Source organism: Lacrimispora sp. 38-1 (assembly GCF_049890855.1).
In the GTDB taxonomy this organism is placed as follows: domain Bacteria; phylum Bacillota; class Clostridia; order Lachnospirales; family Lachnospiraceae; genus Lacrimispora.
In genome coordinates this window covers 230,685-288,355 of record NZ_JBANEW010000053.1, presented here as the reverse complement: position 1 = coordinate 288,355, position 57,671 = coordinate 230,685, and the positions used below count along the sequence as shown (strand labels likewise).

Below are 57,671 nucleotides of genomic sequence, written 5' to 3'. Positions count from 1 at the left end.
CCAAGTCTTTGTAAATTTTTCCATCCTTTAAAAAGATAACACGGTCTGCATAGGAAGAAATAACAATATCATGGGAAACAACCAAAACAGTTGTACCCAGATGTTTATTCATAAATTGAATTGTTTCCATCAGAATCCTCGCATTTGAGCTGTCCAAAGCTCCTGTTGGCTCATCCGCCAAAATAAGCTTCGGAGAATGAATAACAGCTCTTCCACAAGCACATCTCTGCTTTTCTCCGCCTGAAATTTCATAGGGATATTTTGTTAATATATGCTTTATATTTAATAGTTCCGCCATTTCACTTAATTTTTCTTTTATTTTATATACTGGCATATTATTTATAGCAAGTGCCATGGAAATGTTCTCTTCTACGGTTAATGTATCTAAAAGATTATAATCCTGAAAAATAAATCCCAGGTTCTCTCTTCTGAATTTTGCTTTTTCTTTTTCCTTAAGCTCTGCTAATTTTATCCCATCAATTATGGTCTTTCCATCTGTCGCTTCATCAATTGTAGAAATGCAGTTTAACAGTGTGGTCTTTCCTGAACCGGATGCCCCCATTATACTGATAAATTCGCCTTCCATAACAGAGAAACTAATATCCTGAATGGCTGACAAACTATTCTCACCAGATCCATACTTCTTTTTTAAGTGGCTTACATTTAAAATTTCTCTCATCTTAATTTTGTTCCCTTGCCCAGTATTTGTACTTCATTAAGCGGAACAAGGGCATAACCGGTTCAACCCCAGCAGCTTCGCCGCTCCGGCAACCGTTATCCCAAAAAATATAACTTCTTTTCCAATATCAAAATACTGAACAATCGTTCCATTGCACAACGTACTGCCTGTGCACAAAACAACATCTGCCCAGTCAAGCACCACTTCCTTATAATCATCGATTCCATGTTCCACTTCAATCCCATACCGGACCTGTCCCACATTTTTCGGATTTAAATCAAGGACGCGAACTGTGAAATCTTTGGATAATGCTTCCAGAATGGAAGGCTGATATCCGATAAGGGCAATTTTTCTATCTCTATAGTCTCTTTTAACAATCTCAAGAATTTCCCGGGCACAATTTTCCGGTTCCTCCGTACGGCAGTGAACCGTGTGTTCCACTAGTCCCAGTTTTGCCATGACTGCATTCATTGTTGCAATGAAAAGGCCGCGGCTATGGAGATCATTGTCTAAATCCAGTGTAAGAATATCCCTGAGTGTGCCTTTAAACTCCGAAGGTGCATCAGTAAATGCCTGTCCTCTGGACCCCTGATATTCTGCCTGCAGCATCACTTCCTGACCGGTCAGAATTGGAAAATCCTTTCTCCGGGTATTACCGATTGCTTCTTCCGGCGTCAGACTTTTTGACACAATATGTACCTCATCCATTGCAAGCCCGTTATCTTCAACCAGTTCCCTAAACTTATTCTTTAACAAATCCATTAACTCGTTCTGGTTCATACGCAATCTCCTTTCATGATACCAAAAAACTGATTTAATTCATCATTTTGATAATAATCAAACAGCTCATCACTGTTTCGCACCGCTTTTAAACACCCCTTGTCCATGATTCCGATCCTGTGGGCAAGCTTCTGTGCCTCTGTAAAATCATGAGTCACAAATAAAATCGCGCAGTCAAATTGTTCATTGATTTTTAAAAGCTCTTTATACATGGCTGCCTTGGTTACTGGATCCAAAGCGGAAAACGGTTCATCAAGCAGAAGTACACCGGGATTTAATACCAAGGATCTTGCTAAAGCAGTACGCTGCTTTTCTCCTCCGCTTAATGTGTCCGGATACTGTTCCAGTATGTGGGATATGGACATAATCTCAGCCATGTGTCCCACCTTCTCTGCAATTTCCTTTTTTGACTTCTTCTGCATTTTTAAGCCATAGGATATATTCTTTCTGACTGTCATATGGGGAAAGAGGCCGTAATCCTGATAAACAAAACCTATTTTTCGTTCTGTCAGCGGGATATCCAGCACGTTCTTCCCTTCCAGAAAAACACCGCCTTCCATGCTCCGGTAAAACCCCGCTATAGACTCCAGAAGCAGAGTCTTTCCTGCTCCGGTTTTTCCGAGTATGGCAAATATTTCTTTTGGGTGAATATCAAAGGATATGTTTTTTAACTGAAAATCACCCATTTTCAGAAAAAGTCTTTTTACTTCAATCGCTGACCCCATCATTCATTCACATCCTTTATGCGAGTATGCTGTTTGGAAATCCCTCCAAGCAATGTAGTAACAGCCAGGGACATTGCTGAAATCATCAGTAAAATGATGGCACAGGCCATTGCCATGCCATTCTCTCCGGTAGATATATTTAAATAAATGCTGGCCGGCAATGTCTCTGTTTTCATTCGTGTCACACCCACAAGCATCAGCGTTGCTCCGAATTCTCCAAGTGCGCGGGACCAGACAAGCACGATCATCGTAACAATTGATGGAATGCACAGCGGAAGAAGTATTGTATAGAACCGTTCCCAGCGGGAAGCCCCAAGTGTACCGGCAATAAATTCAAGCCTGTTATCGATCTGTGACATGGCATTTTTCATTAGTCTTACTGCAAAAGGCAGATTTACGGTCAGCTGGGCTATAATGATCCCTTTTCTGTCAAACACAACCTTAAATCCCAGATTCTTTAAAGCCTTCCCAACGTCTGAGGAAAATACCACCAGAAGGCACAGTCCCAGTACCAGATAGGGAAGGGCTAAAGGCATCTCTATAATAATCTGAGATGCTTTTTTAAACGGCATGGCTGTTCTGGTAAGCCCATATGCGCATGGAATGGCGAGAAGCACACAAATACTGGTGGAAATGCTTGCCGTATAAATGCTCAAACCAACAGAAAACCGAACTTCCCTGGACCGGAGAGCTTCCTTCAGATAAGGGAACCCTCCGATTATAATGGAAAGGAGCGCAAATAAAATAAACAGCACAATGCCTGCGGTTATCATAATCGATAAAATATCAAAGATATTGTAGGAATGTCTGTCTTTCAATGTTTCTCCTTAAGGTATTTACTTTTTAATCACTTCATAGCCAAATTTTTCCCAGATTGTGCGGGAGGTATCAGAATCCAGAAAATCAAGAAAAGCAGTAAGTGCTTCTGTATCATCACAATACGAAAGAGAAGCGGCTGGAACGGTCTTAATGTATTTTTGCATTTCTTCCGAATCCACGATTTCCACAGACGAATCCGTCACATTTTCTTTCCAGACAATTATGGCATCACATTCGTCTACGGTAAGAGCATTAAAGATTTCCGGTGCTGTGGTTGTTCTCGCTATTACATTCACTTTGTCAAGCACTCCGGCATCTGTAAGGGCTTTATCTGAAATTTTACCAATTGGTGTTGATTTTGTATCACCCAAGACAAGACGCACATCTTTATTTGCCAGGTCTGCAAGCTTTGTAATCTTTAAGGGATTTCCGCTCTTTACTGCAAGGACAGGTATATGTTTCACTAAATCTTTGCTGGCTGAAACCACATCACTCACCGGCTTCAGTTCATCTGCGGAACCTGCAATAAATAAATCGCCCTCTTTTGCAGTATTGATCTGCGTCTGTATCTGACCTGCATTCGCAAAGGTGATCTCCATTTCACATCCGGTCTGCTCTTTAAATGTATCGGCAATCTTCTGAAATGGTTTTGTCATTCCTGCACCGCAGTACACCGAGAGCGTATGACCACTTAAATCCGTTTTTCCCGCCTCTGTTGCAGCCTGTGCTGTCGTCTCTGCTGCCTTTGTTGTCGTTTCCGGTTCTAATTTCTGTTCTGTCTTCGTTTCCTTGACAGTTTCTGTCTGCTTTGCTGATTCAGGCACCGAACTGCTGACGTTCTTACCGCATCCGATTAAACTGAGAGAAATTAGCATTGCCCACACTGCTACCGTACATGTTTTTTTCATATCTTCTTCTCCTTTGGTAAAATTTGTAAAACTCCGCTATTTATTCCCTTAGTGTAATCCCTTACTTATTGGCTGTCAACAGAAGAGACCCTTTTGTTTAAAAAAAACGGCGGTGTTCGTCCGTTTTTCACCAAAAGGGCCTGCAAAGTTATTTTAATAAAATAATTTTGTATATTCTGTTTTTGTGTCTGCAATATGATAAATATAGACTGATGTTTCAATTTTCTTATAAATTACCACATGCTTTTCACATATTACCATTCGGAATTCTTTCTCATTGAGCCATGGGTCCGGTGTCAAAGATCCAGAATCAGGGAAGTCCTCTAAACGTTCAATGGCATCTAAAATATGGTCACTTACTTTCAATGCCGTTTCTATATTAAACTGCACTGTATAATAGTCTTCAATTTTCTTTAAATCTTCCCAGGCAGTGGGAAGAATTTCCACCCTATTCTTCATTTAAACGCTCTCGTAATGCTTTCCTGGCATCGGAAATACTCATTGTTTTGGCTCCACTAAGACGTTCCTCTTCTGCTTGCAGCACTCTGGACCGAAGTTCCAAAATCTGCTCCCGTTTTTCAAATGCGTCTATACTCATCAGCACCATATCGCCCTCACCATTTTTAGTTATATAAATAGGCTCTTTTGTATCCTTTGCCAAATTGGAAATCGATGTATAATCATTTCTCAAAGCCGCTGATGCCTTAATAATCATATCCTGCACTTCCTTTCATATCATTATTACGATATTATTATACATCTTTTTTTATATGAAGTAAACAAAAAATATTACATTTACATACACAAAACGCTGGAAAGGCATCTGTCATTTCTGACAGATGCCTGCGTAAAATTATTATTTAACTATTCGTATCTTTATTGATTGTTCTGCGAACCGATGAAATCATTGGTGTAAAGTACTTTCTCCAAAACCTGTTAGCAAACGGATTTGCAGTTTCAAAATCAACATGAATCCAATCGATTAAGTTACTCCGGCAATACCCGGCTACCGCGTTCAACAAATGCACGCCCACCTGTTTTCCCCTGTATTCAGGTTTTATATATGCACCAAGTTCATCGATTAAACCACAGTTCTTTACAGATAAATTTTCCAAATCATTTTTTTCGGCTATGTTAATGTTCATAAAACCGATGATCTTATCTCCGTCGCATGCAATAAATATATTATCACGTTTAATCAATTCACAAAGGTTTTCGTCAGAAACTGTTTCCCGCTTTAAGAACAATGGTTCCATATTGTAATACAAAACAGATTCACTAACAAGTGATTGCATATCCTGTAAATCATCCAACGCAGCAAGGCGTATTTGATACGGACAGCTCTGTAAAGAATCAAATGAGTTTAATCGGGAATACGAATCAGCAAGATACGATCCAAAGCCCATATCATATAAAAATGACTTTAATCTTGTATCCTGATCGAAAAACATCCACAAATGATTGAATATATTATTCTCAACCCATTTTTTTGATACATGTTTATACAGTGCAAGATATATTTGCTCTTTGTACCTTTCCGCCGCCGCATGGGATGTTATATTACACAGTGCAGATTTTTCGTTGTGAAAATCAAACATAAAGTAACCCATAAATCCCACGATCTGGTTTCCATCTCTTGCAATGACAGCGGTATGGTTTTGAATCTGTTTTTCAAGTAAACTTTCGATTTCCGCAGTATTTGCAATCCAGTATTGTGGAAATTCTTCTCTATTGCAATATAACTGATATTGCTTTACCCAAAGCTCAACTGCCTGGTCAATATCCTCTTTTTTCATATCGTTGATATGTAGTTCTGGATACATATTAAATCCCCTCTTTCTCTTATAAGAGGGCTATTGTAAAAGTGCCCTCCAAAATAATATTTCTGCCATGATTAACTCCTCCTCTCTTCATTATTTATTATATCGCTTAAGCGTTATAACCTAAGAAATTGCTTCCAATTTAAATACAACAGGCCTTATTCCATCTGTACAACAAAGAATTTGTACGCCATCCTGATTATTCCAAGGATAATATGTAGCTCCAGCTGAAAGAGCATTTACACCGCGGTATATGTCAATCCAGGCCCATGGACACAATCCCTTCGGCATCTCTGCGCCGCCTTCATAAAGGAATTCATCTCCCACCTTCATAAGTGGACATGGCCCCACTTCTCTTCCTTCCGTTAAATAACTGTCAGCAAGATCTGCATAAAATTCTTTTCGAATAACTATTATTTTTACTTTTTTCATCCTGTCCCCCGCAATGTTCTTTCGTGTATTAAGTATCATATTACTGCATATTTCTCCATGTAACAATATTTAATTTCTAATTATTATTTTCTATAATAATTCATTTAATCTTGTTTACGCAATGCATTTTTAAGTTTTATTAAAAATATATATAAGTATGTACATAATTACCAGCCTTAAGTGCATACAAAATTTCTCGCAGGAGGTTTCAAATGAGCTCTGGATAATCAAAACAGCAAAAAATAATAGTAGTCAAGCCAAAGGAAGGGAGATTCATATGGCAAAAACGTCAACATTCAATCTTGAAGAAATGAAACCAGGTTACTTTCTGGCCTGGACAGTTACCACGCAATGTATGTATACATACAACATTACGTTACAAGCCGGAAATACTGTGATATTTAGCGCAAACAAATCAAATTACAGTTCTACTTTCCAGTTGATTTCTCAATCTACCTGGGATTACTGTGACGGAAATCTTGTATTAACTGTTACCTGCTATGATGCAGCTCAGGAACTGAGATCAAGTACATCAAGCGGTTCAATCACTGATACAAGTGCAAAGACTGTCGGCTATGTATATTCCATCTGCATTGAAGATGCCGGAGACGCTGATTACAATGATGTATATATAAACATTGTCGGCTGGAGGAAAAAAGGGTAATCCGGAAGGAGGTTCATGAAATGAATATAAGTTTTCATTATTTTGCTGTAAAAACACTGGCTCGCAAAGCAGGATTTGATGAGGATTCCGCTCAGCAAATCGCTGTATTCTCACAATTTATCGATGATTACAATGCTTACTTATACCGACGATATTCAAACGTACCCGATTGGGCAAAGCAGGCGCCCTATGATATGTATATTTCATCCTGGACAACACCATTTAACTTCAATCCTGTAACAACCGGCTTCTGGGACTGGATGGATCTTGCAACACTTGTTATACCGCGCTCGCAAAAATTTACCGTTTCCCCATTTCATTTTATTCCTTCCACCCACCAGTCCATGACGGAAAATGACAATCGAACCTTTCCTGCAACCTTAAATGATGGGACAATTATTTCAGATCATCTTAATTTTGCAAAAAGTGAATTCATGAATGCAGCTACCGAAACAGACAGAATGAATGCTTTAATGCTGATTGGTTCACGTTTACATACATTTGCTGACACATATGCGCATCAGTTATTCTCCGGATACAATGAAAAATGTAACAATGTGACGCTTGTCCAGGTAATCAATAATATGACAGGCGAAGATGAAACCAATAAATATAATACTTTGGTATATGGTTTTTTGCAGAAAATGCAAGATATACTAAAGGGGCACCAGCCTGCAATCGGTCATATGATGATTGAACATATTCCCGATTATCCCTGGATCTCATTTACCATGAACTATCCTTTGCCAGACGGCGGGACAGGCACACATACACGCAGCAATACATCCGAATTCGTCCGGGCAAGCAAAGAAATTATGGATTATTTTAGATCCTGCTTAAACCAGCCCCCTATCTCAGGAAATGATTGGGAGCAGTTTATAGATAAGCTGGTTTTAGGATTCTTCTTTGATGAAACTCTATACTCTGATGAAGGAGTTCTGATTTGTGAATTAATAAAACATTGGAGCAGTATTTTCGGTCAGGACGGCTATCTTTATTCTTATGACCGTCACGCACTATTTGATGGTATTATAGGCGGATATTCTTCAAGGAGCTCCTCGAACGCATCATTGGAAATGAATAAAAGTATAAATTCCATATTCCCAGCTATGAGTGATGCCTTCTATTTTTATAATGCTTATGCTGATCATTTATTGATAGAGCTTTATGGTTCACAGCCACGGTCCGCATGGTTTAATGTCGTAGAAGAAGATTCGGCTGCTCATATGTCTCCGATTGAAGTTCCAGATGATACGGTTGGTGTATCAATGGGCAAACCATTATTATAATGATGTATCACATTTAACTATGCAAACACCTCCGCTGTCATTGGGGTGTTTGCATAGTCTACCCCCAAAGCGCATTCGCATCGGTAGCGCTTCGATTCATGCGGGAAAAATCGGTTTTAACAAAGGATATGGTAGACAGCAGCAAAAATACCAGTCCAATGAACAGAATAACCGCAAACGTCATAAACGGAGTAATTGCAAAACCATTAATTTCAACTACCAGACCTTCTTTAATCAGTTCAGGTACTGGGAGATCTGCTTTTTCCAGTACTATCATTCTAAAAAATGCGGTGGCATAGGTCATTGGATTAAGGTAAGCAGCAAATCTCAGCGAATCCGGCAGCATGGACAATGGTATATATGCGCCGGAAAGAAATGTGAGGGGCATTGTCACTGCGGTTTTCACAATCTGGAACGTTTGGCCGTTACGTACCTTTGTTGCTAAAAACAGCCCGACTCCGGAAAATACAATGCCGATAAAAACCATTGATACCAGCACAAAGAAAGGAGTACTCCACTTCGTAAACTTAATACCTATAAAAAAACCAATTACCAATATCAAAATACCCTGTAAGGTAGATACCGTAGCCGCAGACAATAATTGTCCCAATGCAACATGAATTCTTTTCGCCGGGGAAACCAGTACCTCTTTCATAAACCCGCTGACCATATCATCAACTGTGGCAGAGGCAAGATTGAGCGCACTTTCAAACACAGTGGTAATGATAACACCCGAAAGCATGTAAGCGATGGGATTTTCAATAAAATCACTTTTAAATATGGCACCGAACACATAAACAAAGAAAAAAGGGAATATCAGTGAAAATATGAGTCCGGTTTTATTTCGTACAAAAGCCTTCAGCCCTCTTTTCCATAAGGCGAATACTGTATTCATATTACCCCTCCTCCCTGATCTTTTTTCCTGTTATCTCTAAAAATACATCATTAAACGTTCCTTTTTTTATTTCAATATTGGTAATGTGGTCCTTATGAATGCTTAATACTTCCAGCAGGCGGTCCAGATATTCTGCCTCCACCTTGTAATAACCATCCTTTTTCGAATAATTTAACTGATGATCTGCAAGCAGGTGCTCAAACGCTTCTTCATCTTTTGTATTGATATAAGCTTTATCCTTCGTATACCTTTTCTTCAACGCGTAAGGCGTATCATGTGCTACTATGACACCGCCATCCATGATTGCTATTTTATTGCAGATCTCGGCTTCTTCCATGTAATGGGTGGTCAGAAAGATCGTAATGTTTCTTTCTTTTTGAAGCTTCATAATATATTCCCAGATATGCGCCCTCGTCTGGGGATCCAGACCTGTTGTGGGTTCATCAAGAAACAAAACCTTGGGATAATGCACCAGACCTCTGGCAATTTCAACACGACGTTTCATTCCTCCCGACAAAGCTGAAACCATTTTCTTTCTTTCATCTGTCAAATCCACCAGATTCAGAACAAACCTGATACGTTCTTCTACTTCTTTATTTGGAATGTTATAAAATACACAATGCATTTTTAAATTTTCTTCGATGGTCATTTTCGCATCAAGAGTGGAATCCTGGAATACAACTCCGATTGCAGACCGTACTTCACTTTTTTGCCGGCTGACATCTTTTCCATCGATCAATAACGTACCGGAAGTTTTTTCAAAAATAGTACATAATGTATTAATCGTTGTGCTTTTTCCAGCACCATTGGGTCCCAGAAATGCAAATACACTGCCCTCTTCCACATCAAAAGATATATCGTTAACTGCGACAAAGTGACCGTATCTTTTTGTGAAGTTTTTAACCTGAATGATTGGATTCATAGTTTTATCTCCCCTATCGCCGATTATTGGATTGCTGTTACCTTATAATCCACGAAAAGCCTTTGTTTTATGCGGTACCCAGTGTTTCTGAAACGTTTTTTAAGCTGTGCTTCTTATGAAACGCAGCAAGAATACTCCTATATTATCATAATAAAATATCATTTACAACACAGAAAGCGTACAATAAAAGCGGTACTCTGCCATAGATATTCCTATAAATGGCAAAAAACCGCTTTATGATAATTATAAATATATTTTGTATCCCATAGCTTCAAGAAGCCCTTCATTTCCTGAGGAAGCAAGAATTATCTTTCTCTCTTCCCTCTTCCATTCCTGACTGGTCTCCGCAATATTCAGACTTACAATTAATCTTCCCTTTCTTCCTTCCCGCGCAAAAGTTAACACCTGTTCCGTTGTATCTTTCCATAATACTTCATAGGACGCACTTTCCTCTATATATTCCTTCCTTATCGCTATCATATTTTGTACAAATTCACAGAGCTGTGGATTTTCACCCCAAATCATGGGATTCCTGTATTCATTTTCCTTAATTCCGCATATTGCCTGCTCATCCCCGTAAAATAAGCTGGGGACTCCCGGGAACAGCATGAGCAAAATACAAGCCAGCTTCCATTTTCTTTGATCCCCCCTGCAAAGTGATAAAAATCTGGGCACATCATGACTATCCAGAAGATTCATCTGTCCGTTTACAAGGTTGGTGGGGTATCGCAGCCTCATTTGTTCCAGCTGTTTTGCAGCAGTTAAAGCTTTTTTATGATCACCGATTATATGATCTCGGCAAATTCTTCTAAATTCATAATTCATGGTTGAATCAAAAATATCTCCCCGAAGCCAGCTTTCTGCATTCTCCCACACTTCACCGATGAGTATTGCTTCTTTATTTTCTCTTTTTACTGTCTCTCTGAATTTCCTCCAAAAATTCCGGTCAATTTCATTTGCCACATCCAAGCGCCAGCCATCTATTTTGTACTCCCGAATCCAATAAGCACCTACATTTGCAAAATATTCCTGGACCTCTTCATTGGAAGTATTTAGTTTTGGCATCTTGGGTTCATAAGCAAAGCAGGCATAATCCGGTTTTTCGGTTTTTGACTGCGGCCTGCAAACAGGTAATTTTAATTCATAAAACCAGTTTATATACTTTGAGTCTTCTCCCTTTTCCATTACATCTTCAAACGCAAAAAACTCCCAGCTGCAATGATTAAACACTCCATCTATAATAATCTTCATCTCTCGTTTGTGAATTTCATCTACTAGGTGTTTAAATTCCTCATTAGTCCCAAAACACGGATCGATGTGATAATAATCAATCGTATCATACTTGTGGTATTCTCCTGCTGCAAATATGGGATTCAGGTAAATACAGTTAAAGCCAAGTGCCTGGATATAATCCAGATTTTCAAAGATCCCTTTCAGCGTTCCACCTAATCTTGATTTGCATACCTTCCCATTATCTAAAACTAATTCCTTAGGCTGTTGTGGTGAAATATATCTCCCGCAGGCAAAGCTATCAGGAAATACATTATACACTACTGCTTTTTTAAACCACGCCGGAACATCTGGTATCTCATTTTTTAATATGTAGGGGTATTGGTAATACTCACTTCTTCCTTCCATAATCTCCCCTTCAAAATAAAAATCAGCAAGCTCCTTTGTAAAGCGCTCTGAGTAATAATATGTCCATTCTCCTTCATTTTGCAGTTTAAAATAGTAACAGACACGGGGAAACGGCGTCTCAAATGTTGCTTCAAAATAGTCAAAATATTCATCCTTAGCTTTTATTTCCATCATAATTTCTCTAAAAACAACAGGTGTGGAAGTATAAGCCCGATCACCATAGTATAAGGTACAGGCAGTAACGTTGTCCTTTTGTGTACGTATTCTTATTGTCAATCTATTTTCAGAATCAGCAAATGCATAATTCGATAACGGAATATGCAGGACTGCCTCACGAATTATTTTTATATTGTTTTTCATTATCCTTTTACGCCTCCTGTTACCAGTCCTGAAACCATATATTTTTGTATGGCAAAGAACAGGATCAAAATAGGTACCGATACTAAAATTGCGGCTGCTGAAAACAAAGACCAGCTTCTGCTGTAATCATTGGCCTGAAGCTGATAAAGCCCACCTGCAAGATTGTAGTTTTCCTCTTTCATTAAAAATGTAGTTGCAAAAAGATACTCATTCCAGACAAAGATCAATACCATGACCGCAGTAACGATGATAGAGGGTCTGGCAAGGGGTAATATAATTTTACAGATGATCTGTCCCGAACTTCCACCATCGATTCTTGCAGATTCTTCAATTTCGATTGGAATGGTATCAAAATAACCTTTCATATTCCAAATGCTGAATATACACATGCTTCCAGCATAAATCAGGATTAATCCGATGTAATTATTCAGAAGGTTCATATTTTTAAATAATCGAAAGATAGCAAACATGGATAAAATCTGGGGAAAGGCATTTAGAATTAATAATAGCTTTAGCATTTCATTTCTTCCCCGAAACCGAAAACGGGAAAATGCATAGGACGCTGTCACCGAAGTTCCCATCGCAAGTACCATTGTTCCCAGACTAAGAACTACAGAATTCTTAAACCATATCAGAAATGGCTCCTCCCGGAGGATGGCTGTGTAATTTTTCAGAGTGGGATTCTTTGGGAATAAAAATCCGCTTCCAAATGCAGAGCTTTCACTGCTTATGGAAAGCAGAAATGCATATAAAATTGGAATCAGGGTTATAAAACACAGCAGTATAAAAAATATATTTAAGATGCTTAAACGGGCAATGCGTTTTGCTGCTTTTTTCTTCATGCTCTTTCCTCCCTAATACCTCGATTGACAAATAAAGAAAATAAAATAATGAATCCAAATATCACGATGGAGACAGCAGATGAAAGCCCATAATTATTTGATACAAACGCATTTTGGTGCGCATATGTAATAACGGTTTGAAGCGTTGCTCCTGTAAGCGAACCTTTTTGCATCGTCAATAAATAGATAATATCAAACTGCTTAAAAGTGGTAAACGTTGTCATAATGATGGAAGGTGCTAAAACAGGCTTAACAGATGGAATTGTGATATATAAATTTTGTGCCCACCAACCGCCTCCATCTAATTTTGCGCTTTCATAACAGCTAATATCTACACTCTGCAATGCCCCATCCATCACCATGATGAGAAATGGCAGCGCCATCCACAAATTTAATACCATGCATGAAATAAAAGCGGGAATATTTTCAGATAAAAAATCCATGTTAGATAACCCTATTGCTGAACGTATTTTATTTAACAAGCCGTACTGTGGATTATAAATGCCTACTCTCCATAATAAAATTGATATATAAGCCGGCATTGCCCAGGGAAACATCAGAAATGTCTTGTATAGCCTAGCCAGCTTTAGTCCCTCTGCATTCAATCCCAATGCAATGAAAAATGCAAGTAAAATCTGAATTACCATATTTAAAATGGTCCAGATGATTGTAGTCAGCAATGCAGAAATAAAACCAGAATCCAGTTTCGTTAATGCACGTCTATAATTATCAAATGCTATAAATTCATAGTCCGTCCAGTGATACAGATTCATATTCGTAAATGAAATATATATGGTATAAATAATCGGAAAGACTACAATTAACCCGATTAATAAAATTGAGGGGAGACTATATCCCCATGGAAGAAACTTGTTTTTCTTGTTCATAAATTGCCTGCTCCTATATCACCTTTCTGTGACAAAACATCCTATGCCTTTTTTGTATGACCGGCTGACTGCTTAAAATAGTCAGCCGGTCATACAAGGCCTTATTGCATATCTGCGATTGCAGTCTCTGCCTTTTTCTGATATTCATCAGCGGCAGTGTTTAAATCTTTGCCTGATTTATTGACCGCTGCAAGAAGTGATTCTGCTGGTCCCCACATAACGCTCATTTGGGGAATATTGGGCATTGGCTGAGCAATATCAGCAGTCCGCCTCATGGCAGCTATCATTTCGTCATTTGCAACAGATGCATGATCATAAGATTTTTGATTTGCCGGCGCACATCCTGAATTTTCTGCCAGTTCAATTCCAAGCTGGGGATCTGCTATTTCTTTCAGCACCTTTTCCACTGCCTCCTTTTTGGATACAGCTGCATGCTTCATAACACCAATTCCCTGCACGCCTGAATATGGCACCAGTGCATTACCGTTTGGAAGGGTGAAATCACATAGAGATTTTATTCCATAATTGATCTTAGCTTCTTTCACTCCTGATATCAGCCATGGTCCTCCAATAATTGCCGCAGCTTTTCCATCTTTAAAAAGGGCATTTACCGTATTATAATCCCCGTCTGCTTCTAGTTGCGCAAACTTTTTATTATATTCAATTGCCTCTTTTGTCTTTTCGTCGCTCAATCCTGGCATGGCCTGCTCATTTATAATAAATCCCCCAAATCCATTAATAAAGGGAGCTACATTATAAGCAGTTGAATGTTGGTTTACTAAAGCATAAGTTCCTGCTGCGGTATCTGTATGGCTTTTCATATAGGAATAAAGTTCTTCTGTGGCAGAAGGCACCTCTCCCTCCCACAAATCTTTATTATAAATAAAAAGCAGTGTTTCAAAATAAACAGGCATAAGGTATTGGGTATCCTTATAACTTCCTGCTTTCAGTGTCATGGGAAGCATATCGGCGTAAACGGTTTTGTCAATTACATCCGTGATTGGTACCAAAGCTCCCATTTCAACAAACATTCCGAGAGAGTCATGGGCATACATATACAGATCCGGTCCATTTACCTCATCACTTCCATACAGTTTAATCTGATCTGTCAAGCCGCTCTTCTGCTCAAACTTAACAGTGATCCCATCATCACTTAAAGCTTCATTCAAACGATTTTCCATCAACTGTATGATTGCCTTATCTCCATCATGCCAAATACGGATTGTGTTTAATGATTCCTTATTTTCCTGCTTTGCTGCACCGCTGTCCGTGTTCTTACTACATCCTGTAAAAATTATGGCGGCCACTGCAATACACAAAACCAGTGCCATCTTCTTCACTTCTCATATCCTCCATTCAAAATTTTGGTACTATTTCACGAATCTTTTACCAGTCAATGCTTACTTTTCCGGAACCTGTTAATGGCACCGTATAGCTGTGGTTTTCCCCGCTTTGCCATATAACATTTCCAGCCGCATTCTTCTTAACCGCCTTAAATTCAATTTTCTGGCCTGCCGGAAGATAAACGGTTAAATCCCACTCAGGATAGTTTGGGCAGACTGCTGGCCCTGCCGCTTTGCCTGGATCCCAGTTTCCAAGTTCCACGCAGTTTCCTGAAATATAAACGTTCTGCCCCCAATCCGTAGACGCATTGCGGATATGAATGGCCACTGGAATTGTCTCACCAGCGTTTTCATCTGCCACGTATATTTTAGAAGTGTCTCCGGTAAGTGTTATTGTGACTTTCCTATCTGACGATACTGTTATTTTATCATTGGGATTCATTACATTGACTAACGTAGTTCCTGGCTTAATGGTGCTTTCGGCACGTATGGACATTGTTTCGGTATCTGTTCCTTTGGAATTATGAAACGCACAAATTAATTCCTGCCCCACATTGTTTCCGCTGTCCATTCTTCTTGAAAAAGCATAGGTATGCATTGACGTCCACATCTCACGCTGTGTACCATAGCTCAAAGCTTCATATTTTCCACGAAGATCATTCAGAGTCCGGATAAGCTTATATGTATTCGTTGATGTATTAAAATAATCTTTTAAAACATTGCCGTTATGATCCTTAGTCACCATGGACCAACGATTCCACGTATCTGCAATCCCGTTGATTCCCTGACCATTGGCATTTCCTCTGTTTTGCTCCGTCCCCTGAAATACTACCGGAATCCCCCTTGCTGTAAATATAAAAGTTAATGCATTATGGAGTTTATCAACATCACCCCCTGCTTCAGTGAGAAAACGATTACGATCGTGATTGTCGATAAATGTGACCATATCATTCAGATGAGTGCCATAAAGATGATCCTGAGCCAAAATAGATTGAAGTGATAGTTCCGATGTGTTGTTAAAATTCTTTCCATATGCAAAATCATTTACAATTGCCTGGAACAACGGAAAATCAAGCATACCTGTCTCAGCGTTATTTCCCACCCAGTCCTTTATAAAGTCCACATCCATATCAAAGTTTTCGCCAAAGGTTGCAACACCTAAATATTCCTGCAATTCATGAATATCAGAAGGTTTCATACATTTTGCCGCATCCACTCTGGCAGCGTCTGCCCCTGTAAAGGTAAACCAGTTTTTTATTGAGTCGAACATTGCACGCCTGGCATCCTGATTATCAAAATCAATGTCATCCAGACCACCCAGATCATGATCTTCCAACATCTGTGTGCTTGCTGACGTATGAGGATGCTCTATATCAAAATTGATATCTCCTTTATTGTGATACCATGAGACATTATTAAACGGCGCCGCCGGCTGCAATTGTGTGCCCTCTTTTAATCCTGTGCCATTGGTATAATGAGCATTGCTTCCTGTTCCCTGAAGGTAATCTCCTACGTGATTGGGAACAACATCAAAAATAACCTTAATTCCATTATCATGGCAAACCTCTACCAGTTCCTTTAGCTTATCCTTGCTGGCCTGTGGATCTTTAGAACCAAAATAGCGGTTGGCGCGATTGGGATCAAATACATTATACCCATGATAGGCAGATGGCCACTGCTTGCCATTGGCATCCGGTATTCCCCATAGCTGTGGATCGGAAACAGGTGAAATCCAGATAGCGGTATATCCCATATCCTTAATGTATGAAATTTTATCTATGATCCCCTGCCAGTCACCGCCATGCATGTAACGAAAATCTTCTTCTGAGTTTTCTGCAAAGCGGAAAGCTTCACCTGCTGCATTATTCGTCTTATCCCCGTCATAAAAACGATCAACCATAATCTGATAAACGGACTCTCCCCGAAGGCTTTCGGCTGCATTTACCTTTGTTGGAGGTAACAGCGGCATTATCATAATGAAACAAAGTACAAAGCCTGCAATACGTTTTAACATCTTTTTCACTACCATTTCCCCTTCCTTCTTCACTGTTACGTTGTTTACTATTTTCATAAAACACCGGTATTTATAAGTAAATTATAACAATTCTATTCTGAATAACAAAGTTTTTTCGTACATATTGCTTGATTTTTCTAGGTAAACGTTATACTATTCTAATACGAGTGAAAGAAAGGGGAGTCCTATGGCTGTAACGATAAAAGATGTTGCCAGAGAAGCCGGCGTTTCCACGGCTACTGTTTCTAAAATATTAAACAACAAGCCTTATATTTCGGAAAGTACAACCAAGCGGGTAACGGAAGTAATGAAACGTCTCAATTATCATCCAAATGCGCAGGCAAGTAATTTTAAATGTAAACGTACTGGAAACATTATCTTTCTTGCCGTTACGGAATTATATACTGCATTCCATAATCCTCATATGTTTGAAATTCTATGCGGAGCGCAGAATATAATTCGAAATAAAAACTATAATTTGTCTTTCATGGGAGTTTCTGATAAACAGGAGGCTTATGATCTGGCAATTAAAACGGTTGGCTGTAACACTGCTGATGGCATGCTGGTTCATGGCTCTGCAACCTCAAGGTCATTGGTTGATTTTTTAGTAAAAAACAATTTTCCACACATTATAATCGGCAGACCCCCATTTGCCAGTCCTTCTTCCTGGATTGATACCAACAATCGTGTATCCGGCCAAATGGCGATGGAATATCTGGAGAAATGCGGCTATTCTCAAATCGCATTTATAGGGGGCCCAAAAAGCGATGAGATTTCAAGACACCGTCTTCAGGGTTTTGTATCATATATGAATATTAACGGTCTCACCATACAAGATGATTTTATAAAATATGGTACATATACAAAAGAAAGCGGATATTTAATGATGGAAGAGTTGCTAAGTCAACCTACTCTCCCCGATGCAGTTATCTGTGAAAATAATCAGATTGCAATGGGAGCCGTTCGGGCGATAGAAAAACATCACTTATCAATACCAGGGGATATTGGACTCATTACTTTTGACGATTATCCCCTGTCCCAGCTCATTGATCCTCCTCTTACTGTTGTTGACATTGATGTACATGAAATGGGAAGACAGGCGGCTTCTATATTATTGCAGAAGATTAAAAATCCATCCCTCCAAGTCCAGTCATTTGTAACTCTTCCTAATCTGATTATCCGCTCATCAACGAAAAATCTAAACCAGGTGCCATGATTCCTCTTTCGCTGTAAAATAACCAATATAATACTTTGGGATAAGTTTTTTGCAGAAAATGCAAGATATGAGCAGCAAACGCCGCTGTTATTTTTGAATGGAAATTTCTATGGCGGGGTAATTATTTACACCGCCATAGATGTTACTATTGCTTTTACCTATTTGCTTCCACCTTTTCCGATTCTCATTTTTTGGTTAAAGTACGTATGACGAATGTCATCTGCTATTTCCAACCATCCATTAACACCTAATTTTTTCATCATACAGAGATTATAAAGCTTAAAATTTTGTGGGTGAGTGGAAGCTCTATCCGCAATAGGCATAAGATTTTCACACGGAAAATTATCACATTCAAAGCAGTATTTAACTTCTTTTTCTTTTACACATTCTAATGTTTGACATTTTTCACCTTGCAGATCAAGCACCAGACACTGATTTCCATCCACACAGCCTTTACAACTTATATGCTCCTTTGATACTTTAAACAGTTCTGACATTCGCATCTGAAATTCCTCTGTCAAATTTTTCTCATACATCTCACAGTTAAAACAATCAATTCCACACGGTGCAATAATTTTTTTATCCATATTCTTTCCTCCTGGTTTTTATCTTACAATAACTTAGACTCTGAAAAGAATAATTGGTTACAAAATTATTTCCCTTAATTTATTTAAAAAAGTTTCTTTAGGGATTTTTCTTCCCACCTTATACATTGTATAGATATCTAAAGTCCCTCGGACAAACAGCTTATATTCATCAAATAATTCCGGATCTCTATAATCAGTATACCCCTTTGGAATTGGCAGATTGCGATCTTTCATAAATTTAATCCATAAATAACATTTACAGGGCTTTGAAGGATCTATCAAACTACATCGCTCATAATGGAGCTCCTGGATATTCTTTCTTGCCCTGTACAGCGTTATTTTGGCACTATTCTCCGTTATCTGTACTACCTCCGCTATTTCAGAAAGCTTCAGATCCAAAAAGGTTCTAAGTGCAAATACCGCCCTCTGCTGTCTGGGTAAACAACGCATAAATGCCGTCAGACATTTTTCTCTCATCTCATCTACAATTAATTTATCATCAATTTGTTCATTGGACGACTCTAATGAAGAAAAAAATTCCGCCTCGCTCAAACCCAGTTCTTGTGTAATAGACACAACCGGAAGCTTTTTTAACCTTTTATAATTATTGTTTCCTTCATTAATCAAAATCCGATACAGCCAGGTAGAGAGTTTCGCATCTCCCTTATACTGCTGCAAATGCATAATTGCCTTAAGAAATGCACTCTGTAAGATATCCTCAGCATCATGATGATTTCCGGTCATTCTAAAGGCAGTACAATACAATTTGTCGTACTCTTCCTCGTATAATTTCAACAGTTCATTTTGAATTTGTTGTGTCTCCAATAATAATCACCTACTTTACCCAACAGAGCTTTTCCTGAATTCTCGATTGCATTATGCTCATAATCATCCATAACTTTATATAATTTTTGAATGACTGTGAATATAAAACTCCTCCTGACTTGGTTGGAACTTTTTTTCCATATTTTCAAAATTTGAATCAAACTGCTCCATCGCTTTTTCATCTATCTGATAGACTTCGCTTTCGATATAGCACCATTTTCTTTTGTCCAGACACCCCTCCGTTAACTCTTTTACCAGCATAGCCGCCGGATAGAAGTCCTCTTTTATACAAATATCAAATTTTTTACAGCTTTTAAACCCACGGGAAACATAATTATCAGGATTTCCAAAAATCACAATGACATCGTACGATTTCTCATAACATGTACCAAATAATGTTCACTGCAGCCCGGAACATTTAAATTCCAAAAGGCCTTTCTAGTTAAATTCTCTACTTCCCACTGATCCTCTGCCTGCTCATTTCTTATGGTATAGATCTCTTTATTGTTCAATTTATCTCCCTTCGAATTTTATCATGAACTCTGGACTTTTATATACCGCTTTATAAATCGAAAGTGCTTTATTGGTTCACTTCAGACAATAGTTTTTTTATTTTACAGTTTGAATTAATAATAAGCCAAAGCTGTGGATAATAACTCATAATATTCCACAATCCCGTACCACTTAACCCATTTTCTAAAACTAAATTGACGATTGCATAAATAGTTCTGGCATCAACAAACCATACTATATGTTGAATTATTCTTCCACTTGCTTCAATTGCATATTCATAATATGGTGTTTTTGAAACTTCATCAAAAAGAATGGTTGATTTCATTGATCTTGCCAAATCAATTACAGCATCTAATGTGATCGCATTTGCTTCAGAAAAGCCTTCAATATATGGAAGTGTCCAATCATATCCCAATAGAGGAAATCCAACATTAATTTTTTTAGGATCCATCATTTGTTTTGTATAATTTACATATAATGAAATATTTTCTATTGAACTGATCGGCATAGGAGGTCCATATTGAGTCCCCCAGTAAAATCTCATTAAATATGTTTCATCAATTAATTCATTGTATTTTGAATAATTTACTTTCTCAAATAGTAACTGATTTTCTTCTATCAAAAAATTGGGATCTATTGTAATAAAAACAGGATATCCTTCTTTGTTAAGACGAGAAGTTATTCGTTCCAGGTAATTTAAATAAAGTTCTTGGTTAGTCTCATTTAAAAATGTAAACGTAATATTTACCCCATAATACCCTTTTTCCTTCAAAATTTTAAGCATACTTTCCGCATGATTATCCTGATAATCCGGGTTTAAAAGTATTTCATAAATCATTTCAGGATTCCGTTCACCTCGAAATGTTACACTTGTAACAAGCATTAAGGGCATCACACCAAATTGCTTTACAGTTTCAATCAAATCAGAATCATCATAGAATGATTCAATCTCTCCTTTTCTTAATGTTTTATAATTTAATATTGAAAGGTAGGTTAAGTAAGGTAATGACTTTTTTAAAATATTCTTATCAATAAAAGGAAATGCATAGGCATTTGTTGTAATAGTTTCTTTTGTATCATAACTAATTATAAGTTCTTCACCAGGAAAAATATATTCTCTTTCCCAAAGGTATGGATTATTTCGATATAATTGCATCATTGATATTCCATGATCCAATGCAATTTCAGATAAGTTATCTCCTTCTTTTACAATATATGTCTCTTGCGGATAGGTGATTACGATAGTTTGCCCTATTACCAAGTCAGTTGGATTTGATATACCGTTTTCGAGTATTAACCTTGTTTCTGATACTCCAAATTCATTTGCAATTGATGTAATTGTGTCACCAACTTGCACTACATAGATGATCATAAATATACCAATGCCTATAGTTTTTATTATTATATGTAAAAAGCTTTAAAACATTACTGTATAGTACAGTAACTAATAACTTTACTAGTGCACCATAGCGCTCACATGGTTTGGCGTGTTCTGCATAATCCCATGCCATTTTATGTTCCTCCACAAATTCTTATTTTGCTAATTCTACATAAAACTTATTTTATTGTTTTCCTAAAATCAATAAGCGTATAAATATCATCAAATACCTTATCTGAATGTACATCAAAAACTAATGAAAAAAACTTCAATTTCCCCATCTGCTTTGAATTTCCTATCACTTCTTTCACTTCATCGTCAAGTGAAAGTTTCAGCGCATCTGCACGGGCTTTCTCCGGGATATAGATACTTACTTTGAAAAATCCGTCCCAGATAGAAAGCCAAAATGCAGTCATCTCTTTTTGCGTTCCTCGAATGGTTGTCCACTTATGCAATGCTTTTCCAAGCCAAGCCTTACCATCCTTGTAATAACGCCAATCCACCTCTATATCATGACTTTTAAGTATCTCAATAAACTTAATATAGGTACTGTTTGTTGTACCAAGCGCCTCTGCAATAACCTCACTTGTCGGTTCTATATTTGGTTCCCGTAATAATTGCTGCTCGTTCATAATTTATCACCCTCAAATTCTGTATTACTAAACATCTATTTTCAGGAATATCGTAAATATCTTACCAGTTTCGTAACTCGCTATAACAATGCAAAATGGGCACTGCTAAAAATTGATTTCATCTGGCATAGGCAAAATGGGTGTCCGGCAGGGTCAAACATAACTTTCCAATCATCAGAAAATTGCTTATCTGCGATTGCCGCTCCACAATGGATTGCATATTGAACTGCCTCTTCCAAATTATTAACAGCAAAGTCCATATGTGCCATTTGCTGTTGCGCTTCCGGCTTTTCTGGCCATACCGGTGGTTTATACTCAAGATTCCGTTGAAACGTTATGCCAGGATACACCCCCTGATTCGTTCCCGGAGCACCTACACAAGCATATTCTTCATTATGAAATGGTATTTCCCACTTGAGTAACTCCGCATAGAATTTAGCTAATTCATAAGGGTTTATGCAATCCACCGTAAACGAGTACATTTTAATTTTCAATTCATTGTCTGTCACAGTAATACCTCCTGGTCTAAAATAGTTTTTTATCATTTAAAATGTTGATTCCCAATTCTTTTGCAAGGCTACTCTGTTTAAATGGATTGACCTTTTGAACAACTCCATTTTGTCTGAAAAACGTTCCAGTACTTTTGAACCAAAAAGTGATTCCAGCTTTCACACATTGCTCACGGATATCCAAAATCCAATCATAGTTGCACTCACGGGCTTCTCTTCCTGTTTCACCATTTACAGTCACATGGTCGATTCTATCAATATAAGGCGAGAGATCAATTGGTTCTAAAATCGGCCCACAAGCTACGAAACGCCGTTTGATCGGGTAAGATATAAACAGCGGCAGGCGGTAGTCCGCTATCTCCTGATTTTCAATAGTACAGCCTATGTTCACATTTGCATACCCTTCACCCCAATCAGAAGGCAGCGACACCATAAAGCGGTCAATGCGCTTTGTTAAAATCAAAAAATCAAGGTCGGAACGCTCCTTTATCATAGCCCAGGCATCTACACGCCACTCATCGGCTTCTGGAATAAAAAAGTCGGTGGCAAAACAAGTCGCCACAATTTTTCCGCTTGCAATTCTAGGTGCTCCTTTCGCCGTTTTAGCAATAGGTTTATCAAATTCATCTGTTTTCGTAACGTTATTTTGACCAAAGCGTTTTGAATATGGTCCATAAAAATAACAATAGGTACATCCATCACTAATCTTATAACAACCTGTCCACGGTTCCCAATTCATAATTTTCCACCTCATGTATTATGTTTAATACGCTCTCCCATATTAATCTTTAAATATAAAAATCCATACATTTATTTCTTCTATCAATAGATGACATTTCTACCTCTCTTAAACAATCAATTTTAATCTTATCATTCTCTAGTTTATATAAAAATTCTTTTAAATTTACGTGAAAATAAAACCGATAATACAACAGGAACGAAAGCATATATAATCCCCATTATTACAGACATAACAATAACTAATATATTAGGTGTCTGACTTTTGCAAAGACTTAATAAACCTAATAAAAATACAATCAAATATAGTAATCCTGTAAATAACCCCGGAGATACTTTTCGATCAATGATTGTATAAACTAAATGATCCAAGCAGTTAATTAACCCCCAAACCAATATCCCTATTCCCATAAAAGCAAATTTTTCTCCCAATAATACATAACATATAAATCCAGTTAACAATAATGAATAATAGAAAAAAACATTATTAGCCATCCAATGTCCATATGTAAGCTTTTCTGGCATCCATTTATGTTCTTTCATCCAATTAGGAAAATTTCCAATAGCCTCTTCTAATAAATGAAATGGGAAATAAATAACTATAATGGATGCCACATAGTATTTTATACTTATCTCTAACATACCAATTCCTCCTCTTGTTTAACAATATACTATTAAACTTATTTCAATAATATGCCTTAGAACGATAACATCCTTAGGCTTAATCATATCATTAATAAATCTGATTATTAAACAAATACTAATAAAATAATTATATCACGATTCTTAAAACAATTCAGTAAGTTTTTCCATGTATCATTTCCCACTATTATCATTTACTTAACATTTTACTCAAAAGTATAGGACCTTTACCATTTGTATCAATATTCGTCGATTTGTTCACACAATCCGGCGAAACTCAATACTTTTTGGCAAAAGCCCTATATTTAATATTTTGGCATTACCCCATCCCCACCTGAGATTCAGTAACACCAAACAGATTTTTTTAAAAACACAGACCCATTACTTTCAAATATTCCGTTATACCTGCCCAAAATCAAGCTTTCCGGGACAGTAGACAAACCGTTTCAACGTTCCTTAAGACGTCTATCATATACAACATACTGAAAACTATTCCTGCTGAAAATATATGGGGTGAAAATTTCACCCCATCATGCATTATATTGTTCAGAGATAATCATTTCTATGATCTTTTTATTTTCTGGGTGTGGTCTGTCCATTTCTGATAATATTGTTACTACAGTATTTCTGTCTGGAATCACTCCTACTATCTGTCCTCCAAAGCCAGATGCCATATGATATTTCACATCATTAAAAGTACCAACCCACCAACCATATCCGTAAGGTAAGCATTCTGGAAAACCACCATTTGAATATTCTCTAATCGAGTCTGCATAATAGTCCTGTTCAAAAATTATAAACTCATCAATTTTGCCGCATTGTAAGTATAGTTCACCAAACCTATCCAATGTTTTTATTGGTAACTGCATATCCTCTATTCTATTTCTATTCCAATTCCACTTATCATTACCTAACTTGCATATCAAATTCTCTTGCATTATCTCAACTATACCCTTTTCGTAAATTCGTTCTAACAAATATACAATTATCTGAGGGTCTGGCTTATAAGCAAATTCTGCTCCTGGATCAGCAGAAAATTGAAGTTTGAAAACTTCGGCCATATCGGAAGGTATTCTTTCGCTTGGACCTGGCCAGCAAAGTCCTGTTGTTTTAGATAAAACATGTCCAACTGTAAGGTATCTCCATCTTGAATCACTCAACTCTGCTCCTAACCAATAATCTGTTACTTTATCATCTGTAGAAATGATTTTCCCCTGTTTAATTGCAATCCCAACCAGTGCAGACAAAAAAGCTTTGAAAATGCAGCCAACCGAAAAGAGTTCTTCTTCACTGTAATTCCCTATATACTCATATTTCAACTTATTATTTTCAAGAATATGCATTGCCTTTATATGTTTATAATTAAAAACTATATTTTTCACCTATCCCTCCGCATTTTGCTAAAATGTTCATTTTCCTTACCCCACCACGGTAACCGGAAACATATTTCACTTCAACCAACCGTAAAAGCACACCTACATTTCTCTCCCAAATCCCTAAAACCCTTTGAATTACTGGGAATTTTTCTCCAGCAACACCACCGTTTCAACGTTCCTGTAAGCAGAAATTTTATACTACATGGCAAAAGCAATCTGGTAGATTTTGGAGTGAGTTAGAAAATCATTCCACTTTATGCCATTTACCCCTATTAAAATATCAATAATGGCAAAATCTATTGCTGTGCCCTACAAACTAGGGTTTGTAAAACTCACATTACATTTTAAATGTATAATCTGTATCAACAAATTGTACTAGCGACTGCCATGCGGCCATTTCAGTATTATCCATCTCCTGGATATGTTATCCATTTGGTATCTGCAGTTTATAAATATTTTCCACCTAATTTAATAGTCTAGAGACGTAATCCGCCAATCTGTCCCAGTGCTTGTATGCTTTCACCATATTAAGTTGCTGGATGTATATATCAACCCAAGCATTTCTTTTTGCTTCTGGAAAAAAATATTTAAAAAAACCATCACCTGGACTTAATGTATCTTGGTTTACTACGATAACCGACAGCAGCGGCATATCGTACTTCTTACAGAAATCAGATACTTGACCAAGCGGATGATCCAAGTTCCGAGGAGTTATATAACTGGAAAGCTGTTTTGACAAGTCTCCGTATGTAATAAGTGGCGTTTCATTTGCGTCCATACAGATTCGCACCAATATTGCAATTATTTCAATAATTGGATAGTCCATTCCACTCATGTCAAAAGCAACGCCGATATTTTGGGAGTCACGTTCAATAGTTTGAATGAGATGATCTGCAAACCTCTCTGTAAGTCTAATTTTATCAGCGCCAAAATTGAGAGCTCCGAGGGTTTTTCCGCCGTTATATGTAATAGGAGTGTTATCGATAAATTGATTTCTTACGGTGCCCAGCTTATTGTCAAAGCTCATCCATCTTTCGCTATACGCAGGGCAGAGGTTCTTTACCTGTACTCCCCACGGCCAGCGCTCATCATCATTACCTGAGTAGAAAGACTCCGTTATTACTTCAAAGTACCCTAAAAGTTTTGTAGAACCCACAGCGTAACATATCAAAATATCTCCTACGCGAACGTAGCATCCATATCACAGACAAAGCTATTCTTATAACCATCAAAGAGCTGAGAAATAATAAATTCAATCTTACTTATTGCTGCAAAGTAGACTGCAATATCGCTATCGAATAATGAAAGAAATTCAGTTAGAAAGCAAACGTTACTTTTATTCATGGAAGCAAATCCGCTCTCAAATTGATTCTGCTTGAGTGTCTGACTTTTTAATTCTTCTTTGGATTTGCGATCAGTGTACTTTTCTTCGAAAGCAGTGTACTTCTCAAAGATCGACTTTTCGCTTTCAACTTTCCAACCAACAATAACAGCAATAAAATTATCGTAGTAATTCTTAGCGCTTACCGTATTAAGATTGATTTTTCTGCTATGCTCTGATTCGTCATAATAAAATCGGTAATGCGCCATATTTTTATCCTCCCATACGGTAAATAGTAATTCAGCTTTACATATTACAAATTCAACTTTTGACTACAAGACCAAAAACTTATTTTCGAACAATTCTAATTCTTCTACTCTGCGTTTTCGCTTAATATAAAAAGCAGGTCTTGCTTCATTTCTTCAAATTTTTCTATAATTGTAGTCAGATTATTTTCAATATTCACAACCTGGACTTCGTTAATCTTTCCATAATTATAAGCAATTAATCTTTCAGGAATAATGTGATATGACCAACTTTCAGAATAACGCCTGTCCCGTTCTTCATTATGTATTGCAAAGCCTATTGGCAAAAGACTGTTTCTCATGCCAATGCTGACTGCCATCGGAGAAATTCCTCCTGCAATTCTACATGTTATTTTTGACATACTGCGTATATCATCATCAGTATACTTTGCCATATTTCTATTTCCTCCTGTCGTAGTTAATAGCACTAATCACATTATATCATAATATTTATCTGGAAAATAATGGTTTTTGTTATTTTACAGGATTATATATACTATTTCTATATCTATTTTCCATAACATTTATTCGTAATTATACACTTACAGATAAAATAAAGGCGTGAACATAACTATTCACGCCTTAAATATCCATAATCTATTTTCGACTTAATTCGACACAAACTTCACAATTCCCTGTTGCCGTAATTCGGATGACCATCGTCCTAGGAGATAGGTGCAAAGCACCACAAGAGGGTGTAGCCTTCTTGGTCAGAACTTTAGTTCCGTAACCTTTCAATATTGGCGAGAACTTCGGCAGTTGGGAAAGGAAACTCTGCTGGACGCACTACCAGTCTTTAGACTGGTATAGAAGTACGCACTTAGTAAACTAAGGGATTTCATGTTTCATTTAATCTGTAAGGGAATACATTACCTCTAAACCATTATCTGGATGATATGTCCATGAGATTTCCACTCCATCTCCTTTTGCAGTCTGCATTCCATCTATCGATCTTGTCTGTCCCATTTTATTGATAACTGAATCCGGTAATCCCAGCGCTTCATTTACTGCAAAAATTCCAGATATTGCCACTGATTCTGAATTATTGTATGTACTATCATTAGGGTTAGTATCAATACTTAAATACGAACCATCTGAAGCAACAGAAGCCCATTCAGAATCACAACACTTATTATATATTTCAACAAGATCTGGTCCAGCTGCTTCAACAGTTATTGAGCATGTATCTGTTTTTCCATTTGCAGTTTTTACAGTTATAGTACATGTTCCTTCATTGACTCCTTCAATAGTTCCATTATTTACACTAGATATTGTATCATTAGAAGACGTCCATGTAACTTCTTTGTTTTTAGTATCATCAGGATTTATTGTAAATGTAAGATTTTCTGTTTCTCCAATTTTAATGGTAACATTTTCTTTGTTAAGAACAACCTCTTTAGCCTGCTTACCTCTAATCACAAAGAAAAGTACAGCTATAATTGCAACTGCCGCTATTACACCAATAATTATTACCTTGCTATTTACCTTCTTCACGCTTTTTTCTGGTGAAATACTTTCTCCTTTTTTATGACCGCATTTAGAACAAAATATTTGATCTGGCGCAAGTTCTGTCCCACATTGAGCACAATAATCTTTTTGTACTACATTTTCTTCCTCTTGATTTTGCTGTTCCATTTTCATGTTTTCTTCTTCATTCATAAACATCTTCCGCCCTTCTGTAAATTTAATTTATAATATCTTGAATGACTATTTTCATTTTGTTATCATTTAATAGTCCAATATTATACAACTTTTTTCCATCACTATTTTTCTTAGGGTACTGTACGATTATCGGGTTTGTACTTGAATGATTTTTTGAATCATTATGCTTTAATGTATTTACTTTTGATTTCACACAAAATAAATAGCTCCCCTATTCACTATTATTTACTGTAAAAAACACTTTCAGAAGTACATCTTTTTTATAACAAAAGGTGTCTTCAGGCATAATTATATAATAACTCAAAATGTCGAAAAATTCAATAAAATACTAAAATTGTGCCTTGAAATTCATGTTATTTTTTTTGTGTTAAACAATATGAACTTTAAACCCTTTTTTCTTAGAATTTTCACTGGCAGCTCTTTTTCGTTCTGGTGTTAGTATATAAGTGTGAAATGAAAAATTGAATAGCTTATAATAACAAGTGAAAAAGCTAAGGAGATATTCAACATAGCTAAGAATCAAAAGCACTGCACTCCAGAATTGTTATTTTTTGACATACTGCGTATTATACTTTGCCATATTTTTATTTTCTCCTGTCGTAGTTAATAGCATTAATCACATTATATCATAATATTTATCTGGAAAATAATGGTTTTTGTCATTTCACAGGATTATATATACTATATCTATTTTCCATAACATTTATTCGCAATTATACACTGACAGATAAAAATAAAGGCGTGAACATAACTATTCACGCCTTAAATATTCACAATCTATTTTCGACTTAATTCGACACAAACTTCACAATTCGCAGTAGAAGGAAACATATCCACACAGCACGCCTTAACCACCTCATATCCCCTCATCTGCAGCACTTCCAAATCTCTCACCAGACTCGTCGGCTTACAAGACACATAAACCAATCTTTCCACCCCAAAGTCAATAATCTTCCCCAGTGCCTTCGGATGAATCCCATCCCTTGGTGGATCCAAAATTATAAGATCCGGCTTATCTTCCAGCTCATCAATCACCTTCAAAACATCCCCCGCGATAAATTCGCAGTTATCCAGACCGTTTCTCTCAGCATTCTCTCTGGCTGCTTCCACCGCCTCCTCTACAATCTCCACACCCACAACTTTTTTCGCAACAGGCGCAATAATCTGGGCAATGGTTCCAGTACCGCTGTATAAGTCAAAAACTACCTTATCCTTTGTCTCTCCTACATATCCCCTTGTAGTTTCATACAACACTTCCGCTCCCAGCGAATTGGTCTGAAAGAAGGAAAACGGAGAAATCTTAAACTTCAGTCCCAGTAATTCCTCATAAAAATAATCCTGTCCGTATAAAATATCAGTCCGGTCACTTTTTACCACATCTGCCAGGCTGTCATTCAATGTATGAAGAATTCCAACAATTCTTCCATTCAGTTTCAGACTGAGCAACGCATCAGCAAATGGCTTTAAATCCATCTCCTCCTGAGTCGTAGTAACAAGATCAACCAGAATCTCTCCTGTTTTCACAGCTCTGCGCACCAGAAGATGACGCAGATAACCTGTATGCTGCATCTTTTTATAAAATCCAGTTCCCAATGCTTCAAAATATTCCTTAGCCGCCTTTAATATATCGCAGAAATCAGAATCCACAATCTTACATTCCGTTGTTGTCACTACATCGTAAAAGCTTCCCCTTTTATGCATTCCCAGAGATAGCGGACCATCCTTATATTCATCTCCAAAGGAAAACTCCATCTTATTGCGATACCCATCTTCTGCCGGGCTCGGTTTAATTCCTTCAAATACAAAATCTCCTGTCACCACACCATCTAACAGGGATTTCACCTGCTGTTCCTTGATCTTTAACTGTTCTTCGTAAGGGATGGTCTGATAGGTACAGCCCCCGCAGATTCCAAAATGCGGGCATGGATCTTCTGCATATTCCAGAGGAGAGTTCTCTAAAACTTCGAGAATCCGTCCCTCACATTTCCCCCCTCTTTTTTTGTTTATCATAACTCTCACTTTTTGTCCGGGAAGTGCGTGCTTTACAGCAATCCTTCCTTCCGGAAGCTCTATCACTCCTTTGTCAGGAAAATCAAACCGTCCGATTGTTCCTTCGTATATCTCACCCTTTTTCACTGTTGCTGACTCCTCTTATTCTGTAATATTTTATATTCAGTTATGTAAAAGAGCGTGTCTCACTTTCTGAGGCACGCTCTCCTTTTAATGCCAGATTTTAGTCTTCGGAACTAGCTTCCGACTTTTCATCCTCAAAGAAATCGTCGTCGAAATCATCATCAAAATCGTCTTCAAAATCTTCCAGATAATCTGGAGTAAAGAAACGATATACGGTATAGGCAATTCCCGCTACTGCAGCCACTGCGCCCATGATCGCGAGTATCCAGAGGATACAGTTTTTCTTTTTCTCTTCCTGTTCCCTTTTATGAAGCAATTCATTCACTCTGCTTGAGTTCATAAGATCTTCCAGTTTGCTCATAGCTTCTTTGCTCATTGCATCTAATCTGTTCATGTCTCCACGTCCTTTCTGAGAGCCCTGCTTTCATTCATATCCTGTACGGCACAGATTTTTCTCTTTGCCTGTAGCAGTTATTATACCATTATATTGGCTTTTTTACTATCATTTTTAGATTTTTTTAAAATTTTATGCATATTCAATTATTCTCTCACAAGCTTCAATTTAGCAAAGGAAGCAAACATTTTTTTCACACCTGCCTGGTCAAAGTGAACGGTTACCTCGAAATCTCTTCCGCCATCCTTGATTTCCTTAACCTCACCAATTCCGAATTTGATGTGGCTGACTCTGTCTCCTTCTTTATAACCAAGAGATAGCGGCTTTTCCACTGTAAACGCTTTTCCAAAGCCAGGAGTTGATACAGGTTTTAATGTCTTTGACGCATATGCGTTGCTGCCTGGTCCAAAGCTGCTGACAGCTGATGTCCGCCCTGCTGTCCCGCTCTTTCCCCATGGGAGACCGCTGTCATCAAAATCAGATTGTGCTCTGGATGAAAGCCTCTGCTCCAGCCTGTTGGAGTCTAACAGTTCACCTGGTATTTCTTCCACAAAGCGGCTGACCTTTGAATATCTGGTTTCACCGTTTACCATACGCTGTCTTGCCGCAGTCATCATAAGGAACTTCTGAGCCCTAGTAATACCAACGTAGCAAAGTCTCCGTTCTTCTTCCACATCCTCTTTATTATCCGAAGAAATAGACATCATGCTGGGAAATAAGCCATCCTCCATACCGCTTAAATAAACTCTCGGAAACTCAAGTCCCTTGGCACTGTGAAGTGTCATCAGCGTTACACGGTTTTCTGATTCATCCATTCGGTCTACATCGGCAACAAGGGCAACTTCCTCCAGGAACTCACTTAATTCCGGATGTTCATGCTCCCCCTCAAAGCTGATTGCTTTATTAATCAATTCTTCTATATTTTCAAGACGTGTCTGATATTCGATCTCTCCCTCTGCTTCCAGTTCCTTCTGGTAGCCGGTTTCGTCAAGAATATCTTCAATCAGTTCATGAATGCTGTAGGTCTCTTCTGTCAGCCGGTCTCTGAAATCCTCTATCTTTTCCGTAAATCCCAGAACTTTATCCGCTGTTTTTCCCAGTCCCGGAACGGCTTTCGCCCTGCAGAAAGCATCGTATATGCCCATTTCACGTTCGGAAGCGAATGCCTGGACCTTTCCGATACTGGTCGCCCCGATACCCCTTTTGGGAACATTGATTACTCTTAAGACAGATAAATCATCTCTTCCATTTGCGATTGTTTTTAAATATGCCAAAATGTCCTTGATTTCTTTTCTCTGGTAGAAGTTTACGCCGCCAACCATACGGTAGGGGACATTATGCTGCAGACATTTTTCCTCAATCAGGCGGGACTGGGCATTGGTCCGGTAAAGTACCGCACAATCCTGATAGCCAGACGCGCTGTTTAATATGTCACGGACAATCGCATCTGCCTCTTCTGTAGCATTTTCAAACTGCTTAAACTGAACCAGCGGCCCTTCTTCATTGGATGTCCATAAGGTTTTATCCTTTCGGCCTCTGTTATGGCGGATCACCTCATTGGCAGCATGCAATATATTCTGACTGGAGCGGTAATTCTCTTCCAGCTTAATTACCCTTGCACCGGGATAAGATTTTTCAAAATTTAATATATTCTCTATATTAGCACCGCGAAACTTATAGATGGACTGGTCGTCATCGCCTACTACACAAAGGTTCTTATATTTTCCCGCAAGCAGACTGATTAACCGGAACTGAGCCGTATTGGTATCCTGATACTCGTCCACCATGATGTAGCGGAAACGTTCCTGATAGTAGTTTAAGACCTCAGAATTATTCTGAAACAATTCTACCGTCTTCATAATCAGATCATCAAAATCCAGCGCATTGTTCTTCTTTAACTGGCTCTGGTACTCTTTATAAACAGAAGCCGCTTTCTTCTGCCGGAAATCACCGGAAGCATTGAGCTCAAACTCCGCCGCACTTATCAGCTCATTCTTGGCTGTGGAAATAAGTCCAAGCATTGCCCGGTCTTTATAGACCTTGGGATCTAAGTCCAGCTTTTTTAAGACATGCCGCATCAGAGTCTTCTGGTCATCCGTATCGTATATGGTAAAATTAGTAGTAAACCCAAGGCTTTCAATATGTCTTCTTAATATGCGCACACAGGAAGAATGAAATGTGGAAACCCAGATGCTGTCTGCCCCAAATCCAACCAGACGATCCACACGCTCTCTCATTTCTCCAGCCGCCTTATTGGTGAATGTTATGGCCAGTATGTTCCAGGGGTTGACACCCTTTTCTTCTATTAAATAGGCAATCCGGTGCGTAAGAACCCTGGTTTTTCCAGAGCCCGCTCCTGCCAGCACAAGAAGCGGTCCCTCAGTTTGAAGTACCGCCTCTTTCTGCATAGAATTTAATGTATCATAAATACTCATAAATTGTACGCTTTTTCCTTTCCTTACAATCCTAGGTAGGCTTTCAGAGAATCCATATGTACCAGTGCCAGCCGTCTTCCCTCCTGATACAGCGCCTCCAGTTTCCTTTTGTCCTGTTCCGTTCTTTGAACCGTCACATGATGATCCGGACGGATCACATAGATTCTTCCCTCTTTTTCCAGACGGTCAATCTCTTCCTGCATTCGGTTATATCTCTCCGGAACGTCCTCCAGAGCCCTTAAAAATCTGGGAAGCGGTTCGAAATATCGCTCATACCCTTTTTTCGTCCATTTATCAAGGGGAGGTTTCCGGTATCCCGGCTCTCTGGTGAGAACCAGTACAATCTTTTCATATCCCAGATCAATCGCCCTCTGATAAGCTACCGGCATGGAACAGCCTCCATCTAAATATTTCTTTCCTCCAACCGTAATCATTCTGGAAAGTATGGGAATGCTGCTGGAGGCTTTTACCGCATCAATAAAATTTTCACATGTACTTTTTTCAAAATATTCCGGCTTTCCCGTCTTACAGCGGGTTGCTACTACCTCAAAAATCTGTTCAGACTGATAAAATGTGTCATAATCAAAGGGGACTAATGTATTGCTTAATTCCCCGAACAGGAAGTCAAAGTTAAAGATCGAACGTTTTTCCACCAGATTGCGGAAACTTAAAAAACGTTTGTCATTGACATAATCCAGATCCACTTTTATGGTTCTGCCAATCTGCTTGCTGACATAACTCATACCTGACATGGAACCGGCTGAAACTCCGTTAACATAGGACATTTCAATCTCCTGTTCCATAAACACATCCAAAACTCCTGCAGTAAATACTCCCCGCAGGGATCCCCCCTCTAAAACTAACGCTCCTTCTGTCATCTTAAATCACCTCGACTTCTATTCTATTTCATTTATCCGGTCTGGTCAATCCTTTTTGATGTCGTCAGGCGAACTGGCTTTGGTATAATTGATAATAGGCACCTTCCAGTTTCATTAAGTCATCATGATTTCCCGCTTCCCGGATGGTTCCCTGATCGATGACAAAGATACGGTCTGCCTTTCGGATGGTGGAAAGTCTGTGAGCAATAATAAAGGAAGTTCTTTCCTTTAGCAGGGCTTCAATTCCCTTTTGAACAAGCAGCTCCGTATGGGTATCAATGCTTGAGGTCGCCTCATCAAGAATCAGAATGCCGGGTTTTGATACCATGGTTCTTGCAAATGCCAGAAGCTGCCTCTGACCGATGGAAAGGCCGGCTCCTCTTTCGCTGATTTCCGTATCATAGCCCTTTTCCAGCTTCATAATAAATTCATGGGCATTCACCGCTTTGGCGGCCTCTTCAATTTCCTCATCCGTTGCATTTAAGCGGCCGTAACGGATGTTATCCCGAATGGTTCCGGAAAAAAGAAAATTATCCTGGGTCATGATGCCCATCTGGCTTCTTAAGCTCTTTAATGTTACACTTCTGATCTCCTGATCATCAATATAGATTCTTCCTCCGGTGACTTCATAAAAACGGCTGATCAGGTTTACGATTGTTGTTTTCCCTGCCCCTGTCGGTCCCACCAAAGCGATGGTCTCCCCTGGTTTAACCGAAAAGCTTACGTGATCCAGAATCAGACGGTCCGGCTCATCTCCATATGCAAAGGAAACTTCCTCAAACCTTACCTCTCCCTTTAATGCTTTTAATTCTGCTGCACCCTCTTCATCCTTAATCTCAACCTCCGTATCTATGATATCAAAGATTCGTTCCGCAGCTGAGATATTGGTGGTCAGCTTATTATAGAAGTTGGCCAGATTACGTATGGGGCTCCAGAACATGGCAATGTATGTGGAAAATGCAAGAAACGTACCAATCCCGATCTGTTCCACTCCTACTACCTTAATTCCGATAAAATAAAGCAGGAATCCGCCCATTCCCCATGTTATTTCCACAAGAGGACCGAATGCATCTGCAACCACTACCGCATCAATGAAAGAACGGTAATGCTGGTCAACCAGATCGTGAAACACCTCTTTCGTCTCATTCTCAGCTGCATAGCTTTGAATAATCCTGATTCCTGATAAGTCTTCGTGAACATAGGCGTTTAAATTAGAAGTTTTCTTTCGGTATACCCGCCATCTTTTATGAACGTTTGTCTCAATAAAAAACATTCCAACCGCCAGAATCGGAAGCGTCAGCAAAGCCGCCATTGCCAGACGATAGTTTTTGATCAGCATGATGGTAAGAACACAGATGACAGTGATAAGATCCGGAATCAGCTGCGTGACACTATCTGATAATACATCCTTTAATGAATTCACATCACCAATAATTCTTGCAAGTACCTTTCCTGTCGGGCGGCTGTCAAAAAAGCCAAATCCCAGAGACTGGATATGCTGATACAGTTCCTCTCTGATATTTAAAAGCACCCGGTTTGAAACTTCCGCCATGATACGCATTCGAACCTTCGTGCCCACTAAAAACAACAGAAATAATCCGATTGCTCCAAGTCCCACATGAAGAAGTCCCCTTATATCTTTTTGTGCCACACAGACATTTACCGCATACTCCATCAAAAGAGGCGCAAGCATGCTGATGGTAATGGTGCCTGCCATGATAAACAAAACAAGCACAATTTTCTTTTTAAAAGCAAGAAGATAACGAAACAGACGGATTATGGTATCTTTTTTCAATACCTCTTTCTGTTCCTCATCCATTCTGCTGGAATTTACTGACATAATGCAGCCTCCTCTCCATACTGAACCTCGTAGGTTTTATAATACTGTCCCCGTTTCCCCATAAGCTCCTCATGAGTTCCCCGTTCAATGATTTTTCCGTCTTCCAGAATAAGAATCTCATCGGCTCTGCGCACAGCTGAAACCCTGTGGGCAATGACGATTTTGGAACTGTTTTTCAGTTCTGACAAATGGGATTCAATCTCTCGTTCCGTCTCCATGTCAAGAGCAGAAGTGGAGTCGTCAAGAATCAGGATCGGCGTTTCCTTCGCAATGGCTCTGGCTATGCTGATTCTCTGCTTCTGCCCCCCCGATAAGCCAACTCCCCGTTCACCGATTACCGTATCATACTGTTCTGACAGCTTTTGGATGAAGCTGTGTGCTTCCGCAGAAATCGCAGCCTGCTGAACACTTTCCCATTCGGTGGCATCCTTGTTTCCGGTTTTAATATTTTCGGAAATGCTGTCGGAGAAGAGAAATACATCCTGCATGACGACTGAGATCTGACCTCTCAGTAAAGGCAGCGGCAGATCTTTAATATTAATCCCGTCAAGCAAAATCTCACCAGCTGTTGCATCATAGAATCGTTCAATTAAATTGACAATGGAGGTCTTTCCTGATCCGGTAACGCCCATAATACCCAGTGTCTTTCCCTTTTTCAAAGTGAAATTGATATCGTTTAAAATATCCTTTCCATCCAGTTCAAAATCTACATGCTGAAATGTAAGCTCTCCTTCGACAAACTCCGGAAGGACCGGTTTGTCAGGATCTGCAATAACCGGCTTCTCTTCCATGATCTTTTTTATCTTCTTGTTGGAAGCAAATGCGGCTGCCAGATCATTGCTTAACCAGCCCACCATTTCCATAGGCCAGATAATATTGTTTGCGTATTCGGAAAATGCTCCCAAATCTCCTATGGACATCTTTCCCCTGATTACCAGAATACCTCCAATAACAATGACTGCCATCATAAGGAACTTGGACAGGAAAGAGATATTTGGCTGGAACCGGATCAGCAGCTTTGCCTGGCTCATATTTAAGTCATAATATTGCTTGTTGTGCTTCTTAAATTTGCTGATCTCATATTCTTCTCTGGCAAATGCCTTAACAGTCCGCACCCCTGCCAGATTTTCCTGAGCAACTGTATTGAGCTCTGCAGTCTGCTCACTGATCTTGTCATAAACTTCTCCCAGTCCTTTTTCCATCTTTAAGGCATACCAGGCGATAAGCGGCAGAATGACAAGTGGAATCAGTGTCAGAACGGGACTTAGCCGCAGCATGCAGACAATGACAATCATTGTGTGAATGGAACATTCCAGAACAAGCATTCCCACAAATCCAAATGCATTCCAGATCCGCTCTGCGTCATCCTTAATCCGGGCCATCAGCTCTCCCGTATTATGACTGTCAAAATATCCCACGGATAACGTCTGGATATGATCAAACAAATCCTTTCTCAAACCACAGGCGATCCGGGCAGCAGCAAAGTCAAAGATAAATTCCTTTGTATACTGAAATACCGCTCTTCCAAATCCAATTCCCAAAAGCCCAAGAAGCAGCTTCATGAGAATCTGTGTCTGACCACCCACAATTACATCATCAATAATGTGTTTTGTAATCTGGGGTGCTGATGCATCAAGCAAAATGCTGATAATCATCGCTGCAAGTGCGAGGACGTAAAGAAATTTATATTTCCTCACGTACTTCCACAAATTTTTCATACCATTTCCTCCTCTTTTCTTAACAAACATCATAATTTTTCTCCATATATGTAAAAAACCGAAAAAAACTGCATAGTGCGGTTTTTTTCGGTAAATAAGCAAAAAAATAACCGCAGTCATTCAGACTGCGGATTAACTCATAAAAAGAAGCTCCGATCAAGAAGCTGCATTTGTCCTGACATCCTTAGATGCAAAGACAGTTTTCCATGAGGCAGACTGAATTCACCAATATATTTCTGACTATTTGATTGATTCTGTTAATTCCACGATTACGCATCATAGTTCCTGCCTCCTTTTCTTAGATTTTGTTGTATTTAATATACAATCATAAGAATACTGCCAATTCTCCATCCTGTCAAGCAAATTTTGAAATTTTATGAAATACTGGGAATTGCATCCAATTTATATGAGAAAAAACTTCGCTCTGGTCCGAATTTTTTCCTTCCATTTACAGCAGTCATTGAGATGGAGCATAACATGCCTGGTTGGCGGCATTAACAGCAGTCCTGCCACATCCTTTGTACCCCAAAACTCCAGCAGCCACTCAGAGTCCTTTTGGGAGGTCACGCCGCCTTCCCTTTGAATTTTCATAAGGTCAGCCTCGTTCACATCCCGTTTCATATCTTCAAAAGTAAACCTGCTTACGATTTCCCTGGTTCTTTCCCCAACTGCACTTCGGTAATCCAGCAGTTCCTGACAGTTTACCTGTTTACTGAAAGCCATGATCTCCTCATCAGATAATGCATTACCTGTGTCCTTAATGGGAGAATTAATTTTCCTGCACCAGTTTTCATTAAAAAGCTGATCCCCCCTGGCAGCCAGGATTCCCATGGTCAGGTCTTCAATTCTGGCGATATGCCATACCACCCAGGCAATCGTCTCGTCTTCTCTTCCAGGCATAACTGCGTATTCCCAGGGTTCCAGATCGCCAAATAACCGGTCGGTTTCATTTTCTTCTCTATCTTTTATATTCGACCGGTGCAGTTGTTTATGAATGTCCAGAAAAATTTTTATGGCTTCTTCGGTCCTTTGCTTTTTCCGGATAATCTGATTCAGCGCCTTATGCTCTTCACTTAATCCTTCGCCAAAATATTTCATAATCTCACCCCTCGCCCAGCAATTGTTTTTGTCTCTTTTTTGGAAGCTTTGCGAAAATAAGGGCATAGGACTTTTCCAGCATGTCCTTTAACAGTTCATCGGGTACATCCCCATCTGCCATGACGGAATTCCAATGAATCTTATTCATATAATATCCGGGTATGATGTCCTTGTACTGCTGCCTTAAAAAATCTCCTTCCAAAGGCTCCAGCTTCATGGATATCAGTTTTTCCTCCCCCTGATCATTTCTGCAGACAGCTGCAAACATCTTGCCGTCAATCATATACCTGTCCCAGTTCCACTCTTCTTTAAAATCACTGGTAACTCCATTCATTCCCTTTAAAAAGTCATCAATCCACGGATATTTCATAGTACCTCCCAAAATCCTCTATTTTCTGTTAGGGCGCCTTTTCATCATCAGAAGATTTATAAACTCATCAAACAGAGAACCATCGTCAACAGGAAACATCATCCATTTTCCATCATGATATGTCGTTGAACTGTCATACGTTTCCTGTATCTGAGGTGAAAAATTCTGCCTGCTCTGCTCAAATTTTTCCTGTTCGGCTTTGCCGAATATGACCATAAAACCTGAACCGCCCTCTCTGGCATAGAGGGCGCAGAGGGTTTTCCCCCCTCTGCGGTATTTGTATTCATACTTCCATGCTTTACCGCCGCTGTTCCAAAGGCGTTCCATATCATATGATTCTTCAATTCTTTTGCAGAGAGCTTCCCATGCTGGAAAAGCCGCCCCACCGATTAAACTTATCATCTCTTCCCGAGACGGAATCTTTTCAAGCATGAAAAACTCCTTTCTTTTTACTGCTCTGGCACCTGTTTTTAAGGATTATACTACGTATAACAGGACAACTGTATGTCATATTTTAAGAAAAATGATACTCATCGTATTCTTCCATATTCATTCTTTCTATGATAAATTCCGTCACCAGATCCTCTTGTGCACTTACACAGTATTCCGGATGAACCGGTGCCCCCCAGCTGTCATCTCCGCCTACGCCTCTCATAGCTCCAAATATACTGATCACCGTATATCTTGGAGCCGGAAGTTCTTCGTTATGAGTGGCCATCTCCAGTTCCTCCGCTGTATAAGGTAGAACCGACGCATCAAACGGCGCACCAGCAGCCCGGAAACCGATGGAATTTCCCTTTCTGTCAGAGACCTTCAGCCAGCGTACTCCGGTCCTGTTACCGCATTCCTGGGGAACGAGATAAGGCGATACATTTCCCTCAGGGGTATCTTTATAGATCCCCAGTCTGGCGCCTTCCTTCCTGTCACAGTAATTTTCTTCCGGCCCTCTGCCATACCAGGTAAACTGCCTGACTGCAGCCGGAGTGATCAGCCTCATTCCAAAAGCAGGAAGCTGGGGCAGTCCCTCTTTTCCATGAAATACAGCTCTTACACGGATGATACCGGTTGAATTCACTTCATAGGTGACCTCTGTTTCGGCCTCCGGAACAACAGACAGCTGATAGGTATAGGTAACTTTAATGCAGTCTTCTTTTTCTTCCACTTTGCAGTTCTCACTTCTGTAAGAAGGGAATCTGCCCGCGCCTGACCACATGGAACTTTTAACGGAGAATTTATTTCCTTTATCATTGTCGGTAGTTGCTCTCCAGTAAACAGGCATAACAGGTCTTCCCACCCATTCTTTTCCGTCATAAACAATGGAAACAATACTTCCTTCCTGTCTGGAAAAGAGAATTCGGAAACCTTCTCCTGATACACCAATATTTACATCTCCGTAAATTACATTCATTGATTTTTTGCTTCCAGGTAACGTCTCTCCCCGGATCACCCGGACGCTCTCTCCGAAGGCAGTTTCAAAACCGGAATCAGCCCATAAAGTATCTTCTTTTAAGACTGCTGACACCTGATAGACGTACTCCCCTGCATCTTTCCATTCCGGCATTTCAACCGTGATATATGCGGTCATTAATGGTTCAACAACAGCTTCAAACCGCTTCTGGAATATGGGGTCCCCGTTTTTTAATACAGTATAAACAAATTCGTAGTCCGAGGTATTCACAAACAGCCTGCGGTTTTCAATACTTACTCCGTTTTCATCCGGTGTCAGACGAAGATTCTGATAGAGATATTTCACCTCCTGGGCTTTGGGAGAGGCTGTACGGTCTGCGTAAACAATCCCGTCACCGCAGAAACTGTAATCCGTGGGGCGGTCATCAAAATCACCCCCGTATGTCATATGCTCTTCTCCGTACGCATCCTTTTTCATCAGAGACTGGTCAATATAGTCCCAGATAAAACCACCCTGGTACATCTCATGGCGGTCTTCCAGCTCCGTATATTTATGCATTCCGCCAAGGGAATTGCCCATGGCATGCATATATTCGCACAATATAAACGGCTTTCTGGGATCATCATTAAGATAAGCCTCCACTTCATCGGGTTTTGAATACATGCGGCTTTCCATGTCACTGATCCGGTCAAACTCCCTGTTCCAGAAAACACCTTCGTAGTGAACCAGCCTGACAGGATCTCTTTTTCGGAAGAATTCCGACATGGCCAGAATATCCTCTCCTGCATAGGATTCATTGCCGCAGGACCAGATGAGTACACTGGGATGGTTTTTATCCCGCTCCAGCATGGATTTTGCACGGTCCACCACGCATTCTTTCCATTCAGGCAGACTTCCCGGTACATTCCACGAGGGCTCACAGGCGCCCATCTTCTGCCAGGAACCATGGCTTTCCAAATTCGCCTCATCAATTAAATAAATACCGTATTCATCACACAGTTTATACCACAGGCTCTGATCAGGATAATGACAGGTACGGACTGCATTGATGTTATGCTGTTTTAAAAAACGGATGTCCCACAGCATATCTTCTTTCGTAATGGCACGTCCCCTTCTGACATTGAACTCATGGCGGTTAATTCCGCGAAATACGATCCGTTTTCCATTCAGATGCATAACACGGTTTACCATTTCAAACCTGCGGAAACCCACTTTTTGGGGAATTATCTCTATTAACTGACCGTTCTCGTCAAATAACGAAACCCATAATTCGTAAAGATAAGGATCCTCCCCGTTCCATAAACGGGCTCCCGGCACACAGCCGCTAATCTCTGTATCAGCATTCGCAGGCCGGGCATCAAAAGACAGTACATCTTTCCCGTCCCTGTCCTTTAAAACAGCGCTGACACTTCCTTTTACTTCCCCTGTAAGGTTTAGCTCTGCCCGTAAAAGTCCATCCTTATAGTCATCCGAAACATCTGCGTGCACAAATAAGTCCCTTACATGGCAGCAAGGAACTGCATATAAATAGACATCACGGAATATACCGGAAAAACGGAAAAAATCCTGATCCTCAATCCAGCTCGCACTGCTTCTTTTATATACCTCCACTGCAAGGCGGTTGGTCCCTTCACAGACTGCATGGGTAATCTCAAATTCCGATGGAGTAAAGGAATCCTCTGAATAACCGATAAAAACTCCGTTCAGCCACACGTAAAAAGCGGTTTCCACTCCCTGAAACGAGAGGAAAAGTCGTTTATTTTTTAATGCGTTTTCCAGTTCAAACTCCCTTAAATAGCTTCCTACCGGGTTATTATCCGGATCTGTAAATGGAGGTCTTAAATCAGAAACTCCATCCCATGGATACATGGTATTAATATACTGGCATCTGCCAAATCCCTGCAGTTCTATATGTCCGGGAACCACAATTGTATCAAACTTATCTGCGCTAAAATCTTTTTGATAAAATTCCTTTACTCTCTCTTTCGGTTTCTCTGCATAGGAAAACTGCCATATTCCATTAAGCGGCTGGCAAAGTCTCATATTACCTTCTGATGCATCATTTTCTGTCTCATAATATTCGTGATCGGAATGAGCCGCGATCCGGTTTACAGAAAATACTTCAGGATCATTCAGCCATTCCAGTTTTGCGGTTTTTTCTTCCATTAAAAACCCCTCCTTCTATAAAAAACATTAAATCTATTATAATCCACGTCAGTAAAAGAATCTATTGTATTTTTTATTCTTTCGCTGGGTCATAATCAGTTCCTAAGGATGACAATGAGGGCGAAGAAGCTGTTCTTTATCCACATCTTCTTCGCCCTTGTAAAATAAGCTGGTTTCGCTAGCGGACAGAGCTTTCCACCTGTGTTTCAAGCCTTACTGTCTCTCCTCTTTTTATCCGATAAGACACTGCAGGAATCGCTGCATTTGGATAAAGCACATTGGTATTAGGGTCAGATTCAATAATATACCCTGCCGCACTGGGACCATTCCCTGTCACCTGACAGCTCTGCTCCTCATTTGATACAACAGCCGCTGTCCCTGCTGCCTTCTGTTCATATTCTGCTGTAAATTTCTTAACGGAGAATCCGCAGTCATAGGCAGTACAGTCATACTGGCTTTCAATCTCATGTATTCTCAAATGACCATATTCCTTCGGTATAATGGTTGTGGTAACGGATATTCCCGGAAATGGATGCCAGCTGCTGATTACCCTGTCATCTAAAACTTCATACCGGTCACTGTATTTTCTCACAAAGACATAATCATCACCGTCTATCACAAACGCCAGAGAAGAATCAGGGGCATTTTCATGAAGGATAATCTGGCTCCTGGCTACAGAGAAACCGAAACGGGTGGAGTAGGCAAACTTGGAATATTTCTCCGGTACATGTCCATGACCGTATTTTTCACAGACGCCTGCAGCATATGCGATCACATCCCCACCGATCCGCTGCATCAGCATGTCAGCCTGCTTTAACGCTTTTTTGCTGTCGAGCCTGGGCAGAGGTTCCGCTTTTGCAGTCCAGAAGGGATGATTATCGGGAAGACCCAGACACAAAAGAGTCTTCATTCCCCAATATGGTGAACCGGGTGCATTGTAACGCTCTCCCATGATGAGATTGGGATAAGAATATCCGATAGTCAGTACTCCATCCCGGTCAAAGATTTTCTGATCCAGCCACCAGTTTAAATGACGGGATAAAATTCCTTTTATTACTCCTGCCGGGATATCGTCAAGTCCTGCAAATAAATAGGCGGACCAGAATGCAGCTTCTCCAAAACGGTAGGCAAGACTTCTTCCAAAAGGAAGTGCAGCGCCATTTTCATCAAACCAGTAAATAAAATCTCCGGCAAAAATCTTTGCCCGCTCTTTAAATTGAATGCACCGCTTCGGATCTTCATCTTCCATTGCTGCAGAATACAAAAGCCCATAATAATGCATGGCAAAGGAAATGTAGTAATCCTTCTGACTGGACCCTCCATCCCGGTACCAGCCTTCTCCAATATAATAGCTTTCGATTTTATCCAGACCTGATATCAGTTTTTCTTTGCTGTATGGATACCCCAGCTTCTGAAGAGCAACGTTTACAAGAATCATGAAAAACTGCCAGTTACAGTCCGGTATGATATGCTCATTGATTCCATACAGCCATTTTGCAAGATTGTCTTTTTCTCTTTCTTCCAATGGCTCCCAAAGCTTTTCGGGAGTAAAGATCAGGCCGCTTGCTATGGCAGCCATTTCTACAAACCTCTGGTCGTAGTCATTAAAACCGCCCCAGTATTCGCAGTGTAATGGATCAGTACCATTTCTTAAACCATTTACATAAATTTCTTCAAAGCCTTTTCCTCCCCCAAGCCACAGCGGAACCAGGGCCCATAATGGACGGGAGAAGGCCTCCATCTCCATACTGACTTCAGGATAAGTAACACCGCTGTCCCCTAAGTGCAGTCTGGCACAGCCCTTGCTGTATAATGGTTTTAATGGATCTAACAGCTGAAACATCAGCTGCCTGTAATCCTCTTTTGTTTCAAGCTTCATGAACATTCGCCTCGTTTCATCAAATGATTGCTTACCAGTATGGATTCCAGTCTACGGACAGACGGATAAGCGCTTCTAAATAGAAATAATCTCCCCAGATGTTGCATTCATCTACGCCCTCCGGAGTGCAGGTATTATATGGTGATTTCTTGGAATATGTGCTGTGAAGCACCAGTCCGTTGGATTCTGCTCCGTCTTTTACTGCATAACCAGCCACGACTGATTCCATGATTTTCTTTGCTATGGAACTATAATAAACCGCTTCCGGCTCCGGTAAGTATTTTGCCATTTCAAGCATTCCGCAGGCTGCAATGGAAGCAGAAGAAGAATCTTTTGGCTCGCCTGATCCATCTGTAAATTCCAGATCCCAGTAAGGCACTAAATCTTCAGGAAGATGGTCAAGGAAATATCCTGTCACATGCTTGAAATCTTCCACATATTCTTCTCTTTTTGTATAGCGGTATGCCAAAGCGCAGCCGTATACGCCCCATGCCTGCCCTCTTGCCCAGGCAGACCCATCCCGGTATCCCTGGCACGTTGCACCGTGATCAGGCCCGCCTGTTTCCATATTCATAAAGAAGGTGTGCCAGGTGGAATAATCTTCTCTGATGACATTGGCAATGGCTGTGTGAATATGCTTTTCTGCAATTTCTCTGTACCGAGTATCATTTGTTTCCTCTGATGCCCAGTAAAGAAGAGGCAGGTTTAACAGGCAGTCAATGATAAAACGGTAATTTTCCGGCTGGTTCATGGGACCCCAGGCCTGGATAAACTCTCCTACCGGCTGAAAACGGCTGATCAGCTGATCTGCCGCCATGACTGCCGCTTTCTTCCCAGTCTCATCTCCCTTAAGCTTCCAGGCTGCCACACAGGATGGGGAATATAGAAATCCCATATCATGATGGTCTACTTCCACCTTATCTTCAATCCGCTTTAAAAAGCTTTCCGCCTGAATGCTGCCGGCTTTGGAAAACGCCTCATCCCTGCTCCACTCATAGGCAAGCCACAGCTGCCCGGTCCAGAAACCGGTAGTCCAGTTTACATTGGGGGTAGGCTTGTAAAAGCCGTCTTCGCTGTATGCCTTTTTAAAGGAGTGGGTAAACTCATTTAAATTATCTTTCAGCTGTCCAACAGCAAAATCCAGGGCTTTGCGGCGCTCATCTGCTGTCAGCTCCGGTTTACTCTCAAACAGTTTCTTTGTTGTTTCTTTCATTTTTCCTAACCTCCTCATAGAAATTTTTCATAACTGTAAAGGCAGGCTTTTCTCTCTTCCTGTCCGCAGTCACCAGGCCCTTGATGTTATAGCCTTTCTGATATGCACCAAGCCTCTTGGGAGTCCGGTAATCATAAAGAATCCAGGGTGCGGTGCCCTGAATATATTCCGTTTTTCCAAACAGCTCCACCTGTCTTTTATATATCTCTTCCTGCTCTTCCTCAGATCCCCGGACATATTTCCCGGATTTATTTTCAGTCTGATACCCATCCGCTCCGAATTCACTGATTATAACCGGTTTTTCCGGTTGGGAGCCGTTAAGAATTTCTGTCAGTTTTCCATAATCAGGATCATACCAGCCGTAATACTCATTAAATCCGATGACATCCAGATGATTCTCCAGCCGGTCAGCAATTCTTAAATTCACGCTGTCCACCAGACAGGCAGCTGAAATCAGACGGAAAGGGTCCTTCTTTTTAGCTGTCTGTGCCAGTTCCTTCATAAAATGGTATCTGGCATCTGTATCCGGGTTCTCATTTCCTACTGACCAGATGATAACACTGGCCCTGTTAAAGTCCCGTAAGATTAATTCCGAAAGCTGGTTTCTGGCATCATTAAGGGTCTGTGGATTTGAAAAATCAATCCACCAGTAAACAGGGATCTCTTCCCAAAGAAGAATTCCTTCCTCATCCGCGATTTCAGAAGCCCACTCCGTGTGGGGGTAATGAGCAAGACGAAGGAAATTGCAGTTCATCTTTTTCGCTCTCTGAATCGCTTCCCTGATTTCCTCTTTTGTCACCGCCTTTCCATGATCCTCGGTTTCCTCGTGGAGACAGGCTCCTCTTAAAAATATCTGTTTTCCGTTTAACAGTATCTTTCTGCCCTTTGTTTCTATGGTCCGAAAGCCGATGTCATCGGTTACCTCATCCTTAACTTCTTCCTTTTCTTTCAATGTCAGAAATACTTGATAGCGTTTTGGATTCTCAGGACTCCAAAGGGATAATCCATCTGTATTTACAGTCCTGGTACAGGTACCATCTGCATTCACGGGAAACGTTTCTTCTAAACCAAGTTCTGGTATGGAAAAAGTCACAGTTTCGTCTATATGATTTTTGTTTCCGTCAATAAGAGCCGATACTTCAATCGCTGCAGTTTCTCTGTTGGTGAGATTTACCCTCATATTTTTAATATGGACATCGGGTACAAAAAGAAGAGAAACTCCCCGGTAAATTCCGCCATATAAGAACCAGTCGGTATTTTCACTGGGAATCTGTTCTTTTCTTCTCGTATTATCCGCCACCAGGATTAATCTGTTTTCAGTTTTTAAATGAGCGGTTATCTCTATGAAAAACGGAGTGGAACCTCCTTTGTGGACTCCCAGAAATGTTCCATTCAAAAATATTCTGGCTTCATAGGAAACTGCACCGAACTGTAAGAACACACGCCCTTTGTTCTCTTCTTCCAAATAAAACCGGCGGCTGTATACCGCCGGTCCCTCGTAATAAAAATATTCCGGTTTTGCAAGATTCCATACTCCCGGCACTTTGATTTTATCCCAGTCATCAAACGCATAATCAAGAGGAATGCTACGACCTTCGTCATTTGTATCCTGTTTAAGAAACCATTTGGCTCTTAAGCAGTTATCGTACTGGTCTACAGAAAAGTTCCATTCTCCGTTCAGTGACTGGGTTCTTCTTCCTCCGGGAAACACCATGGATTCCCCTTGTATAACGGGGAATTCATAGTTTCTTTTATAATCATCATTATGGATATTGTCCACGAAATTTTTTATTATTTCCATTGTTTATCCTTTCACACCAGTAGCTGCAATTCCTTCTACAAAATATTTCTGCAGGGAAAGAAATACGATTAATACCGGAATTAGGGAAAGCACCGAAGCTGCCATAATCAGTCCGAATTCGGAACTGTACTGGCTGATAAACATTTTTAATCCTAACTGGAGTGTCTTCTTGGATTCTGTTTTCAAATAAATCAAAGGTCCTAAAAAGTCGTTCCAGGTATTTACAAAGGTAAAGATCGTCAGGGTTGAAAGCGCCGGTTTTGACAGAGGAAGCATGATTTTTGAATAAATCTGATACTCAGACATACCGTCAATTCTTGCTGCTTCACACAATTCGTCAGGAATTCCCTGATAAAACTGTCTCATCATGAATACTCCGAAAGCAGAAAACGCCTGAAGGAAAATAATCGCCAGATGGGAATCATTCAGCCCGAAACTTCTCATCATCATGAACTGGGGAACCATGTAAACCTGCCACGGAACAGCGATGGTGGCAATATAGGCCATAAACAGGGTATCATTGTACTTAAATTTCAGCTTTGCAAAAGCATAGGCAGCAAAGCTGCTGGTTAAAAGCTGGAGAAATGTCACAATCAGTGTGATCTTAACCGTATTTCCAACAAAGGTCATAAGAGGGATTTTCGTCCAGATATCAATATAATTCATCCACCGGGGATTTTCAGGAATCCACTGGATTGGAAAGATAAATACGTCCTTATCAAGCTTTAATGAAGCCGAGAGCATCCATGCAAATGGAATCAGCATAATTGCTGTAAGAATGAGCAAAACCACATACAGGAGGGATCTGCTGATTTTATAATTTGTGCTTTTTACTTTCATGTTTTATCCTCCTTCTTCTAGTTTGCATATTTTTTCTCACCGTGGAACTGAACCAGGGTGATGGCAAGAACCATTAAGAACAGCACAATTGCAACTGCACTGGAATAACCTAAATTCCAGTTACGGAATGCTTCCTCGTAAATATGGTAAACTAAAACCATTGCCTGCGAGCTTACCACACCGTTAGAACCGCCTGCAAGCATATATACAATATCATAAACCTTAAAGCAGTTAATGGTCAGAATAATCGTAACAAAAAATGTGGTAGGCTGAAGCTGGGGCCAGGTGATATAGCGGAACCTCTGCCAGGAATTACAGCCGTCAAGTCCGGCAGCTTCATAAAGCTCTGCGTTTATTCCCTGAAGTCCTGCAAGATAAATTACCATATAGTAACCCATATTCTTCCATACGCTAAAGAGCACAATGGTAAACATGACCCAGTGGGGATCTGCCGACCATTTTGGCAGATTTTTTGCATGTACGCCCAGATAGTATAAAATCATATTGACTGGTCCGCTTTTCTGGGGACTAAAGAGCATATTCCACACGGCTGCCACTGCAACCAGAGAGGCTACATAGGGAAAGAATCCCACAGTCCGGAAAAAATTTCTCCCCTTTATTTTCTGGTTTAAAACCACTGCCAGACCCAGTGCACTGGCCAGAGTCAGAGGTACCGTAGCAATACAGTATACAATGGTATTCACAAAGGAGGATTGAAATCTTTTATTTCCAAACATATCAATAAAGTTATTAAGCCCGGCAAACTTCATGGGGCTGTTTCCATCCCAGCTCATAAATGCCAGCACAAATGCAAAGATAATGGGTCCCAGTGTGAAGATGGCAAATCCGATAAAGTTGGGAGCGATAAAAGAATAGGCAATTAAATTTCTTTTTTCCTGTCTGGTAAGGATCTCTCCTGTCCTTATCTTCTTAATTTTCTCATCTATTGTTTCGATTTTCGCAATCAGCCTGTCGCGCTCATGGGTACGTTTTGCATCTTTTAACAAAAGACTGAGTGCATCCCGTTTCTCATGTAAAGCCGCGATTTTTTCCTGTTTTTGCGCTTCTGTTATTGTCTTAGCCATAGTCTGTCTTAAAAGCCAAATAAAACGGCTTATCCTCCTTTTCCAGTTGTGATCCGTCAATATCAAATCAGAAGTTTTTAAATAAGGCGGGCCGTTATATGCTGCCCGCCTGTTTTTGTTACCACGCTGCTTTACTTGCCAAGAATTGCGCCGATCTTTTCATTCATCTGGGCAATGCCGTCATCTGCAGTAATACTTCCTGTCATGATTGCATCATGTGCTTCATTTAATACAGTTTCGATTTCAGAGCTCTTTGGATTAACAGGCATCTCTAAGTACAGCTTGGAAGTGTTAAGAGCCTCAACGCTGGTTCCGTCTGCCTTGGGGAATCCGTCTGCACTGGATACAAGGTCTGCCACTGTGCTGTTCATAACAGCCGGAATGGTTCCGGTAGAAGCAAGAATCTCTGCTCCGTCTTTTCCGCTTACAAAGTTAATGAATTCCCATGCAAGATCCTTATGAGGTGCATTGGAAGGAATTGCAAGAGAGGTAATGGTAGCAAGTGTGGATCCTGGCTCTACGCCTTCTGCATGAGGATATTTCACAATTCCCCAGTTGGTGCAGTCTGTATATTCACCGGTACGGATCTTTTCCATTAAGGTAGAAATAAACCAGGTACCCATGTTCATCATAGCGATGTTACCCTGTGCAAATGCACCGGAGTAGTGAAGTCCGCTGGTCTTTAAAGTAGCATAATCCTGGCATACGCCGTCTTCCTGCTCTTTTAATACCATATCATAGTAAGGTTTTAAGAAATCATATTTTCCGTCAATAATGGTATTTTTTCCGTCAAGTACACCAAACAGCTGTACTGCAGATCTCCATGTATGATAATGTGCACCGTATACTTCCTGTCCTGGTGTGTCTACCGTTAAGCTTCTTGCCAGCTTATCATACTGTTCAAATGTCATATCGTTGGTTGGGTAAGCAACGCCTGCCTTATCAAAGATATCTTTATTATAGAACAGCACCCAGAAATCGTTGCGGAATGGAAGCTCATATAATTTATTTTCAACCTTAATCTGATCGGTAAGGCCTTTATACTGGGCTAAATCCACTTTGGAAGACTCAATGTAGCTGTCTAACGGCTCTAATACACCTTTGTTTACCAGAGTCATGTATCCTGGAACATCCTTTACAGTTACCACGTCAAAGTCAGAACCGCTTCCTGTAAGCTCGGTTGCCAGAACTGTCTGATAATCGGTAGAGCCAAGATCCACCATCTCGATTTTAACATCCGGATGTGCCTTTTCAAATGCATCGATCAGTGGCTGATAATAAGTAGTGGAACTGATATCCCATACGGACCATTTAAGTGTTGTCTGTCCTCCTGCTGAGGCTGTCGTCTCTGCTGCCTTTGTCTCCGCTTTGGTTCCTTCCGTTGCTGCAGCTGTGGTTTCTTTGGAACCGCCGCTGCATCCTGCAAGTGCAGTAACTGCCATGGTGCAGGCAAGCGCAAGGCTAAGTGCTCTTTTTTTCATTGTATTCCCTCCTGATTTGAAATTGTTTTCAGTAAACCCCTTGTGATTTACTATGTGTCTATTATAGCGCTCTGACCATCTTTTTAAGAATGGAAATTATCTAAGAAAATATTCACTATTTATTCACAATTTAATTCTGTATTTCTAAAACATGTATTATTTTAAGATAAACAGTAAAATTTATCTTTTGTATACATATTGACCTGTTTTTATAAAAATATCACGGTTCTTTTCATTGACATTTAACAGGAAATAGGCTAACTTAAAAAATGGCAACGTTGTAGTAAAATGCACTTATTATAGAAAGGACTGGTTTTTATCATGTTGAAAACGCTGATTCCCAAAACAATACGGGGTAAAATCATGATTCTGACGGCGGCTGTTACGCTGCTTATCACAGTCCTTACAACTACGGTCTGTTTCTCGGTGTTCCAGTCGTTTCTCAGAAAAAACCAGGTCCAGTCCGCAGAATTCAGTCTTCAGGTTGTAAGTAATAACATAACTGCTGATATGAAGGACATCATTTACTTCAGCAAATGGTGCTGTTCTAATGGAATTATACTGGACTATTTAGAGGCATTTAAAGATCTGCCAAAGCTTCCCACCGCTTCAAAGGATTCCAGTAATATGCGTCCCATGGCTCTTTCCACCCACAACCGTTTTAAAGAAGAATATTACAATACCAGGCCTAACGAATATATGTCAAGAGTTATTGTCTCTTCTACAAACGAAAACAACTTTTTGCAGATGGCTTCCTCAGTCAGCACCTCCTCCCCTTACGCTGCCAAAATTATCAGCCAGGAGGATTTTTTCCGTCCTCTTTTTGATGCAGAGGATTTTGAGTGGATCGGCCTGGTACATGATCCGTTTTCCAGTATCAGCAGAGATCAGTTTATCCCCATAGTACGGCCTGTTTACAATGAATTCAGCTCAGAAATTATCGGCTGGACCTATGTTGAAATATCAACCAGACTATTTACCGATTATCTGTCTTCCTATCCCCTTCCGGAGGACAGCCTGCTTTTTATTAATATTGGAAACAAAACATATCGTTTTCAGTCAAACACCCTGGTGGAAACGGAAAAACCATATGAGATTGTAAAAGAACCGGGAAAAAAAGATTCTCTATCCACAGGAACCCTGATTCAAACTGCCGCCATGAATAACGGGGATACGCGGATCCTGGTAGAACGGCCCATAGAGGGGATCGATGGCTGGAGCATCACACAGGTTTTATCAGAACAGCAGTTTAAACAGCAGAAATATTTATATACACTGTTAATTATCGGAATCTGTGTTTTTATCGTCTCATTGGGAATTCTGCTTGCAATCCTTTTAAACCGCTTCATTATGGACCCCATCCATAAGCTTAGCAATAAGATAGACAGCATTTCAACCGGTGATTTTTCAAAAGACAATACCATTGAATGGAATCATGAACTGGGTCAGATCGGACGAGGCATCAACACAATGTCCGGCAATATTCTCATGCTCATGGAAAAACGGGTTTCAGATGAGAAACAGAAAAAAGATTTGGAATACCAGATTCTTCAAAGTCAGATCAATCCTCATTTTCTTTATAATACACTGAATTCCATCAAGTGGATGGCGACCATACAAAATGCGGGAGGTATTGCAGATATGACAACTGCTCTTGCCCGGCTTCTAAAAAATGTATCAAAGGGGACCGCTTCCATGATTACGTTAAGGGAAGAGCTGGATCTTATAAAGGACTATTTTCTGATACAGCAGTATCGCTATGGCGGCAGTGTAACAATTGAATATCAGATAGAATCCGATGAGCTTTACGACTGCCAGATTCACCGGTTCTCTCTCCAGCCCATCATTGAAAACGCCCTCTTCCACGGAATCGAACCTACCGGAGCGGCAGGCAGGATCATTGTATCGGCTGAAGCAACTGATGCTGCAGGAAAAAAAGCTCTGATGATCCGTGTAACTGACAACGGAATCGGAATGTCTGAAGAAATGATTCATAAAGTTCTCCGGGAAGATACGGATTCTCATAATAAAACAGAATTTTTCCGGCACGTAGGAATCAGCAATGTAAACAAACGGATTCAATATGATTTCGGGCCAGAATACGGAATCACAATCACAAGCCGGGAGGGTGAGTTTACCACCATGACCATTCGGCTTCCTTACGTGCTGCGCACAGAAAATCAATCGGCAGAAAGGTAACAGATATGACAAAATTATTAATCGTGGATGATGAACCTCTCGTTCAGATTGGAATAAAATCCATGTTAAACTGGGTAGATTACGGAATTGAAATCTGTGGAACTGCAGTAAATGGCCAGAATGCTCTGGACTTAATTGAAGAATATTCGCCGGAAATCGTCATCACTGATATCCGCATGCCTATCATGAACGGTCTGGATCTTGCAAAGACCTGCCGGGATAAATTCGGTAAGATCCCTTTGTTTATTTTCCTCACCAGCTATGAGGAATTCCAGCTGATCAAAGAAGCAATGTCCTACGAGGCGGTGGATTATTTAATCAAACTGGAGCTGAATGCCGGATCCCTGCTGGAATCCGTACAAAAGGCTCTTTCACGGCTGGAAAGTCTCCGGGTTTCCATAGAATATAAGGAATCAGGCCGTCCCCTGCTTCAAAGCTATTATGAAAAATTTTTCATGCGGCTCCTTCATAATTTATTTGACAGTGAGGAGCAGTTCGAACTTCAGTCAAAGGATTTAAAGCTGAGTTTTACTGAGAATTGCTACTTCGCAGCATTTTGTGAAATACAGGAAAACAACCATGGGGATATGGAATACAGTAAGCTGATGAATCTTTATAACAGCACGCTCCAGATGGCAAGAGAAATTATAACCAAGCATCTGCCCGCCTATGTGGTATCTCTGGATATGAAGCATTTCGCGGTGGTATTTCATCTTGATTCCATGGATGCTTATCAGGATGAGACCGTTAAAAATGCCTTTTCCAATGCTTCAGAAATGGTGAACAATTATTTTAATGTCACCCTTTCCACTGGTGTGGGTTCCCCCTTTTCCCAGCCATTAAAAATCAGCGAATCATATCAGGAGGCCCGCCAGGCTTTTGGCCGGATGGACCGCTCCCAGTCCATTATTTTTTTTAACAGCAGTGATACGGATTCCATACGGAACGCTTTTAATATTTCTGTCTTTAAAGTGGAAATTACAAAAGCATTTAATGAATTTGATACAGATGTTCTCTCCCGCACTTTAACAGAGATTATAGAACTGTTTGAAGCCCATCCCCTGCGTTTTTCCCAGGCTGCCGATGGTGCCTGCAATATACTCTATCTGGCATTGTCCCTGCTGCCTGACGGAGAGGCAAATATGGCAGAGATTTTCTCTTCCTACAGCGACGGCTACCGTTCGATCTACCGCTTCAGCAATGTGGAACAGATCGTGGAATGGATGACTGTGCTTCGTGACGGCTTATGTGAGATCTTAAGATCCAAACGAAAAACCTATAAGGCCCATGTTATTACAAACGTGCAAAAATACATTCACAATCACGTTGCGGAAAAGCTCAGCTTAAATGAGGTGGCCGGAGTATTTGGTCTAAGTCCCAATTATTTAAGCATCCTGTTTAAAAAGAACTGCCAGCTGGGATTTTCCGAATACATTGCCCAGGCAAAGATCAATAAAGCAAAGTCGCTTCTGCTGGAGCAGGACATGAAGATTTACGAAGTCGCTGACCAGTTAGGCTTTGAAAGCGCCTTTTATTTCAGCAAAGTATTTAAAAAAGTCACAGGATACTCTCCCAGGGACTTTATTCAGCAAAATACCCTGGATCCTGAGGAAAAATAAGGAGAATACATCATGATTACAGAAATCTTTCAACACTTAAACAAACCCATATCCTGCTTTAACCCATTCTTTCCTGCTTCACAGCGGGAGGCCTGGGAATCTCTGCCAGAGGATTTAAGATCCCGCCTGATCAAAAACGGAGAAGAATATCTTCATTTCGATTATCCATCTCTTACTGCGACTGATTTCATGGAATTTTCAAGGACAGGAAACCGAAGTCATTTTCAGGATAAGATGTTTTTAAGACGGACAGCCTTAAATTCGCTGGTTCTGGCCGAATGTGCAGAATATAAAGGGCGTTTCCTTGACGATATCATCAACGGACTTTATTTAATCTGTGAAGAAAATGCGTGGCAGCTCCCTGCCCACAACTCTTATATCCGCGATACGCCTCAATTCATCCTTCCTGACGTAACCCGTCCTGTCATCGATTTATTTGCTGCTGAAACCGGAGCAGTCCTTTCCATGGCTGAATATCTTCTTCGCCGGGAGCTTCTTCAAATAAGCCCGTTTCTATCAGCAATGATTAATAAAAATCTGGAAGAACGGATCTTTACTCCTTATCTCAATGAACACTTCTGGTGGATGGGAGACGGGAAGAGCCATATGAATAACTGGACGGTATGGTGCACCCAGAATGTTCTTCTCTCTGCTTTTACAAGAGAGACTGATGAACCGGGGAAGAGACAGATTCTTGATAAAGCATGCCGGAGCATGGATTATTTTCTGGATGAATACGGAGAAGATGGCTGTTGTGATGAAGGAGCCCAGTATTACCGCCATGCAGGATTATGCCTGTTTAATTGTCTGGAGCTGTTAAACGGCATCACGGATAATTCTTTTGAACCCGTATACTTAAATGAAAAAATCAGGAACATTGCCGCATACATCTTAAATGTTCATATCGACGGTATCTATTATGTAAATTTTGCAGACTGTTCTCCTGTTGCCGGCCGCTGCGGCGCCAGGGAATTTTTATTCGGCAAACGGACGAAAAATCAGGAACTGATGGCTTTTTCCGCTTCCGATTATCAGAACAGCGAAGATCCCTTGGATGTCAGTGAACATAATTTATTCTACCGGCTCCAGACCGTTTTCACACATGCGGAAATGCAGGCTTTTGACAAAAATCCTTCCATCAGACATAAGGACTTCTGGTACGAAAGCGTTGGAATCTTCATCGCCAGGGATGAACAACGGTGCCTGGCAGTTAAAGCGGGTGATAACGATGACAGCCACAATCACAATGATACCGGCAGCTTTACCATTTATAAAAACGGCAGGCCTCTTCTGATTGATGTAGGCGTAGAAACTTATACCAAAAAGACATTTTCACCGGAGAGGTATGAAATATGGACAATGCAGTCCCGTTATCATAATCTTCCCTCTTTCCTGGATGGAGATACTGAAATCATTCAAAAAGACGGAGCTTCTTATGCCGCGAAAAACGTCTCATATGAGCTTGGTTCCTCTGTCTGCAGCATCACAATGGACATTGCTGACGCCTACCCCGACGATCGCATCCATTCTTATCAGAGAAGTGCCGTTTTGGAAAAAGGCGGACAGATTGTAATAAAAGATCATTACGAGGGAGCTCTCTTACAGCCGGTATTATCCCTGATGTTTTATGAGGAACCAATAATAGAGGGAAACCGGATCATCATTGGAAATCTGGGGAGCCTGACCGTAACTGGCTGCTCCCACATGAAAAAGGAATGTATTCCCATAACGGATGATCGGTTAAAAACAACATGGAAGCATGATATCTACCGGGTTCTGGTGACAATGGATACAAACGATTTCGTATTGACGATTGAATAATTTCAGACCGCTTCACCTGTCTCATGAAGGCAGATGAAGCGGTCTTTTATCACCTAAATAAATGAAAGGTAAGGAAAATTATGCAATATTAACCAATCATTAACAGAGAAAATGCAAGAACACATTGACATCAATAATAGTAATAGTTTAAGATTAAACTGTTTATTTTTATCTTTATTTTACAAATTTAAGAATATATTTACAAATTACATTATCGATTCAGACAAAGACACATGCAGAGGCAAATATATTCAAACAAACCAAGCTAAGGAGGATTTTTATTATGGAGTTTTTATTGTCAGGTGTTGCAGCAATTACTTGGCAGCAGTTGGTTATGTATGGAATCGGAGGTTTATTAATCTATCTTGCCATAGCCAAAGGTTTTGAACCCGCCCTGCTTCTGCCCATGGGTTTCGGAGCCATTCTTGTTAACCTGCCCTTATCTGGTGTACTTAATCAGACAATTGAAGGAGTGGGTGACGTAAACGGAATTATACAATGGCTGTTTGAAACTACCATTGAGTCTTCGGAAGCTTTGCCTATTCTTTTGTTTATCGGAATCGGAGCCATGA

51 protein-coding genes and 1 pseudogene (2 of these 52 cut by a window edge) are annotated in these 57,671 nt (G+C 40.0%); 7 read left to right on the top strand and 45 right to left on the bottom strand.

Annotated features, from left to right (window positions below; genetic code table 11):
- The 9 genes from V7D18_RS14010 to V7D18_RS13970 form a co-directional block, all read right to left on the bottom strand.
- Positions 1-679: the 5' portion of an ABC transporter ATP-binding protein gene (locus V7D18_RS14010; RefSeq protein ID WP_426154891.1), read on the bottom strand. 101 nt of this gene lie to the left of the window's left edge; 679 of the gene's 780 nt are visible here — the first part of the coding sequence; it begins with the start codon at positions 677-679; its stop codon lies beyond the left edge, outside the window.
- A gap of 36 nt (positions 680-715) precedes the next feature.
- Positions 716-1,459 (bottom strand): Rossmann-like domain-containing protein, encoded by a 744-nt coding sequence (locus tag V7D18_RS14005; RefSeq protein WP_426154890.1) that lies wholly within the window; start codon positions 1,457-1,459, stop codon positions 716-718.
- Positions 1,456-2,187: an ABC transporter ATP-binding protein gene (locus V7D18_RS14000; RefSeq protein ID WP_426154889.1), complete on the bottom strand. Its 732-nt coding sequence runs from the start codon at positions 2,185-2,187 to the stop codon at positions 1,456-1,458. The genes V7D18_RS14005 and V7D18_RS14000 overlap by 4 nt, the downstream gene beginning before the upstream one ends.
- Positions 2,184-3,002, bottom strand: coding sequence for an ABC transporter permease (locus V7D18_RS13995; RefSeq protein WP_426154888.1), 819 nt, complete (start codon positions 3,000-3,002; stop codon positions 2,184-2,186). Before V7D18_RS13995 ends, V7D18_RS14000 begins: the two co-directional genes overlap by 4 nt.
- 18 nt (positions 3,003-3,020) lie before the next feature.
- The gene (gene modA / locus V7D18_RS13990) at positions 3,021-3,911 is read right to left on the bottom strand and encodes a molybdate ABC transporter substrate-binding protein (protein WP_426154887.1); all 891 of its coding nucleotides are present in this window, start codon (positions 3,909-3,911) and stop codon (positions 3,021-3,023) included.
- Positions 3,912-4,064: 153 nt separating this feature from the next.
- On the bottom strand, positions 4,065-4,370 hold the full coding sequence (locus tag V7D18_RS13985; RefSeq protein ID WP_426154886.1) for a type II toxin-antitoxin system RelE/ParE family toxin: 306 nt from the start codon (positions 4,368-4,370) through the stop codon (positions 4,065-4,067).
- Positions 4,360-4,626 (bottom strand): type II toxin-antitoxin system Phd/YefM family antitoxin, encoded by a 267-nt coding sequence (locus V7D18_RS13980; protein ID WP_426154885.1) that lies wholly within the window; start codon positions 4,624-4,626, stop codon positions 4,360-4,362. Before V7D18_RS13980 ends, V7D18_RS13985 begins: the two co-directional genes overlap by 11 nt.
- A gap of 145 nt (positions 4,627-4,771) precedes the next feature.
- Positions 4,772-5,734 carry a GNAT family N-acetyltransferase gene (locus V7D18_RS13975; protein WP_426154884.1) on the bottom strand — a complete coding sequence of 321 codons (963 nt, stop codon included), beginning with the start codon at positions 5,732-5,734 and terminating at the stop codon, positions 4,772-4,774.
- Positions 5,735-5,854: 120 nt separating this feature from the next.
- On the bottom strand, positions 5,855-6,163 hold the full coding sequence (locus V7D18_RS13970; protein WP_426154883.1) for a TIGR04076 family protein: 309 nt from the start codon (positions 6,161-6,163) through the stop codon (positions 5,855-5,857).
- 277 nt (positions 6,164-6,440) lie between these two features.
- On the opposite strand from V7D18_RS13970, the gene V7D18_RS13965 reads away from it, so the two are divergent.
- Both V7D18_RS13965 and V7D18_RS13960 read left to right on the top strand, forming a co-directional pair.
- Positions 6,441-6,827 (top strand): hypothetical protein, encoded by a 387-nt coding sequence (locus V7D18_RS13965; protein WP_426154882.1) that lies wholly within the window; start codon positions 6,441-6,443, stop codon positions 6,825-6,827.
- A 20-nt stretch (positions 6,828-6,847) separates the two neighbouring features.
- Positions 6,848-8,116 (top strand): DUF6765 family protein, encoded by a 1,269-nt coding sequence (locus V7D18_RS13960; protein ID WP_426154881.1) that lies wholly within the window; start codon positions 6,848-6,850, stop codon positions 8,114-8,116.
- A gap of 58 nt (positions 8,117-8,174) precedes the next feature.
- Here the strand turns inward: V7D18_RS13960 and V7D18_RS13955 are convergent, their stop codons facing one another.
- The 7 genes from V7D18_RS13955 to V7D18_RS13925 form a co-directional block, all read right to left on the bottom strand.
- Entirely contained in the window at positions 8,175-9,011 is an 837-nt protein-coding gene (locus tag V7D18_RS13955; protein WP_426154880.1) for an ABC transporter permease, read from the bottom strand.
- 1 nt (position 9,012) lies between these two features.
- Complete coding sequence (locus V7D18_RS13950) at positions 9,013-9,933, bottom strand: ABC transporter ATP-binding protein (protein WP_426154879.1); 921 nt, start codon at positions 9,931-9,933, stop codon at positions 9,013-9,015.
- A gap of 243 nt (positions 9,934-10,176) precedes the next feature.
- Positions 10,177-11,931: a glycoside hydrolase family 13 protein gene (locus V7D18_RS13945; RefSeq protein ID WP_426154878.1), complete on the bottom strand. Its 1,755-nt coding sequence runs from the start codon at positions 11,929-11,931 to the stop codon at positions 10,177-10,179.
- Positions 11,931-12,773, bottom strand: a complete 843-nt coding sequence (locus V7D18_RS13940; RefSeq protein ID WP_426154877.1) for a sugar ABC transporter permease — start codon at positions 12,771-12,773, stop codon at positions 11,931-11,933. The genes V7D18_RS13945 and V7D18_RS13940 overlap by 1 nt, the downstream gene beginning before the upstream one ends.
- On the bottom strand, positions 12,770-13,660 hold the full coding sequence (locus V7D18_RS13935) for a carbohydrate ABC transporter permease (protein ID WP_426154876.1): 891 nt from the start codon (positions 13,658-13,660) through the stop codon (positions 12,770-12,772). Before V7D18_RS13935 ends, V7D18_RS13940 begins: the two co-directional genes overlap by 4 nt.
- A 101-nt stretch (positions 13,661-13,761) precedes the next feature.
- Positions 13,762-14,991, bottom strand: a complete 1,230-nt coding sequence (locus V7D18_RS13930; RefSeq protein WP_426154927.1) for an extracellular solute-binding protein — start codon at positions 14,989-14,991, stop codon at positions 13,762-13,764.
- Positions 14,992-15,046: 55 nt separating this feature from the next.
- Complete coding sequence (locus tag V7D18_RS13925; protein ID WP_426154875.1) at positions 15,047-17,032, bottom strand: alpha-amylase family glycosyl hydrolase; 1,986 nt, start codon at positions 17,030-17,032, stop codon at positions 15,047-15,049.
- Between the two features lie 172 nt (positions 17,033-17,204).
- Here V7D18_RS13925 and V7D18_RS13920 point away from each other — a divergent pair, with 172 nt between their 5' ends.
- Positions 17,205-18,233: a LacI family DNA-binding transcriptional regulator gene (locus V7D18_RS13920; protein WP_426154874.1), complete on the top strand. Its 1,029-nt coding sequence runs from the start codon at positions 17,205-17,207 to the stop codon at positions 18,231-18,233.
- A gap of 158 nt (positions 18,234-18,391) precedes the next feature.
- Here V7D18_RS13920 and V7D18_RS13915 read toward each other — a convergent pair whose 3' ends face one another.
- The 29 genes and pseudogenes from V7D18_RS13915 to V7D18_RS13775 form a co-directional block, all read right to left on the bottom strand.
- On the bottom strand, positions 18,392-18,820 hold the full coding sequence (locus tag V7D18_RS13915; protein ID WP_426154873.1) for a DUF3795 domain-containing protein: 429 nt from the start codon (positions 18,818-18,820) through the stop codon (positions 18,392-18,394).
- 57 nt (positions 18,821-18,877) lie between these two features.
- Positions 18,878-19,615 carry an RNA polymerase sigma factor gene (locus V7D18_RS13910; RefSeq protein WP_426154925.1) on the bottom strand — a complete coding sequence of 246 codons (738 nt, stop codon included), beginning with the start codon at positions 19,613-19,615 and terminating at the stop codon, positions 18,878-18,880.
- A gap of 105 nt (positions 19,616-19,720) precedes the next feature.
- Positions 19,721-20,142 (bottom strand): annotated as a pseudogene (locus V7D18_RS13905) (hypothetical protein).
- Between the two features lie 83 nt (positions 20,143-20,225).
- Positions 20,226-21,530, bottom strand: a complete 1,305-nt coding sequence (locus V7D18_RS13900) for a LysM peptidoglycan-binding domain-containing protein (RefSeq protein WP_426154872.1) — start codon at positions 21,528-21,530, stop codon at positions 20,226-20,228.
- Positions 21,531-21,715: 185 nt separating this feature from the next.
- A complete protein-coding gene (locus tag V7D18_RS13895) occupies positions 21,716-22,168 on the bottom strand; it encodes a DUF3788 family protein (RefSeq protein ID WP_426154871.1) in 453 nt (150 codons plus the stop codon).
- Between the two features lie 80 nt (positions 22,169-22,248).
- Positions 22,249-22,677, bottom strand: a complete 429-nt coding sequence (locus tag V7D18_RS13890) for a VOC family protein (RefSeq protein ID WP_426154870.1) — start codon at positions 22,675-22,677, stop codon at positions 22,249-22,251.
- Between the two features lie 16 nt (positions 22,678-22,693).
- Positions 22,694-23,416 (bottom strand): DUF5131 family protein, encoded by a 723-nt coding sequence (locus V7D18_RS13885; RefSeq protein WP_426154869.1) that lies wholly within the window; start codon positions 23,414-23,416, stop codon positions 22,694-22,696.
- A 143-nt stretch (positions 23,417-23,559) separates the two neighbouring features.
- On the bottom strand, positions 23,560-24,057 hold the full coding sequence (locus V7D18_RS13880) for an HXXEE domain-containing protein (RefSeq protein WP_426154868.1): 498 nt from the start codon (positions 24,055-24,057) through the stop codon (positions 23,560-23,562).
- 530 nt (positions 24,058-24,587) lie between these two features.
- The gene (locus V7D18_RS13875) at positions 24,588-25,439 is read right to left on the bottom strand and encodes a serine hydrolase domain-containing protein (protein ID WP_426154867.1); all 852 of its coding nucleotides are present in this window, start codon (positions 25,437-25,439) and stop codon (positions 24,588-24,590) included.
- Positions 25,440-25,896: 457 nt separating this feature from the next.
- A complete protein-coding gene (locus V7D18_RS13870) occupies positions 25,897-26,604 on the bottom strand; it encodes a hypothetical protein (RefSeq protein ID WP_426154866.1) in 708 nt (235 codons plus the stop codon).
- Between the two features lie 8 nt (positions 26,605-26,612).
- Positions 26,613-27,023: a hypothetical protein gene (locus V7D18_RS13865; RefSeq protein ID WP_426154865.1), complete on the bottom strand. Its 411-nt coding sequence runs from the start codon at positions 27,021-27,023 to the stop codon at positions 26,613-26,615.
- Positions 27,024-27,127: 104 nt separating this feature from the next.
- Complete coding sequence (locus V7D18_RS13860; protein ID WP_426154864.1) at positions 27,128-27,454, bottom strand: hypothetical protein; 327 nt, start codon at positions 27,452-27,454, stop codon at positions 27,128-27,130.
- 454 nt (positions 27,455-27,908) lie between these two features.
- Complete coding sequence (locus V7D18_RS13855) at positions 27,909-28,718, bottom strand: Ig-like domain-containing protein (RefSeq protein WP_426154863.1); 810 nt, start codon at positions 28,716-28,718, stop codon at positions 27,909-27,911.
- 780 nt (positions 28,719-29,498) lie between these two features.
- Positions 29,499-30,857 carry a 23S rRNA (uracil(1939)-C(5))-methyltransferase RlmD gene (gene rlmD, locus V7D18_RS13850; RefSeq protein WP_426154862.1) on the bottom strand — a complete coding sequence of 453 codons (1,359 nt, stop codon included), beginning with the start codon at positions 30,855-30,857 and terminating at the stop codon, positions 29,499-29,501.
- A gap of 97 nt (positions 30,858-30,954) precedes the next feature.
- The gene (locus tag V7D18_RS13845) at positions 30,955-31,248 is read right to left on the bottom strand and encodes a DUF4366 domain-containing protein (RefSeq protein ID WP_426154861.1); all 294 of its coding nucleotides are present in this window, start codon (positions 31,246-31,248) and stop codon (positions 30,955-30,957) included.
- A gap of 146 nt (positions 31,249-31,394) precedes the next feature.
- The gene (gene pcrA / locus V7D18_RS13840; RefSeq protein ID WP_426154860.1) at positions 31,395-33,683 is read right to left on the bottom strand and encodes a DNA helicase PcrA; all 2,289 of its coding nucleotides are present in this window, start codon (positions 33,681-33,683) and stop codon (positions 31,395-31,397) included.
- Between the two features lie 23 nt (positions 33,684-33,706).
- A complete protein-coding gene (locus V7D18_RS13835) occupies positions 33,707-34,561 on the bottom strand; it encodes a patatin-like phospholipase family protein (RefSeq protein WP_426154859.1) in 855 nt (284 codons plus the stop codon).
- Positions 34,562-34,625: 64 nt separating this feature from the next.
- Positions 34,626-36,401 (bottom strand): ABC transporter ATP-binding protein, encoded by a 1,776-nt coding sequence (locus V7D18_RS13830; protein ID WP_426154858.1) that lies wholly within the window; start codon positions 36,399-36,401, stop codon positions 34,626-34,628.
- On the bottom strand, positions 36,392-38,119 hold the full coding sequence (locus tag V7D18_RS13825) for an ABC transporter ATP-binding protein (protein WP_426154857.1): 1,728 nt from the start codon (positions 38,117-38,119) through the stop codon (positions 36,392-36,394). The genes V7D18_RS13830 and V7D18_RS13825 overlap by 10 nt, the downstream gene beginning before the upstream one ends.
- Before the next feature lie 402 nt (positions 38,120-38,521).
- Positions 38,522-39,217, bottom strand: a complete 696-nt coding sequence (locus V7D18_RS13820) for a DinB family protein (RefSeq protein ID WP_426154856.1) — start codon at positions 39,215-39,217, stop codon at positions 38,522-38,524.
- Positions 39,218-39,221: 4 nt separating this feature from the next.
- Entirely contained in the window at positions 39,222-39,587 is a 366-nt protein-coding gene (locus V7D18_RS13815; RefSeq protein WP_426154855.1) for an MmcQ/YjbR family DNA-binding protein, read from the bottom strand.
- A gap of 18 nt (positions 39,588-39,605) precedes the next feature.
- The gene (locus V7D18_RS13810; protein WP_426154854.1) at positions 39,606-40,019 is read right to left on the bottom strand and encodes a DUF3788 domain-containing protein; all 414 of its coding nucleotides are present in this window, start codon (positions 40,017-40,019) and stop codon (positions 39,606-39,608) included.
- An 82-nt stretch (positions 40,020-40,101) separates the two neighbouring features.
- Entirely contained in the window at positions 40,102-43,161 is a 3,060-nt protein-coding gene (locus V7D18_RS13805; RefSeq protein ID WP_426154853.1) for a glycoside hydrolase family 2 TIM barrel-domain containing protein, read from the bottom strand.
- Between the two features lie 178 nt (positions 43,162-43,339).
- Positions 43,340-45,040 (bottom strand): DUF2264 domain-containing protein, encoded by a 1,701-nt coding sequence (locus tag V7D18_RS13800; RefSeq protein WP_426154852.1) that lies wholly within the window; start codon positions 45,038-45,040, stop codon positions 43,340-43,342.
- Between the two features lie 31 nt (positions 45,041-45,071).
- Complete coding sequence (locus V7D18_RS13795; RefSeq protein WP_426154851.1) at positions 45,072-46,253, bottom strand: glycoside hydrolase family 88 protein; 1,182 nt, start codon at positions 46,251-46,253, stop codon at positions 45,072-45,074.
- Positions 46,225-48,054, bottom strand: a complete 1,830-nt coding sequence (locus V7D18_RS13790) for a glycoside hydrolase family 2 protein (protein WP_426154850.1) — start codon at positions 48,052-48,054, stop codon at positions 46,225-46,227. Before V7D18_RS13790 ends, V7D18_RS13795 begins: the two co-directional genes overlap by 29 nt.
- A gap of 3 nt (positions 48,055-48,057) precedes the next feature.
- Positions 48,058-48,894, bottom strand: a complete 837-nt coding sequence (locus V7D18_RS13785) for a carbohydrate ABC transporter permease (RefSeq protein ID WP_426154849.1) — start codon at positions 48,892-48,894, stop codon at positions 48,058-48,060.
- 17 nt (positions 48,895-48,911) lie between these two features.
- A complete protein-coding gene (locus V7D18_RS13780) occupies positions 48,912-49,979 on the bottom strand; it encodes a carbohydrate ABC transporter permease (RefSeq protein ID WP_426154848.1) in 1,068 nt (355 codons plus the stop codon).
- 131 nt (positions 49,980-50,110) lie between these two features.
- A complete protein-coding gene (locus tag V7D18_RS13775; RefSeq protein ID WP_426154847.1) occupies positions 50,111-51,460 on the bottom strand; it encodes an ABC transporter substrate-binding protein in 1,350 nt (449 codons plus the stop codon).
- Positions 51,461-51,781: 321 nt separating this feature from the next.
- Between V7D18_RS13775 and V7D18_RS13770 the strand changes: the two genes are divergently transcribed.
- From V7D18_RS13770 to V7D18_RS13755, 4 genes are all read left to right on the top strand, one after another.
- Positions 51,782-53,659, top strand: a complete 1,878-nt coding sequence (locus V7D18_RS13770; protein WP_426154846.1) for a sensor histidine kinase — start codon at positions 51,782-51,784, stop codon at positions 53,657-53,659.
- A 5-nt stretch (positions 53,660-53,664) separates the two neighbouring features.
- Entirely contained in the window at positions 53,665-55,278 is a 1,614-nt protein-coding gene (locus tag V7D18_RS13765) for a response regulator (protein ID WP_426154845.1), read from the top strand.
- A gap of 12 nt (positions 55,279-55,290) precedes the next feature.
- A complete protein-coding gene (locus tag V7D18_RS13760) occupies positions 55,291-57,099 on the top strand; it encodes a heparinase II/III domain-containing protein (protein WP_426154844.1) in 1,809 nt (602 codons plus the stop codon).
- Between the two features lie 283 nt (positions 57,100-57,382).
- A protein-coding gene (locus V7D18_RS13755; RefSeq protein ID WP_426154843.1) for a sodium ion-translocating decarboxylase subunit beta crosses the window boundary here: on the top strand, positions 57,383-57,671 show its 5' portion. 860 nt of this gene lie beyond the right edge of the window; 289 of the gene's 1,149 nt are visible here — the first part of the coding sequence; it begins with the start codon at positions 57,383-57,385; its stop codon lies off the right edge, out of view.

Coding starts and splice junctions, on each gene's coding strand:
- V7D18_RS14005 (WP_426154890.1), bottom strand. CDS start 1,459: ATGAACCAGAACGAGTTAATGGATTTGTTAAAGAATAAGTTTAGGGAA.
- V7D18_RS14000 (WP_426154889.1), bottom strand. CDS start 2,187: ATGATGGGGTCAGCGATTGAAGTAAAAAGACTTTTTCTGAAAATGGGT.
- modA (WP_426154887.1), bottom strand. CDS start 3,911: ATGAAAAAAACATGTACGGTAGCAGTGTGGGCAATGCTAATTTCTCTC.
- V7D18_RS13985 (WP_426154886.1), bottom strand. CDS start 4,370: ATGAAGAATAGGGTGGAAATTCTTCCCACTGCCTGGGAAGATTTAAAG.
- V7D18_RS13980 (WP_426154885.1), bottom strand. CDS start 4,626: ATGATTATTAAGGCATCAGCGGCTTTGAGAAATGATTATACATCGATT.
- V7D18_RS13975 (WP_426154884.1), bottom strand. CDS start 5,734: ATGTATCCAGAACTACATATCAACGATATGAAAAAAGAGGATATTGAC.
- V7D18_RS13970 (WP_426154883.1), bottom strand. CDS start 6,163: ATGAAAAAAGTAAAAATAATAGTTATTCGAAAAGAATTTTATGCAGAT.
- V7D18_RS13965 (WP_426154882.1), top strand. CDS start 6,441: ATGGCAAAAACGTCAACATTCAATCTTGAAGAAATGAAACCAGGTTAC.
- V7D18_RS13960 (WP_426154881.1), top strand. CDS start 6,848: ATGAATATAAGTTTTCATTATTTTGCTGTAAAAACACTGGCTCGCAAA.
- V7D18_RS13955 (WP_426154880.1), bottom strand. CDS start 9,011: ATGAATACAGTATTCGCCTTATGGAAAAGAGGGCTGAAGGCTTTTGTA.
- V7D18_RS13950 (WP_426154879.1), bottom strand. CDS start 9,933: ATGAATCCAATCATTCAGGTTAAAAACTTCACAAAAAGATACGGTCAC.
- V7D18_RS13945 (WP_426154878.1), bottom strand. CDS start 11,931: ATGAAAAACAATATAAAAATAATTCGTGAGGCAGTCCTGCATATTCCG.
- V7D18_RS13940 (WP_426154877.1), bottom strand. CDS start 12,773: ATGAAGAAAAAAGCAGCAAAACGCATTGCCCGTTTAAGCATCTTAAAT.
- V7D18_RS13935 (WP_426154876.1), bottom strand. CDS start 13,660: ATGAACAAGAAAAACAAGTTTCTTCCATGGGGATATAGTCTCCCCTCA.
- V7D18_RS13930 (WP_426154927.1), bottom strand. CDS start 14,991: ATGGCACTGGTTTTGTGTATTGCAGTGGCCGCCATAATTTTTACAGGA.
- V7D18_RS13925 (WP_426154875.1), bottom strand. CDS start 17,032: ATGGTAGTGAAAAAGATGTTAAAACGTATTGCAGGCTTTGTACTTTGT.
- V7D18_RS13920 (WP_426154874.1), top strand. CDS start 17,205: ATGGCTGTAACGATAAAAGATGTTGCCAGAGAAGCCGGCGTTTCCACG.
- V7D18_RS13915 (WP_426154873.1), bottom strand. CDS start 18,820: ATGGATAAAAAAATTATTGCACCGTGTGGAATTGATTGTTTTAACTGT.
- V7D18_RS13900 (WP_426154872.1), bottom strand. CDS start 21,530: ATGATCATCTATGTAGTGCAAGTTGGTGACACAATTACATCAATTGCA.
- V7D18_RS13895 (WP_426154871.1), bottom strand. CDS start 22,168: ATGAACGAGCAGCAATTATTACGGGAACCAAATATAGAACCGACAAGT.
- V7D18_RS13885 (WP_426154869.1), bottom strand. CDS start 23,416: ATGAATTGGGAACCGTGGACAGGTTGTTATAAGATTAGTGATGGATGT.
- V7D18_RS13880 (WP_426154868.1), bottom strand. CDS start 24,057: ATGTTAGAGATAAGTATAAAATACTATGTGGCATCCATTATAGTTATT.
- V7D18_RS13865 (WP_426154865.1), bottom strand. CDS start 27,023: ATGGCGCATTACCGATTTTATTATGACGAATCAGAGCATAGCAGAAAA.
- V7D18_RS13860 (WP_426154864.1), bottom strand. CDS start 27,454: ATGGCAAAGTATACTGATGATGATATACGCAGTATGTCAAAAATAACA.
- V7D18_RS13855 (WP_426154863.1), bottom strand. CDS start 28,718: ATGAATGAAGAAGAAAACATGAAAATGGAACAGCAAAATCAAGAGGAA.
- V7D18_RS13845 (WP_426154861.1), bottom strand. CDS start 31,248: ATGAACAGATTAGATGCAATGAGCAAAGAAGCTATGAGCAAACTGGAA.
- pcrA (WP_426154860.1), bottom strand. CDS start 33,683: ATGAGTATTTATGATACATTAAATTCTATGCAGAAAGAGGCGGTACTT.
- V7D18_RS13835 (WP_426154859.1), bottom strand. CDS start 34,561: ATGACAGAAGGAGCGTTAGTTTTAGAGGGGGGATCCCTGCGGGGAGTA.
- V7D18_RS13830 (WP_426154858.1), bottom strand. CDS start 36,401: ATGTCAGTAAATTCCAGCAGAATGGATGAGGAACAGAAAGAGGTATTG.
- V7D18_RS13825 (WP_426154857.1), bottom strand. CDS start 38,119: ATGAAAAATTTGTGGAAGTACGTGAGGAAATATAAATTTCTTTACGTC.
- V7D18_RS13820 (WP_426154856.1), bottom strand. CDS start 39,217: ATGAAATATTTTGGCGAAGGATTAAGTGAAGAGCATAAGGCGCTGAAT.
- V7D18_RS13815 (WP_426154855.1), bottom strand. CDS start 39,587: ATGAAATATCCGTGGATTGATGACTTTTTAAAGGGAATGAATGGAGTT.
- V7D18_RS13810 (WP_426154854.1), bottom strand. CDS start 40,019: ATGCTTGAAAAGATTCCGTCTCGGGAAGAGATGATAAGTTTAATCGGT.
- V7D18_RS13805 (WP_426154853.1), bottom strand. CDS start 43,161: ATGGAAGAAAAAACCGCAAAACTGGAATGGCTGAATGATCCTGAAGTA.
- V7D18_RS13800 (WP_426154852.1), bottom strand. CDS start 45,040: ATGAAGCTTGAAACAAAAGAGGATTACAGGCAGCTGATGTTTCAGCTG.
- V7D18_RS13795 (WP_426154851.1), bottom strand. CDS start 46,253: ATGAAAGAAACAACAAAGAAACTGTTTGAGAGTAAACCGGAGCTGACA.
- V7D18_RS13790 (WP_426154850.1), bottom strand. CDS start 48,054: ATGGAAATAATAAAAAATTTCGTGGACAATATCCATAATGATGATTAT.
- V7D18_RS13785 (WP_426154849.1), bottom strand. CDS start 48,894: ATGAAAGTAAAAAGCACAAATTATAAAATCAGCAGATCCCTCCTGTAT.
- V7D18_RS13780 (WP_426154848.1), bottom strand. CDS start 49,979: ATGGCTAAGACAATAACAGAAGCGCAAAAACAGGAAAAAATCGCGGCT.
- V7D18_RS13775 (WP_426154847.1), bottom strand. CDS start 51,460: ATGAAAAAAAGAGCACTTAGCCTTGCGCTTGCCTGCACCATGGCAGTT.
- V7D18_RS13770 (WP_426154846.1), top strand. CDS start 51,782: ATGTTGAAAACGCTGATTCCCAAAACAATACGGGGTAAAATCATGATT.
- V7D18_RS13765 (WP_426154845.1), top strand. CDS start 53,665: ATGACAAAATTATTAATCGTGGATGATGAACCTCTCGTTCAGATTGGA.
- V7D18_RS13760 (WP_426154844.1), top strand. CDS start 55,291: ATGATTACAGAAATCTTTCAACACTTAAACAAACCCATATCCTGCTTT.